Here is a 57,671-nt window from a genome sequence, read left to right on the forward strand (position 1 = left end):
AGACCCCTATTGCCTGCGCTGTCAGCCGCAAGTCATGGGTGCTGCACTCGATGTGTTGCGCAAGGCTGCCGACACGCTTGAAACAGAAGCTAACGGTGTTACCGACAACCCGTTGATCTTCGCGGAAGACGACACCGCGCTTTCGGGTGGTAATTTCCACGCCGAGCCGGTCGCGTTCGCCGCCGATATGATCGCGCTGGCAGTTTGCGAGATCGGTTCACTCTCTGAACGCCGTATTGCCATGCTTGTCGATCCGGCATTGTCGGGCATGCCTGCCTTTCTTACGCCGAAACCGGGATTAAATTCCGGCTTCATGATCCCCCAGGTGACGGCAGCGGCTCTTGTCTCGGAAAACAAGCAAAAGGCTTATCCGGCCAGCGTCGATTCCATACCCACTTCCGCCAACCAGGAAGATCACGTCTCGATGGCGGCTCATGGGGCCAGGCGCTTGATCGGCATGATCGAAAACGCCACTGCCGTAATCGGCATCGAACTTCTGGCGGCAGCGCAAGGTTGCGATTTCCATCAGCCGCTGGCATCGAGCAAACCGCTTGAAGCTGTGCGCGCGCTGGTGCGCGCCGAAGTGCCCCATCTCGATACTGATCGCTATTTTCATCCTGAAATGGAGAGCGCCATTACAATGGTGCGTAGTGGTGCGGTCATTGATGCGGCAAAGGCGATTGGCCTGCCGCAAATCTCGGGTACTCCGTCATGAGTGTTCTGCCGTGGTTGAGTGTTACGCGTGGTGATGCGCCACTACTCGTGAGCGTTCCACACACCGGCACCGAATTGGCTGACCTTGAAGATCGACTGGTTTCGCCGTGGCTTGCACGACGCGATACCGACTGGTGGATTGAACAGCTCTACGACTTTGCTTCCGATCTTGGGGCAACGGTGGTGCGCACATCGATTTCGCGCACGGTGATAGATGTCAATCGCGACCCGTCTGGCGTATCGCTCTACCCCGGCCAAACGACCACTGGCCTTTGTCCGACGGAAACATTCGACGGCGATCCGCTGTACCGCGAAGGTGAAGAGCCGGATGTCGCGGAAATCGACAAACGGCGAGCCGCTTATTTCACGCCCTATCATTCGGCGCTACAGGAGGAGATCGACCGCCTTCGCAAACAGCATGGGAAGATTGTCCTCTACGATTGCCATTCCATTCGCTCAATTCTTCCGCGTTTGTTCGACAACGAATTGCCCGTGTTCAATCTCGGCACCAATGACGGCAAGAGCGCCGATCCGGCTTTGCAGGAGCTGGTGCGTGAAATCATGGCAAAGACGAATGAGACATTCGTCGTCAATGGACGTTTCAAGGGCGGCTGGATCACCCGCCATTTCGGGCAACCGTCAAGCGGCGTTCATGCACTGCAAATGGAACTGTCCTGTCGCGGTTATATGCGCGAGCCAGAGGGCAAGAGCACGCCGGAAACCTGGCCAACACCATACGACCCGAATTTCACCGCGCCAATGCGCGCTACTCTCACCAACATTCTGGAAGCCGCACTGCGCTGGGCGCGCGGCTAAACATCGAAATCAATTGGAGGTCATCAATGACAAGCCATTCCCGCATTGACAATGCTCGCGTCATCCGCGCTGCACACGGCACCGAGCTTTCGGCTAAAAGCTGGCTGACTGAAGCGCCGCTCAGGATGTTGATGAACAATCTCGACCCGATGGTCGCAGAAAAGCCTGGTGAACTCGTGGTCTATGGCGGCATCGGGCGCGCCGCCCGTGACTGGAACAGCTTTGACCGCATCGTGGACGCGTTGCGTGCACTTGAGGACAATGAAACGCTTCTGGTTCAGTCCGGCAAACCGGTTGGTGTCTTTCGCACACACAAGGATGCACCACGCGTTCTCATTGCAAACTCCAATCTGGTGCCGCATTGGGCAAACTGGGAGCATTTCAACGAGCTCGATAAGAAAGGCTTGATGATGTACGGCCAGATGACGGCCGGATCATGGATCTATATCGGCAGTCAGGGCATCGTACAGGGCACCTACGAGACTTTCGTGGAACTTGGTCGCCAGCATTACAATGGTGATCTGTCCGGGCGCTGGATTCTGACGGCTGGGCTCGGCGGCATGGGTGGTGCGCAGCCATTGGCAGCGACGATGGCGGGCGCGGCCTGTCTCGCAGTCGAGTGTCAGGCAAGCCGCATCGAGATGCGTCTCAAGACCGGTTATGTAGATGTGCAGGCCAAGGATCTCGACGATGCGCTGGCAATCATCGACAAGGCTTGCAAGGAAAAGAAGGCGATTTCTGTTGCGCTGCTCGGCAACGCCGCCGATGTTTTCCCTGAACTGGTAAAGCGTGGCGTGAAGCCAGATGCGGTGACCGACCAAACTTCGGCGCACGATCCTGTCAACGGCTACCTGCCGCAAGGCTGGACGGTTTCGCAATGGGAAGAAAAGCGTGAGCGCGATCCCAAATCCGTCGACAAGGCGGCACGCGCATCTATGGCCGTACAGGTCAAGGCAATGCTCGCCTTCCACGAAATGGGTATTCCCACAGTCGATTACGGCAACAATATCCGTCAGATGGCGCTGGAGGAGGGGGTCACTAACGCTTTCGATTTTCCGGGCTTCGTTCCTGCCTATATCCGGCCGCTGTTCTGCCGCGGTATCGGGCCATTCCGGTGGGCTGCCCTGTCGGGCGACCCGGAAGATATCTACAAGACGGATGCCAAGGTGAAAGAACTCACGCCCGGCAATCATCACCTGCACAACTGGCTCGACATGGCGCAAAAGCGCATCCATTTTCAGGGTCTGCCAGCGCGTATTTGCTGGGTCGGTCTTGGCGACCGCCATCGCCTCGGCCTTGCCTTCAACGAAATGGTGGCAAATGGCGAACTGAAAGCGCCCGTCGTGATCGGTCGCGATCACCTCGATTCAGGGTCGGTTGCATCGCCAAATCGTGAAACAGAAGCGATGCAGGACGGCTCCGATGCCGTCTCCGATTGGCCTTTGCTTAACGCGTTGCTGAATACCGCCTCCGGGGCGACATGGGTTTCGCTACATCACGGCGGCGGCGTCGGTATGGGCTTTTCCCAACATTCAGGCATGGTCATTGTTTGTGATGGCAGCAATGACGCTGCCCGGCGCATCGAGCGCGTTCTCTGGAACGATCCGGCAACCGGCGTGATGCGTCATGCAGATGCGGGATACGACATCGCTATTCAATGCGCCAAGGAGCATCAACTCAATCTCCCGGGCATACTGGGTTGAAAATAAGTGCACGTTCTACGAACCGCTGACTATAAAACGATGCCGTGGAAGAACGGTGGAGGAGTGACGACAGAGATTGCCGTCGCTCCTCAAGGCGCGGCGATTGGCGACTTTGACTGGCGCATCTCCATGGCGCAGGTCAAAGAAAACGGACCGTTTTCGACCTTTCATGGCATCGACCGCACATTATCAGTGCTTCACGGCGAGGGTCTCATCCTCGAAATTGATGGAAAAACTCCGATCGGTCTGACAATGGAGTCGCAACCTTTGTCATTCCCCGCTGACGCGCCCACAGATGCGACACTGATTTCCGGGGCGATAACAGACCTCAACGTGATGACACGCCGCGGACGGTGTGAGCATACCGTTGAGCGGGTCAAACTCTGGGAGCCTGCCGAGGTTGAGATGAAGGCAAAAAGCCTGTTGATTTTCTGCCTCAATGGTCAAATTCTCATACGAAATGAAACAGAAGTAATGCTCGGCCCTCATGAGACGCTAATAGCTGATGGCCGCGACACGGCCCTACAACTCGACCCAATCGGCACTGCAACGTTTTTCATAATTCAAATTCAAGATGTTAAGCGCTAGAGAGCAAAAATAGCGCCGCAGGACAGCGCGTCCTGAATGGGCGCATTCGCAGGCGCTATAATCACGAAAAAGCCAGAATTCATCTCATTCGATTGATCCGAGATGCACATAAAGGGCATGTCCGGAGGTTGTCGGAAAGACAACGCCTGCTATTGTCTGTCTGGAAGTTGACGTTGCCCTGTTTTGCTTTTGTTGCGATGCAACCAAACGCATTTTAATCGGTTATACGAATATGGTCACGGTGGCGCCACCGTGGCGGATTCCTGCCGCATGGAAACTTAATGAACATTCAAACCAATTCCGATCGCCTGGAAATTGCAAGTGCAAAAATTCCCGCTGCACCCGAGACTCCGATCCGTTCGCGGTTTTGTCACGAGGACCGCCTGCATGAACTGGGCGAGAGCTTGGCAAGAGGTGAGGGGGACGATCTTCCCGGTTTGATACCGTTTGATTTTCATGCGCGCATTCGTGAAAACGCAAAGAAAATTCTGGACGTCTACCGTTCGACCAACGCAGCGCAAGCCAAGGGTGAAACGATAACGCCTGCGGCGCAATGGTTGCTCGACAATAACTACCTTGTCGAAGAAACGATCTACCAGATCAAACGGGATTTACCTCGACGTTTCTATCGCCAATTGCCGACGCTTGCCTTGGCTGGCGGCACGAATGTGCCTCGCGCACTGGCGCTTGCATGGACCTATGTCGCCCATTCCGACAGCTCTATTTCGGCAAATATGTTCAAGGCGATCGCGGAAGGGTTCCAATCCGTTGAACCGATGAAGATCGGCGAGATATGGGCGCTTCCTTCGTTGCTTCGTTTTGTCCTGATCGAGAATTTGCGTCGACTTGCGGTGCGGGTTAATCGGGCACGCGACATGCGGCTCATCGCCAACGAGGTTGCCGATCGAATTCTGGCATCGGGAGAGATCGACGAACATCTCAACCTGTTGTCGGGATATGAAGCGCACGCACAGGACACGACATTTGCCACGCAATTGCTCTACCGGCTCAGAGATGGATCGCAAAATGCGGGCAGGGCGCTTGAATGGCTTGAAAACGAGCTGGAAAAATCAGGGTCGGATGCCGAAGAGATCATTATTGACGAGCATCAGACACTATCCAGCGGAAACGTCACCACGGGTAATATCATCCGGGGCCTGCGCCTGATCAACGATGTCGAATGGACTTCGTGGTTTGAGGGTGTCAGCCGCATCGATGCGTTACTACGCGACAATACAGACTTCGGTTCGCTCGATTTTGCCTCCCGTGACCAATATCGCGCTGCAATCGAAGAATTGGCCCGTCGCTCTGGCTACTCGGAATATGACATTGCTGAAAAAGCGATCGAATTGGCCGGGAACAGGTCTGAACCGGATGCGTCCACCGGTTTGGTCACATCATTATCAAAAGCCGATGTTGGGTTTTATCTTGTCGGTCCACATAGACCAAAACTGGAAAAGGCCATCGGCTATCGTCCGGCATTCGGTCAAACGCTGAAGCGTGGCTTCCGAAAATCCAACTGGCTGGGCATCGTGCTGCCAGTGTTCGCCCTGACTGTCCTTCTGGTTTATTTGGCTGGCAATGCGTTGATTGCCCTGAATTTGCCGGTTGCTGCCGTCGTCTTGATGCTGGTCTTGTTCTCGGTGCCGGCGAGCGAGGGTGCCCTGGCATTTTTCAACACCGTTGTTTTGCTTTTTCTAAAGCCAACAAGGCTCGTGGGATACGAATATAAGAATGGTGTTCCTGCGACGGCTCGTACGCTGGTCGTGGTACCGTCGCTGATCGGATCGCGTGACGACGTCGAGGAAAATATCCGAAACATCGAAGTGCATCACTTGGCCAATATGTCGGGTGAACTCTATTTCGCGTTGTTGTCGGATTGGTCCGATAGCGATACCGAAATTGAAACGGCTGATACCGAAATTCTGGAATTTGCCCGCTCGCAGATCGCTCGGCTCAACGAACGCCATCCAAGTGAAGGGATCAAACGCTTCCATCTTCTGCACAGGCGTCGCCTCTATAACCCCGGACAAGGCAAGTGGATGGGGTGGGAGCGAAAGCGCGGCAAATTGCATGAACTCAATCTGCTCTTGCGTGGCGATAACGACACCACCTTCATGCCGCTTGAGACGCCACTTCCTGAAAACGTCGTCCATGTGATGACGCTTGACGCCGATACGCGCACGACCCGTGACGCTATCGCCAGATTGGTGGGAAAATTGTGCCACCCACTCAACCGCCCGCATTACGACGCAGAGCGGCGCGTGGTGAGCGCAGGCTATGCGATTTTGCAACCTCGCATCACGCCATCGCTTACCACTGGTGATGAAGCATCCTTCTTTCAGCGCGTCTTTTCTTCTAACCGCGGTCTCGACCCGTATGTATTTGCAGTCTCAGATCTCTATCAGGACGTTTTCGGCGCCGGGTCATTTACCGGGAAGGGCCTGTACCACATCGACGCGTTCGAAGCCGCGCTCAAGGATCGTTTTGACGAAAACGCGGTTCTCAGCCACGATTTGCTCGAAGGTGCATTGGCGCGTTCTGCACTGGTCAGCGATGTGGAACTGGTCGAAGATTATCCGACCCGCTACTCGGTGGATCTCGTCACGCCAACACCGCTGGGCGCGGGGTGACTGGCAGTTGTTGAGATTTATTGCAAACCCGCTGTCGGGTGTGCCTGCATTGTCGCGCTGGAAGATGATCGACAATCTGCGTCGTTCGCTTACCCCTATTTTCTGGGTGATGGCCGCTGTCGCTGGCTGGTCGCTTTTGCAGTTCACGCAGGCAGCACAATGGCAGGCGCTCTTGATCCTGAGCCTGTTTATGGCTCCTACCTTTGACATCGTGAATGCGATCCTTCCCAAAGATCGTGATCTGACGGCGCGCGGTCATTTTTCCGCGCTGGCGCACGATGTTGCCTTTGGTACAGCCATGGTGGCACTGAAAATCGTGCTGATGGCACACACAGCCTGGATGATGGGTGATGCAATCGTCCGCACGCTTTATCGCCTGTTCGTCAGCAGGAAGAACTTGCTCGAATGGCGCACCGCATCCCAGGCACAAAAGAACGGAGATAACAATCTCGGTTCTTATTACCGGATGATGTACGGTGCCGTCATTATCGGCCTTGTTGGCCTCGCCATTCCGGTATTTGTCGACTCCACCGGTGCGTTTGTTGCGTTTTTCTTCGCGCTTTTCTGGGTAGGTTCGCCAGCATTTGCATGGTTGATCAGCAGGTCAGCCGAAACCGAAGATCGGTTGCATCTTTCGGCGCGTGACAGTCATACACTTCGTATTGTGGCGCGGCGTACATGGCATTATTTCGAGACTTTCGTCACGGAAGAACATCACAATCTGCCGCCCGACAATTTTCAGGAAACGCCGACACCGGTTGTGGCGCAACGCACGTCGCCAACCAATATCGGCGTCTACCTTATTTCTGTAGTGTCGGCGCGCGACTTCGGCTGGATAAGTCTGGCAGATGCCATCACGCGTATCGAAGCAACCATTGCTACTATAGAGAACATGCCGCGTGAGCGCGGTCATCTGTTCAACTGGTACGACACCAAGACTCTCAAACCGCTTTATCCGCTCTACATATCGAGCGTCGACAGCGGCAATCTGGCCGGCCATCTGGTTTGTGTCGCAGCAGCTTGTGCAGAATGGGCAGAGGCACCTTCGGTTCATCTACAAGGAGACTTTGAAGGGGTTCTCGATGCGGTCGCCATCCTCGATGAGTGTCTTGAGAACTTACCTGACGATCGACGCCAGTTGCGCCCGCTTAGGCAACGGCTTGCCGACCGGCTGGACGGTATGCGCCGTGCAGTGCACATCATCAAGGCGCAACCCGAGATGGCTTCCATCCGTACGATCAATCTTTCCGTATTGGCAGGCGAAATCCGCAAACTTGCCAATGCCATTCATACGGAAGTCGGCTCCACAAACAGTGAAATTATCGTCGACTGGAGCGAACGGCTTGACGCGACTTGCGAGGCGCATGTTCAAGACTCGCACAGTGACGAAAAGACAGTCGAGACGTTGCGTGGCCGATTGTTGAAATTGCGTGAGCGTACACGTCAATTTGCATTCGAGATGGAATTCTCGTTTCTGCTGCGTCAGGAGCGCAAACTTCTGTCGATTGGCTATCGGGTAGACGAGCATCAACTTGACGAGAGTTGTTACGACCTGTTGGCTTCCGAGGCGCGACTGACCAGCCTGTTCGCCATTGCCAAAGGCGACCTGCCAACCGAGCACTGGTTTAAACTTGGTCGACCGATTGTCGAGATCGGCTTCAGGGGCGCGCTCATGTCGTGGTCGGGCTCGATGTTTGAGTATCTGATGCCACCTTTGGTGATGAAGGAACCGCACGGCAGCCTTCTCAATCAAACCAGCAAACTCATCATCAACCGGCAAATTCAGTATGGGCGCTCAAAAAATGTACCGTGGGGTATTTCTGAGGCTGCCTATAATGCCCGCGACCGGGAACTGACTTATCAGTATACCAATTTCGGGGTTCCGGGCCTTGGACTGAAGAGGGGCTTGGACACAATACTGTTGTCGCGCCCTATGCAACCATTCTGGCTGCTCAATTCATGCCGCGTGAGGCGGTCGAAAACCTGAAACGGCTGAATAAAATCGGCGCACTCGGGCGACATGGGTATTATGACGCCGTGGATTTCACGCCGCAGCGCGTTCCGCAGGGTTCCGACCATGCCGTGGTTATGAATTACTTCGCGCATCATTCGGGAATGACGATTGCGGCCATCGCCGACGCCGTCTTTGAAGGGCGTTTGCGCGAGCGTTTTCACAGCGATCCCGTCATAGAGTCGGCGGAATTGCTCCTGCAAGAAAAAGCTCCGCGCGAAATTCCTGCCGATACAGTCAGAACGGAAGCGGAAGACAGGCCGGGACCGGATGAGTCAGAGCTTCAAAATCTTGATACCCGGATCATCCTTGATCCAGCGTGGGCGCTGCGCGCGACGAGCTTGATGTCTAACGGGCATTATTCAGTCATGCTGACCGCGACAGGCACCGGCTACAGCCATTGGGGCGAATTATCCGTCACGCGGTGGCAGCCGGACCCCACGGAGGATCGACTTGGGTCTTATATCTTCCTGCGCGATGCGGAAACGGACCTGTGGTGGTCAACGACGGTTGTGCCTCGGGCGGCGCACGGCGAACGGGTGCATACCGCGTTTTCTGATGACAAGGTGACTTTCGTCAAAACCGTTGGAACGCTGCGCTCCGAGGTGGAGTGTATCGTCATTTCCGAAGGAAATGGCGAGGGCCGGCGTGTCACGCTTTTCAATGACGGCTCATCCGATCGCCATATCGAAGTGACTTCGTTTGCCGAATTTGTGCTTGCACCCAATGCGACAGACAATGCCCATCCCGCATTTTCTAAGATGTTTGTCGAAACTGAAATTACCCAGAATAACGACGCAATTATCGCCACACGGCGAAAACGCGACGACAAGGAACCGGATATTGCGGCCGCCCATTTCGTAACCGACCCTTCACAAAGCGGGCGTGAAACTGAGGTTGAAACCGATCGCCGGGCCTTTATCGGCCGCGGCCGCTCGATTGGCGATGCCGCAGCTTTCGACAAAGGCGCCAAACTTGGCGGTAGTTCCGGGTTTACGCTGGACCCGATTGCCTCGCTGCGCAGATGGGTGCGCGTTCCTGCAAACAAGAAGGTTTCGCTGACTTTCTGGACGATTGTGGGCGCAAATCGCGGCGAACTTGACGAGGCTATGGCGAGGCTGGACCACCCGGAGAGTTTTGCACGCCAGTCGATGCTCGCATGGACCAGATCGCAGGTTCAGACCCGGCATATGGGTCTTAGTCTTGCCGATGCAGCCAATGTCCAGAAATTGGCGCGCTATCTGATTTATCCAGACCCCAGTCTGCGTTTGCCTTCAGAAGTGCTAGTGACCGGGCTTGGAAAGCAATCCAGCCTCTGGCCAACCAGCATCTCCGGGGATTTTCCGATTTTCGCGGTCAGGATTGATGATCTGGCTGATCTGGAAATCGTCGCGCAGGCACTTCGCTTCCAGGAATATATGCGCGCGCGCGGTATGATGGCCGATCTGGTGATCGTCAACGAGCAAGCCTCTTCATATGTTCAAGACTTGCAGCAAGCCATTGAATCCTTGTGCGAAAACAGTCGTGTGCGCGGCTCGGAACTTGGACCCCGTCAGCATATCTTCGCCGTCCGTCGTGATCTGATGGACGAACCGACCTACCGGACCCTGCTTGCCTCGGCGCGCGTCGTATTGCACACGCGCAACGGAACCATATTGGACCAGATTGAACGTGCAGAGGCGACTGCACTACAGGCGCGCGATACGTTGCAACCGTCGGGGCCGACTGCATCGCGTCAATTCGAAGTAACAACAGCGGGCAGCAATCCTGTCTCGATGAGCAAGCCTGCCGATGGCAGCGGCTTGCAGCATTGGAATGGTTTTGGCGGGTTCGATGGAGACGGGCGCCATTATGTTGTGCGTCTCGATGGTCACAACGCCACGCCACAGCCGTGGATAAATGTGATCGCAAATGAAGCGTTCGGCTTTCACACGTCGGCTGAAGGGGCAGCATTTACCTGGAGCCGCAACAGTCGCGATTATCAACTGACGCCATGGTCGAACGATCCTGTGACCAATCGGCCGGGCGAGGGCATCTACATCTACGACCATGCCAGCGGAACTGCGTTTTCGCCGATGGCTGCTGTCGTGCGTGACCCCTTGATGACCTATGAAACATGGCACGGGCAGGGTTTTTCGACATTCAGGTCGAGCCGTGGCGCGCTTTCAATGGATCTTACCCATCTGGTCGATCCCGTCGATCCCGTGAAAGTATCGAGGTTGCGCATTCAAAACACCGGTTCGGTGCCTCTGAAGTTACGCATCTATGCTTATGCAGAATGGGTTCTTGGGACCCATCGCTCCACAACCGCAGCCACGATCGTTCCATCCATTGACGAGAAGAGTGGGGCTCTCCTGGCGCACAATCCTTACAATCTCGATTATGGCGAGCGCGTGGCATTTCTGGCCAGCGACCAGGCACCGCAATCAGTGACAGCGGATCGCCTGGAATTTCTCGGTCGTGGCGGCAGCACGCAAGCTCCACATGCTGTTTTGAAAGGAGACGTGTTGTCTGGCCGTGTCGAGGCAGGTGACGATCCCTGTGCAGCAATTGCCCGAGACATTGAGGTGCCGGCTAATGGCAACGTGACGCTGTTGTGGCTGATCGGCGATGCCGCGTCCGCATCCGAAGCCAGCGAAATCATCAAGCGCAATTGCGCGAAGGATTTCGATGAACGGTTAGCCGAGAACGAAACGACATGGCGCGCTTTTCTCGACACCATTCAGGTGGAGACCCCGGACACGGGGCTGAATGCGATGGTCAATCACTGGCTTCCCTATCAGAGCCTTACCTGTCGCATTCGCGCCCGCTCCGCTTTTTACCAAGCCAGCGGCGCTTTCGGTTTTCGCGATCAATTGCAGGATACGCTTGCCTTGCTGGCGCACGATTCCAGTCTGGCGCGCCATCAGATACTTAATGCTGCAAGCCGGCAATTCCCTGAAGGCGATGTTCAGCACTGGTGGTTGCCGCGCACCGGTGCAGGCGTGCGCACCACTATATCCGACGATGTCGTTTGGTTGGCTTATGCCGTTTCATACTATGTTTCGGTCACCGGCGACCGATCCATCCTGAAGGAAAAGATCCATTTCATTGACGGCGAGCAATTGAGAGACGGCGAACACGATAGCTTCTTTACGCCCGAAATTTCGAAGAAAAGCGCCCCGCTCTACGAGCATTGCGCGCGTGCGCTTGATCTTGCAATCAAGCGAAGCAGCGCCAACGGCCTGCCGTTGATCATGGGCGGCGACTGGAACGACGGAATGAACCGTGTCGGGGAAGCCGGAAGTGGAGAAAGTGTCTGGCTTGGCTGGTTCCTGCTTAAGGCATTGAACGATTTTGCAGACATCGCCAAGGCAGAAGGTAATGCCAAGCATGCTCAAACCTGGCAGAAGCATGCCAATAAATTGAAACGGGCGCTGGAAAACACAGCCTGGGACGGACAGTGGTATCGTCGGGGCAGTTTTGACGATGGAACGCCATTGGGATCGCGCAGTTCGGACGAATGCAAGATCGACTCGATTGCCCAGTCGTGGAGCGTCCTGTCGGGTGAGGGCGATCCAACCCGCTCACAAACGGCTATGGAGCAGGCTATCGACCTTCTCGTCGATGAGGAGCAACAAATCATCAAGCTCTTCACGCCGCCCTTTTCAAAAACCAAAAAGAACCCCGGCTATATCAAAAGCTATCCGCCAGGCGTCCGTGAAAATGGCGGGCAATATACGCATGCGGCTACGTGGTTCGTGATTGCACTGGCCGAAATGGGTCGGGTGGATGATGCCTACAAATGTTTGTCGATGCTCAATCCGATCAATCATTCTCCGGATCTCGATGCAGCAGAACGCTACCGCGTCGAGCCATACGTCGTTGCGGCAGATATCTATTCGGGCGAAGGGAAGGGCGGGCGTGGTGGCTGGACCTGGTATACGGGATCGGCGGGATGGCTCTATCGCGCGGCTGTCGAATCCGTTCTGGGCATCCAACGTCGCGGCAAACGTATCGAATTCACCCCGCGCATACCTACCCATTGGGATGGATATTCGGCGAAACTCAATATGTTGGGCTCATCCTTGAATGTTCGCATCATGCGTGCCAAAGGCGTAAAATCCATATCTCTGGAAGTCGATGGATCGAAAGTGAAAGGGTCGTCATTCGAACCCAAAAATGGCACTTCGATGGACGTTGTCGTGCGAATTCCATTGTGAGCACAAGTCACGATCAAAAGGTGGTTGGCTAAATTCTTACGCTTGCCGCATCGTCGCCATTATTTCGCCGCATCAAAGGCATTTTACCTTTTATCTCAAACCGTTAGTCGATCACGGGAAATTTCGCTTCGTAGCTATGTTTTGTTCGCGGTTTGGGAACTGAACAGGTATTGAAGCATTGTTCTCCTGCAATTTGATCGATACGAGTTTCATAAATGGTGCATTGCACAATAAGCGATTTCGCGGAGTAAGCGGTTGTCCCTTCTGCAAATCTACTGGAGAGCGCTCGGCTATCTGACCGCTGACAAAAAGCGGGTCGCATTTATCTGCGGTGCCAACGTCGCGCTTGCCATCATCACAATCCTCGAACCAATCCTGTTCGGTCGTGTCATCGATACGATTTCGCAACGAACGGACGTTGTTCCGGCACTTATCCTGTGGGCGGCGCTGGGTGCTTTTAACATTATTGCCATTGTGCTCGTTGCCAGGAGCGCAGACCGCTTCGCGCACAGACTGCGTAGTGAAGTGCTGTGCCAATCGTTCGAGCGCGTCATTACGATGCCGCTTGCGTGGCACCATGAGCGTGGCACTTCAAATTCTCTGCACACATTGTTGAGGGCGGTGGAGTCTCTGTTCAGCCTTTGGCTTGAGTTCATGCGCCAACATTTGTCAACGGCGGTTGCGCTGGTGCTTCTTGTGCCGACGGCTTTGTCACTCGACGTTCGTATGTCTCTTGTTCTTTTAGTATTGGGTGCGCTCTATTTCGTTATTGGTCGCGTGGTGATGCGTAAGACCAAGGTTGGCCAGGCAAGCGTTGAGCGTCACTATCATTCCGTTTTTGCGCATGTCACCGATTCCGTCAGCAATATCGCTGTTCTGCAAAGCTACAACCGCATTGGCCTCGAAACCGAGTCGCTGAAGCGCTATGTGCGTGATCTTCTGGATGCCCAATATCCGGTACTCGACTGGTGGGCACTTGCCAGCGCACTCCACAAGCTGTCATCGACCATTTCCATGATGGTCGTGCTGCTTATCGGTTCAATTCTGGTCATGAACGGGCAGTTGCGTATTGGTGATGTCATCGCATTCACCGGCTTTGCCACATTGCTGATTTCTCGCCTCGACCAGGTATCGTCTTTTGTGAACCAGATTTCCGAAGCGCGAGCAAAGCTGGAAGAGTTTTATCGCATGGAGGATTCATCGCGCGACGTTCTCGAACCTGCGGGTCTGCGCGAACTGGAACGCGTGACCGGTCATGTGCAATTTGAAAATGTCGGCTTTGAATTCAACAATTCAGGGCAGGGCATTGATGACGTGTCCTTCGAAGTTCAGGCAGGACAGACGGTTGCTATCGTTGGGCCGACAGGTGCGGGCAAAACGACGCTCATCAACTTGCTGCAACGTGTATTCACGCCCCAGCGCGGGCGCATTTTGATTGACGGTGTCGATACGCGTACGGTGACCTGCAATTCGATCCGTCATTGTATCGCGACCGTGTTCCAGGATGCAGGTCTGCTCAATCGTTCGATCGAGGAAAATATTCGCATTGGCCGCGCCGATGCCAGATACGATGAAGTCCATGCCGCAGCGAACGCGGCTGTCGCTCAGGACTTTATTCTTTCCAAGGCTGCGGGCTATGACACGATTGTGGGCGAAAGAGGCGGGCAACTCTCCGGCGGAGAACGGCAGCGCATCGCTATTGCCCGTGCGGTCTTGAAGAACGCCCCGATTCTGGTGCTTGACGAAGCGACCAGCGCTTTGGATGTCGAAACCGAGGACAGGGTCAAGCAAGCCATCGACGAACTTCGGCGCGACCGGACGACCTTTATCATCGCCCACCGCCTCACCACGGTTCGTGACGCGGATCTCGTCGTGTTCATGGACAAGGGCAGGGTGATCGAGATGGGTGGTTTTTCTGAACTTTCGCTTCGCAACGGGCGTTTTGCCGCTCTGCTGCGCGCCGGCGGATTGCTCAACGATGAAGAAGTTCGACGTCTCAGCCGAATATCGACTATGAAGGAAGAACGCGCTGCCTGATGTTTGAATCGTGACGCCGTTCTCTCTTTGATTTGATGCAATTCCAAGAGAAATCCGGTTTCCACTTTTCCAAAAATTGCTCTATGTGATTGACCATGAGCAACACACGCACCCGTTTCGCCGCATGGATTGATCTCGCAAATCCCACGCGCTTTGTGGCTTTTGTCGACAGGGTTGTGCCCTGGTTGGCTGGCTTGGCAGCTCTCCTGCTGGTTGTTGGCCTCTATATGAGTTTTGCTGCGCCCGAAGACTATCAGCAAGGGACGACTGTCCGCATCATGTACATACATGTGCCGTTCGCCTGGCTTGCCATGATGTGCTATTCACTCATGGCGATTTCGGCGTTGGGCACGTTGGTATGGCGCCACCCATTGGCCGACGTCGCACTCAAGGCGGCGGCACCGATAGGGGCTGTATTTACTGCTCTTGCGCTGATTACGGGGTCCATCTGGGGCAAACCCATGTGGGGAACTTGGTGGGTGTGGGATGCCCGTTTGACCTCGGTATTCGTGCTGTTCCTGATGTATCTCGGCATCATTGCCCTGACGCGCGCGCTGGACGATGCCGGTCGATCCGCCTGGGTTGCTGCGGTGTTTACCGTGGTTGGTTTCATCAATGTTCCCATCATCAAGTTTTCGGTCGAATGGTGGAACACGCTTCATCAACCTGCATCGGTATTCAGAATGGACGGCCCGACCATTGATCCAAGCTTGCTTAGGCCTTTGCTGGTGATGGCTGTTGCTTTCACCGTGCTGTTTTTTGCCTTGCACCTGACGGCAATGCGAACCGAGATCGGTCGTCGCCGTATCATCGCCATGCGACGGCTCGCTGCGCGGCGCAGTGATTGACGCAATTCCAATATAGCCATCACGGAGCAGGGCAGACCTACGGTCAGGTTACTGATTGTTGGTGATGTGTTGATTGGGGAAGTTTCGACCGAGTAGCCGCTATATATCAAAGTCGCATAAGATAGATTATGGAACTATCAGAGTATCGAAACTACTCACAAATGACGGGAAATGCGCTCGATCCCGATAGTCCCGGCATCACACAACTATGCGAGCGATACGCACGAGACATCCACTACTGATAATTTCTCACATCGAAACGTAAGGCGTCTCAAAAACCAATCCGTCATAGGCTGGCATTACATGAGCCGGAGTTTCGCGACGGACCGCGTCGTAGTCGAGCGGAATATGCATATGAGTCAAAAGAGCATTTTTGGAGCGAGTCTTTCAATCCATTCGATCGCTTGACCAAGTGAAAAATGACTCGGATGCGTCCTGTACTGCAACGCATCGATGACAAGCAGTTCCAAGCCGTTCAGCCGCGCAGCGGTTGTTTGTGGAAAGTCGCTGACGTCGGGACAATAGGCTATTGAGCCAATGCGAAAGCCCAGCGACGTGATATCGCCATGCACCTGTGGCAACGGTTCAAGGGTGAGGGTGCCGCCCTCACCTTCAATGACGATATTTGTCCAATGGTCGATCGTTCTTGGCTGCACGATCGGTGGATAGGAACTGCCCGGTGGCGTTTCGAAGCAATAACCGAACGCATCGCGAAGGCGTTGCATGGTCTCTTGGTCCGCATGGATGTCGATCAAACTGCGCTGTTCCAGCACATAGCCACGCAAATCGTCGATACCGTGAATATGGTCGGCATGTGGATGCGTGTAAACCACGGCATCAATGCGCTTTACGGCTGCCATCAACATCTGTGCGCGAAAATCCGGCCCGGTATCAATAACAACCGTTGTACGCTTGCCATCAATGGAAATCCGTTCGACCATAGCCGAAGTCCGCATACGCAGGTTCTTCGGGTTATTTGGATCGCAATTGCCCCAATCGCCGGTGACCCGCGGCACGCCGGGCGACGACCCGCAACCCAATATGGTAAGGCGCAGCCGGTCGTTCAACGCTCAGTGCCCCGACTTTCGCGCTGCGGCATTTTCGTGAACAGCCGAAAGAAATTGTCACTCGTCAGAGCCGCAACTGCGTCCACGGTCACGCCAATCGTCTCGGCGAGAATTTTTGCCGTATGAGCAACAAAGGCAGGCTCGTTGCGCTTCCCGCGATACGGCACGGGCGCGAGATATGGTGCGTCGGTTTCCACGAGAAGCCGGTCGCGTGGGATTTGTGTAGCAATTTCACGCAGTTCGGTTGAATTCTTGAAAGTAAGAATTCCTGAAAACGAGACGTAACCGCCTAGCGCAACGCCAGCCTCGGCCAATCTTTGCCCCGACGAAAAGCAATGAAGAATAAAGGGAAAGGCACCTTTCCCTGTTTCGTCATCCAGAATCGCGATCATGTCATCGTCTGCACTGCGTGCGTGGATCACGAGAGGCAGGCCAGTGATGCGTGCAGCGGCGATATGGCGGCGTAATCCCTGAGCCTGTGCGGCGCGAGGCGCGTAGTCATAATGATAGTCAAGCCCAGCCTCTCCAATTGCGACAACTTTTGGATGATCGGCCAACTGCACAAGTTCATCCGTTGTGACGTCAATTTCCTCCTCGGCATTGTGCGGATGCGTTCCAACCGAACAAAATACTTCGTCAAATGTTTCTGCGATTTCAATGATTTGATCGAATTTTCTGACGCGCGTCGAGATCGTCACCATATGCTCGATTCCCGCCGCGCGTGCTCGAGCAACGATATCCGCACGTTCTTCGGAAAAATCGGGAAAATCCAGATGACAATGACTGTCGATGAGCATCAAGCGCCGGGCTCCTGCTCCACATAGCGTGGAAATACCGGTTGAGGTGCCGGCAATTCTGTCCCTTCCACCAGACTATGCTCATCAGCCACATGAGCGAAGTCTCGCTTGTCTGGATTGACGGCCAGGATATCAAGAAGTTTGGCAGCCGAGCCCGGAATGAATGGCTGACATAGAACTGCTACGCGCCGAAGAACCTCAGCGGTAGTCCACAACACGGTCTCCATGCGTGCGGGATTGGTCTTCTTCAGCGCCCAGGGTTCCTGTGCAGCAAAATAGCGGTTCGCCTCTGCCACCACAGCAAAAATTGCCGCCAATGCAAGGTGGATGCCCTGCTCGGCCATCGTCTTGCGTGCCGTTAGCAATGCTGCCGAAGCCTGTTCAAGCATTGCGCTATCGGCATCGGTAAGATCGCCACGTTTGGGAACGACACCCCCGCAATTCTTGGCAATCATGGATAGCGAACGCTGCGCCAGATTTCCAAGATCGTTGGCGAGATCGGCATTGGTGCGGTTGACGATGGCTTCGTGACTGTAGCTGCCATCCTGACCAAAAGGCACTTCGCGTAGAAAGAAATAGCGCACTTGATCCAGACCGTAATGCTTCACCATGGCGAGAGGATCTATGACATTGCCGACTGATTTCGACATTTTCTCACCGCGGTTGAATAGAAAACCGTGACCAAACACCCGTTTTGGCAACTCAATCCCAGCCGACATCAAAAAGGCTGGCCAATAAACCGCATGGAAACGCACGATATCCTTGCCAATGATATGAACTTCGGCCGGCCAATACCGCCATTTATCTATATTTTCATCAGGATAACCAATTCCGGTGATGTAATTTGTAAGAGCATCAACCCACACATACATGACGTGATTTTCATCATCCGGTACAGGCACCCCCCAATCAAATGTGGTGCGTGAAATGGAGAGATCTTTTAGGCCCGATTTGACGAAACTCATGACCTCATTGCGTCGCTCGGACGGCCCAATGAAATCCGGCTGGTTTTCATAAAGGGCGATCAATCTGTCCTGGTAGGCTGACAGGCGGAAGAAATAGCTTTCTTCTTCGACCCACTCCACCGGCGTGCCCTGCGGGCCATAGCGAACGTCATCGGCCCGCACTTCTGTTTCGTCTTCACCGTAATAGGCTTCATCACGCACAGAATACCAACCGGCATATCCACCCTTGTATATATCGCCACTTGCGGCCATCGCTTTCCAGATTGCCTGCGATGCCTTGTAGTGACGCTCTTCTGTCGTGCGTATGAAATCATCGTTGGATGAGTTCAGTAAACCAGCCATTTCCTGGAATGCCGCTGCATTGCGATCAGCCAGGTCTCTTGCCGGGATGCCTTCCTTTTTTGCCGTCTGAAGCATCTTGTTGCCATGCTCGTCAGTGCCGGTCAGAAAATACACATCCTTGCCATCGAGGCGCTGGAAGCGGGCCAGTGCGTCAGTGGCGATCAATTCGTAGGCATGCCCTATATGCGGCTTGCCGTTGGGATAGGAGATCGCCGTGGTGATATAAAAAGTGTCGCGTGGCATGAAGGACCCGTCATGTAATCTGCAAAGATGTTGTCGCGGTGATTATCGTATCGGAACGCTGATTGCCATCCCGTTGCCAGGTTGGTGTCAATTGCACATCGCGGAATTCAATTGCACATCGCAGAATTCAGGCGAGCGATCATCGTAAGCGCGTGTTGCTTCTTATCGAGATTATATGTCTGGGTTTCAGTTATGGCGTCGCGCGCCGCCTGCCAACTGTCGGTCAGCGCCTTCGCCTGCCTCCCCTGCCCGCTCATAGCAAGCTTTCTGGCGGTCGTTGAGAGAAGATCAAGTGATCGCCGATTGAAGATATCGAAGGGTATGGTTTGATTGCGACCGGCGACGGCATCGGCCAGTCGGTGAGCCTTCGCCACGTCGATCTTTTTTGCCCATGTCAGTTCATCCAGTGCTTCCGCGATTTCCATCCCGCCATATTGGCTCAGAAGGATGGCCGTGCGTGCGCTGCCGCCCGCGCGTTCGGCAAGCGCTGCGCGACTGTTAGTGTCACCCTGATCGGATTGAACCATGTCGAGCACATTCAACAGAGGTTCACGATCGAGCGGCGAAAGGCGCAAGATTTGGCAGCGGGAGCGAATGGTAGGCAATAGAGAACCCGGTGCATGCACAATGAGGACAAACAATGTGCGTGCAGGTGGCTCTTCAAGATTTTTCAGTAACGCATTGGCTGCGTTGATATTCATGTCGTCCGCAGGGTCAACAATGACCACACGATACCCGCCATCGTGTGCGGTGAGCGACAGGAAATTGTTGACCTTGCGAATTTCGTCAACGGTGACGACCGATTTGTAAGTTTTTGTCTTCTCATTGAGCGGCCGCGTCAGGTGCAGGACGGAAGGATGTGCGCCCATCGCCATTTGACGAAACAGAGATGAGGTGACATCCGGAACCGCCAGCGTTTCGGGGGATTGTTTGAAAGACGGGTACTTCAGGAGATGATGGGTAAGGTGAAATGCCAGCGTGGCCTTTCCGATCCCGACGGCTCCCGTCAACATAAGCGCATGTGGCATCTTGCCTGCGCGATATGCCGAAACCAGCATTTCGGCCGAATCCGTGTGGCCGATCAAGCGAGGCGTCTCGGAAGGCTCTGGAATACCTTCCAGCGTGTCGTGTTGCTCAGGCGCAATGCGTTCGAAGGTCATACTGGTGCAGCCTGCCATGGGTTTTTCGACAGCCGCATCTCCAAGGCTGAAAAGACAGCCTCGGTGACGGCATCTTCGACAGCATCAGGATGAGCAGACGCATCAATGACAACGCAACGCTCCGGCTCAGACTTGGCAATTGCCAAAAATGCGTCGCGCCGCTGCTGATGGATAGCAACAGATTCTTTTTCAAAACGATCTGGATCGGCGCTCTTCTGGCGTCGTGCCCCTGCCCTCTTCAACCCTTCAACCGGGTCAATATCCAAAATCAATGTGAGGTCAGGTGTCATGCCGTTGACCGAAACCTGTTCGATTGCATTCATGAATGCGGAATCGAGATTACCGCTCATACCTTGATAGACACGCGAGGAATCCATGAACCGGTCGCAAAGTACGATGGCACCGTGTTCGATTGCCGGGCGTATTACCTGTTCGACATGGTCTGAACGTGCGGCCGCGAACAAAATCGCTTCCATTCTGGAGCCGAACGGTTCGGCCGCGCCAGACAGAATTACATGACGAATGGCTTCAGCTCCGGGGAGCCGCCCGGTTCTCGAGTGACGAGAATTTTGTATTTCTTGGCACGCAGCTTGCTGGCCAACCGCTCAATCTGCGTTGACTTGCCTGCCCCCTCGCCGCCCTCGAACGTTATGAAAAAACCTTCCTTCACCAGCAGAACTTCATCCCGTTATCGTAACGATTCCCACTCGGGTCGATTGAAATGCCCATGTCTTAGCGCAGCCAGCCAACGGCCAACTCCTTTAGTGCATCGAGCGCCCGCTTGGGAAGTGGGCCGACTTCTACCGTTTCCGCGGCGAATAGTGGCGTTTCCTGACTTAACGTATCCCCGATCGACACCCGCAAGGAGCCAATGGGTTGGCCTTTTTCTACTGGTGCCGATAGCGGGCCATCATAAACGATCCGTGCTGTCATCTTATCGCGGTTCGTGATCGGAAGGAAAATATCAACCGGTCCCTTGGCCTTCAAGGCAACGCCGGATTTGGAACCACCGAACACCTCGGCTTCGCCAATCAAGGCGTCTGCGGCAAATACTTCCGTCTTTTCAAATGACCGCAATCCCCATTCAAGCAGCTTGCGTGCTTCTTCGGCGCGTTCGCGATCTGATTTCAGGCCGCTCATCGCCGCGATCACGCGCTTTCCATTCTGCGCTACCGACCCGACAATAGCCATGCCGTTCTCTTCACTTGCACCGACAGCCAAGCCGTCGGCACCGATATCCATCGCCAGCAATGGATTGCGGTTTCGCTGGAAAATCTTGTTCCAGGTAAAATCCTTCTCACCAAAATAGTGATAAAGATCGGGATAATCGTGCCAGAGATGGCGCGCGAGCATCACCAAGTCTCGTACAGTCGTTGTCTGTCCCTTTGCCGGCAGGCCGGTCGAATTGACGAATACCGAGTTTTTAAGCCCGATTTCTCTGGCGCGCTCCGTCATTTGCAACGCAAAATTGGCCTCCGATCCCGCAAAACCCTCGGCAATAGTTATGCAGCCGTCATTGGCCGACTGAACGGCAATTCCACGGATCAAATCTTCCAGCCGGACAGCCGATTTGACAGCAGCAAACATGGTGGACGTACGCGACGGCGCACCGCCTGTCCTCCAGGCATTTTCGCTAACGACAAAAGTATCATCAAGTGTCAGGCGTCCCGTCGTTATCGCATTGAAGGCAACTTCCAATGTCATGAGTTTTGCCAGGGAAGCTGGAAACAGCGCACCATCGGGATTTTTGAAAACAGGACAGTGCCGGTTTCGGCATCTATCATGAAGGCCTGCGTGGCCTTGGTTTCAAACAATTGGGCGGCAGCCGGCATGGCAAGCGTCAAAACAAAAGCGACGCACAGCGATCCGATCAACGGCAAGTGGAAACGACACGTCATAAAAGAACTGCCCCATTCGCCCCTGAATATCCGGCGACTGATGCGTGAATACCAGCCCAGCGTGATGCAAATCAACCGCTTAGGGCAATGGTTGGTAAAATGGAGGATACCCAGTCGTGCTCTCAGTCACGAACCGCCAGCGCATCGGGCGCTCCGTGCGACCACGCCGCCTGCAACATTGCATCGAGTTCGGCTTGTCCACTGGAGAAGAGGTTTAGCGAATACATGGTCTTGCCGCCGAGGTCGGTCTGTTCGATTTGCGTCTTGCCGAAAGATGTCAGTTCGCTTGCGATGCGCCGAGCCTTAATGACATCATCGAACGAACCTACCGCAACATACGCCTCGCTTATTGCAGCCGCATTTGTTCCGGGATTAAGCCGCTTCCACGACGCGGTGATATCGTCGGCTGTCATTTGCGACCTGTCGAGAGCCGCAAATTGGTTCACAGCGCGTTTGACGCGTTCATCGGCGTAAGACAGCTTGGCAACCGCAAACGGTGAGTTCATGGATGGATCGTATTCGGGCCGCTGTGGCACGAGCGGACCAAACTCTGGAAGCGTCAAGTCACCAAACGCCGCTCCACCAACTGCCACGACAGCCTGCTGGGCAGACGTGGCATCGTCAAGCTGGCCGGGGAATGGAATGGCACGTCCTGGTATTGCAACGCTTGGTGTTGGACCATTTAACGCAATCATCACGCCACTTGGCAAGCCATCCGAGGGATCAGGCGCCCGATTGCCGGGGTGATAGGATGCCATCAGATATGGTTCATCATCCCCTTCGAGAGGAGCCCGTCCAACATAGTCAACTTTCACTTTTGCCACCCCGGATGTGGAATAATCCAGCATCTCGGCTGCTCGTTTCGATACATCTATGATGCGGCCAGCATGGAATGGACCACGATCGTTCACGCGCACGATGATCGAGCTTCCAGTCGCGAGGTTGGTGACGCGTGCATAGCTTGGCAAAGGCATCGTCGGATGCGCCGCGGTCAACTGCCCGGTGTCATAAACCTCACCATTGGCGGTCAGCCTGCCATGAAATGCATCCCCGTACCAAGAAGCTGAGCCGACCTTTGAATAGTTGCGATCTTCCTTGGGGTAATACCATTTCCCCCGCACTTTGTAGGGTTTGCCGATTTGATCGCGCCCGCCACCTCTTTTGATTGCGGTCTTGCCCATCGCGACGCGCGGGCTTGCCTTCACGCCATATTTGGACTCGGCAAAATATTCCTTTGAACTCGACTTTTTATGAACAGTTGCTTTGGGCTGCGGTGTCGCGCACCCAGCCAACAGCGCAGCAGCTGCTGCAAACGACAAGACGGTTGTCATGCGACGAAGGTGTGGCCGCGCCGTAGCCTGCATTATTGCTAGTCCCCAAAAAGTCTGACCTTGGTGCTGCTCATCCAAAGTTCACATAGCTACTGACACGACCCGAGGTGCATGCCCCCAATAATCCACACACCTATATACGCATAAATTGCTTATAGCCGTATTAACCGAATATGGTTGGAACCCGGCAAGATTGTGGCAACGACTTCAACCGAAAAACGAGGCATCAGAGCGGTCTCTGGAAGCCGTGCGCGGGGCTTTTCTTCTGGCAATCATATCGAGGCACGCACCAAAACAACCGAATCGGTTGACGCGGCAATCAAGAGCGCGCTAAAGGCGATGCCGTGGAAGCCTTTCGGTTGCAAAATGGTAACAATGGCCTGAATTGAGGCCATCAACTACCCGGAAATGCGAACGAAATCACGACTTGGAGGGATGGCCGAGCGGTTTAAGGCACCGGTCTTGAAAACCGGCGTGGGTGCAAGCTCACCGTGGGTTCGAATCCCACTCCCTCCGCCAGAATGGTATGTAAATCTCTGATTATGTTATGCAATTTCTTGCATATGGTGATTTACCCGCCACTTTACCCACCGGAACGTACGCCTCGACGTGCATCTGCGATGCCGAGTCATCATCAGCGGAATGACACGTACCACGCAGCGCAACATCACGGTCAATTTTACCGAACCCTACAACTACTCCGGCCTGACCGTTTTGGCGAACAAGAAACTGACAGAGGGCTTCACTCTGGAGGATTTCAACAGCCCTGATGTCGTTATGGTTTCACGCCGTGGTGGCAGCGTTGTCGCCGACATTAAGCGGATGTTTCCCAAAGCAAAACTTCTGCAGTTCGACGATGAAGATGCCGTTTTTCAAGAGATGATCAGTGGAAAGGCCCACGCAACTCTTTTTCCCTAGAGTCCTTCAGGTTTTGACGGAAGCGTATCCAGCGTTTGCGAGATAGTTGCTGCATTCGTCGGGTTGAATGGTTGAGACGAGGTGGCCGATGTGGCGCCATGTATCGTCGATGGTGCGCTTTTGGGTTTGCCGCATCCAGTGTTTGATCTTTGCGAAGGCCTGCTCGATCGGATTGAGGTCGGGTGAGTATGGCGGCAGGAACCAGAGCCTGGCGCCAGCGGCCTTGATGGACTGTCGAATGGCGGCCGCCTTGTGGGAGCCGAGATTGTCCATGACGACGATGTCGCCTGGTTTGAGCGCGGGCACGAGGAGTTGCTCGACATAGGCACGCAAGCATTCGCCGTTGATCGGCCCGTCGAAGACGCACGGTGCCGTCAGCCGGTCGCAGCGCAACGCACCAAGGAAGGTCAGCGTGCGCCAGTGGCCGTGCGGGGCGAATCCGCGCAGGCGCTTGCCCTTCTGCCCCCAGCCGCGCAATGGGGCCATGTTGGTCTTGATCCATGTCTCGTCGATAAAGACCAGCTTGCTCGGGTCGAGGCCTGCCTGAAAGGACCGCCAGCGTCGTCGTCGTCGGGCAACGTCGGCCCGGGCCTGTTCAAGGGCGAACAGCGTTTTTTGAACCGAAGTCCCTCGCGGCGCAGGAACGTCCAGACCGTGTCGTGCGACACCTTCACCCCGCGCGCCGCCAGTTCATCCTTCAGCCCATGCAGCGTCAGATGGGATGTCTGGTTGATGCGCTCGACGATGAACGACCGATGCGGCTCCAGAATACGCTTGCGATACCCACCCATCTTGCCGGGCCCCACCGAGCCGGTCGCCCGATAACGCTGGCGCCACTTCACTGCCGAGGAAACGGCAATCCCGAAGCGGGCAGCGACCGACCGGCAGCTCTCGCCGCCCTCAATCGCACCCACAACACGCTCACGAAGATCATTTGAAAGAGGGGCTGTCATCAGATGCTGGCCTCCTGCCCAGACAGCATCTTGAATCACAAAATCGACAACGCCGGAACCCCTAACGATTCAGACAAGGACTGAACCGCTCTAGGCAACGCCTTCAGGTATCGTCAGACAACATTCCGATACGATGTATGTGCCGTTTGAAGAAACCTTCGGTGCTATCAGCGAATCCTTCGCCGTTCGCAGAGGGGATTTGCATTCGCTCAATGTGCTCAACAACTGGATCGAAGGAAATTGGCACACGGGCTGGCTAAAAGCACGTAGCGATTACTGGTTCAAAGGAGACGAGTGGCACGACAAGGTCAATGAATAAATACAATTAAAGCACTTGGTCACTAACGGTGGCCAAGTGCAGATCTCGGCACCGTTCTACCACTCAAAAACAAGTATAACGGACCCGGTCTGGTCATTGCCAAAAGTAGCGGGTGTAACACCCGCCTCCTCTCATGTCATTTTGGGCCGATGGTGCCCGGCTTCCAATCTTCGGAAAAGAAGCGACAGGCAAAAGCACAGAAGAAAATACAACCCCGCCGTTGTAATCCAGGCTTCGAAGATCAGGCGGGTCGAGGAAACAAGCTCAATGGTCTTGTAGGTCAATTCCTGCACGGAGATCAGCGATATGATCGAGCTGTCCTTCACCAGCGAAATGAACTGATTGGCGAGTGGTGGCAGAACCTTGCGCATCGCCTGGGGCATGATGATGAATCGCATCTCGTCAATCCAACTCATCCCGATTGAATGTGCCGCTTCACGCTGGCCGCGATTGACGGACTGGATGCCCGCCCGGACAATCTCGCCGACAAAAGCGCTTTCAAACAGCGCCAAAACAATGACGCCCGAAATGACGGAAGGAAAATGCAGCATATTCCCGAAGAAGAATTCCCAGATTTCGCGATTATCCTGTTTGGCGATACCCCTTGCCCAGCCCTCGATATTGAAGGCTGTAATCAGTTGCTGGGAGAGAAAGAAGTAGAAGATGAAGATGACCACGATGGGTGGGACATTGCGCAGCATCTCCAGATAGGTACGCGCCAGCATTCTGACGGCCAGGTTTTCGGCGCAGCGGGCGATGCCCAGAACCGTGCCCAGAACCACGGCGAGGATACTGGCATAGATACTGATGCGGATGGTCGTGATGAAGCCCTGCAGCAAAACGTTTGCCACCCAGCGCCCATCCTCTTCACGCCAGCGCACTATATAGTTCGGGATACGGCCCCATTGCCATTTGTAGTTCAGTGAATCGGCAATCCGGTACCAAATGACGAAAATGAACGCTGCCATGACCGCGAGGATCAGGTAATCCAGCCATTGCAACTTCTTCAGGGATTTGGTCACGTGCCGCTCCGCTTCCGGTATGCCCGGCACACAAGGTACCGGGCAACTTCTGGCCGTTCGTTTATTCAGTGATCATCGATTCCCATGCATTGCCTTTGAACCAGTAATCGTTGTGCTCTTTCAGCCAACCGTTCTTCCATTGCACATTGATCCAGTTGTTGAAGAAGTTCGTCGCGTCCGGATCACCCTTGCGATAGGCAAAGGCTTCGCCCGTGGCGAGGAAGCTCTGGTCGAACGGCACATACAACGTTTCTGGATAGTTGCGGGCCTGAGTAGAAGGATCGGGCTCGGAGGCCATAGTCGCATGGGCGTTGCCGTTCAGGACTTCCTGATTGGCAGCGCCGTCATCATCGAACAAAAGCAGTTTGGCATTAGGAAAGAGGGTTGCGATGGCGGTGGCCGGAGTTGCTCCACGCCGTGCAGCGAACGTCACTTCCGGGCGGTTGAAATCCTCCAGAGTGAAGCCCTTGGTCATAGCCTTGTTGGCCAACACCGTCATCCCCGAATAGGCGTAAGGATCAGAGAAGTTAACGGTCAGATTGCGTTCCGGCGTGATCGACATACCGGAGATGATTACGTCAAATTTACCCGCCAGTAGCGCGGGGATGATGCCGTCCCAGGCGGTCGGTACGAATTCGGCATCGACACCCATGTCCTTGGCAAGTTTGCGCCCGACATCCAGTTCAAAGCCGATCAATTCGCCGTTCTTGTCGCGCATCGACCATGGCTTGAACAGCGAAAGGCCAATCTTGACGACCCCGCGCTGCTTGATCTTCTCGATAACGCTTTCCTTGGACAATGCCTGGCCAGCTTCCTGGGCAAACGAAGGCACTGCGGGCAAGGCAATGGCTGCGGCCATGACCATACCCAGTGCTGCATTTAACATCCGTTTTGTCAGTTTCATGTCATCTCTCCCTGTCAAAATTGTTTGTTCAGTCCCGCACGGCATACCGCTTCTCAAGAAAGGAGGCTCCAGCCGATATCATCAGCGTTACCACCATGTAGACGGCAGCGATGGTGAACCAGATCTCAAAACTCATATACGTGTCAGAGATGATGTTGCGCCCAATCGTGGTCAGCTCAGCCACGGCTATGACGCTGACGATTGCGGAGCTTTTGATCATGTTCACGACTTCACCGGTCATCGGCGGCAGCATGAATCGAACCGATTGAGGCAGAATGATGTAGCGATAAATCTGACCGCCGGTCATGCCGATGGATTTCGCGGCCTCCCACTGGCCGACATTCACCGCATTAATCCCGGCTCGAAATATCTCCGAGATGAGTGCGGCGTGAAAAACCCCAAGGCAGATGACGCTGGCCGTATACCGATCAAATCCGAAAATCGGGCCAAATACGTAGTAAAAAACGTAGAGAAGTACGAGTAACGGGGTGTTGCGCACGATTTCAAGAAATCCAACAGCTACCGCACGTCCCACCACCAGATTCGACAACCGCATGAGTGCGATCAACAAACCAAGCACCAGCGCGAGCGCGAACGCCATTGCCGAAAGAGCCAAGGTTCCCAACAATCCCCATGGGATGGCTCCCAGGACGATGCCGTTGTCGGTTACTTCGTAAAAATATTTCGGCACCCGGTACCATTGCCAATTGTAACCCATCGCCCGGGAGCCATTTACGGCGGCGTAGACGATAAGGCCAACGACAGCAATATATTGGATGATTGACGCCGGAACCGAGGTGAGCAAGCGCGACAGACGCAATCCGGTTATCAACGGCTTATGGCTGCCTTGACCATCTTTCGCGCCGACTATGTCCGTGGTCCGCATGCCCGATCTCAATGCTTCAATATCTGATCGAGGAACAAGCGACAGCGCTCGCTTGAAGGATCGGTGAAGAATTTTTCCGGTGGCGCTATTTCAACAATGCGCCCAGCCTCCATAAACACCATTTTATCGGCAACTTTACGCGCAAAGCCCATCTCATGGGTCACACAAACCATCGTCATGCCAGAATTTGCCAGTTCGACCATGACGTCCAACACTTCATTGATCATTTCGGGATCAAGTGCGGAGGTTGGCTCGTCAAAGAGCATGATGCGGGTTTCCATACAAAGCGAACGGGCAATGGCGACACGCTGCTGCTGACCGCCGGAAAGCTGGGCGGGATACTTGTTGGCCTGTTCGGGAATATGAACACGATCCAAATATTTGCGCGCCCGGGCAATGGCTTCGTCCTTGGAAATCTGGCGCACCCTGATTGGACCGATGGTCAGGTTTTCCAGAACGGTGAGGTGCGGAAAAAGATTAAACTGCTGAAAGACCATGCCGACTTCCTGGCGCACGGCCCGGATATTTTTCGTGTCCTCACTCAATTCGATCCCATCAATGAAGATCTGGCCCGCATCGTGTTCTTCCAACCGGTTGATACAGCGGATCATCGTCGACTTACCTGAGCCGGATGGGCCGCAAACCACCACTCGCTCGCCCGCATTCACGGTCAGGTTGATGTCTTTGAGTGCCTGAAACGGGCCGAAATGCTTGCCTACATTGCTTAGCGTGATGATCGGCGGTTCGACTGGCATCTATTCAGCTTCTCCGGGCAAATTCGCATATGTCAGGAGCCCCCATTCCGATCGCATTCGATCATATTTATCCATCGACTGCATCTCCTTTTATCTTCTTGCCCCCGGAGCCGCTTGCGTAGTTGGAATGGGTCCATTGGTCAGATTATGTGACCGTGACTTTTGCCTCATGACGCGCGGCCTTTATTTTTAAGATACTGCCCTAACTCGCCTGTTGCTCGATCATTGACAGGGCCAATCTAGAGCTTGCAATGCCTGCTCCGCAATATTCACCTCATCATGGAAAGTATTAGATGTGCTTAAGATGCAGGGTTTTTTCACTCTTCGCTTCTGCGAACACCAAGTCGCGGAACCGCTTGATGCGATCAGACTGCAAAATTGCGCCGAACTTTAACCAGAAGCCCGAATGATTCTATCATACTGATTTGACATCACAAATTGGTGTTTCCACGCCGGCGGAATTTGCGTGGGCCGTGACCCTGTGCGATTTGAGTCATTATGGAAATGCCAATAAGTGTTTCCAAATCAGTGTGATACGATCTGTTCGACGGTGGATCCGGGTTCAGTGCAAATTCACAATCACATTGATTTGCGGAGGGTTGCGCGCTTATGGGATTTTAGGCAGCTCAAGCTTTGCTTTTCCACGATTTATACCTCGTTGACCATAGGCTGCGCGAGATCGACTACCATTTCGACCTCGACAGCGCCCGGTTACGGTTGCGACCTTTCTACAGCAACACAAGTCGTCCTTTGATGCCAACCTATGAAAGCTGGATCGTCCGCCGCGAATCATGGTTGCCGGTTTTTCCGCTCACAAGACGACACAAGAGCGATCGTGACGGCACAGGTCACTTTGAGAAGTAGGCGATACGAAAGGTAAAGACACTGTCCGCATCCAGCTTTCATCATCGTGCGTCGCTACGGTCGACTTCGGGCCTATTCTGTTGAAGCGGTCTATCGAGCGCAATAAGTAATTCGCCGGCAAATGGTTCTCGATGCTGAAGCTGTAAAACAGCGCTTCCTGCATCACTGTTCTCTCGCCCATCATCAGCAAATCTTTCGATAACAAGGGCACTGAATCAGGAGGCTGCACCGCACTTCAAGGTTAGTTTTTCAACAAAATAAGGCGGTAGGCTCTACTACCAATCACTGTCGGCCGTTGCTCGCCGCATCACCATGCAGATAGGCTTGGGTTGGAAGCTGGTACCGGACCATTACGACGATGGTGGCATATCCGGCCCCACAATGGAGCGCACCGCCCTGCAGCGTCTTTTGCCCAATTTGAACGGGAAGACACGGTAGAGCGCATGCGCGACAAAATTGCTGCCTCGAAGAAAAAGGGCATGTGGATGGGTGGTGTGGTGCAGTTTGCTAAAGCACAACGCGTCTAAAGGGATTCATGCAGGATGCTTTAAGCCTTTGTTTTTATGCATGTCGTTGCCTGAAAAACCGCTGCACACTATTGGGCGACATGCACTGGACTATTGGTCTGATAGCAATTGACGGACGCTGGCATTTCCTTGTTCTCGCTCATGACGATCATGCGTTCTGGAACCCGCTGAGGAAGCTGGTCAGATTCGAGCCCAAATCATCCTGAAGATATCCTCCTTCCTGTATGATCACCGAGGGAAGGCCAATGCGAGCGATTGCAGTTGCGATCCGCGCGAAGCCAGACGTGGTGACGCGAAAACCTTTGAATGGGTCATTTTCATGCGCATCCAGACCGAGCGCAACCACCAGAACGTCCGCCCCGAACGAGCGGACGCGGGCGAGCGCAATATCCAGTGCCGCCAAATAATCAACGTCATTAGTGCCTCGCGGTAGCGGCAGGTTGAGGTTGTAGCCCAACCCTTCACCAACACCACGTTCGTTGGCATGGCCCCAAAAAATGGATAAAAGCGATTTGGGTCAGCGTGGATCGAAACCGTTAGTACATCTCGACGGTGATAGAAAATACCCTGCGTTCCATTGCCGTGGTGTACGTCAATATCGACGATTGCCGGGCGCCTGCCCCTCCGCAAGAATTCTTCTGCGGCAATACCGGAATTATTCAGGAAGCAGAACCCACCCGCCAGATCAGCAAAAGCATGATGCCCAGGTGGACGCGACAGCGCATAGACGGGCCGTGCATCGTTCAACACGGACTCAACGGCACTCAATGCGGTCTGCGCCGACCAATATGCCGAAACCCAGGTGCCTGCAGCAATCGGGCATGACGTATCCGCCTGATGATAGCCAGCCTGACCTGCGGCTGAACGGGGGTAAGAAGCCGTGCGTCGATCAGGATGAATATTGGGAATCACCTCGTCAGATGCCCCTTCAGTGCGGCTCCAGCGGGAATGGATGGTTTCCAGAAATGTCAGATATTCAGGCGAATGGATCGCCGCCAATGGACCATATCCATGATCTTTCGGCGCCTCGAAAACACAATCGGCAGCCTGCGCTGCCGCATGTAGCACCTCGATGCGGCGGGGTTGTTCAGGATTGGGTAAAAACCGGCCGTTGGCCATGAACATCTTTGGATCATGGACCCGCTGCCGGTCATCGAATATGGCTTTCATCCTGTTACTCCACTGACACCGAATGCCGTTCTCCATTTGCCATCCGGGAATGCTTCTCAACGCACCGAAAGCTGACTCCGGTCAGGCAAGGTACTGGCTATCCATGTTTCAAAACGCTACACCATCGCGCCCCTTGAGCGCGAGCAGCGCGCGCGCCTCGGCAGGTGTTGCTACGTCGCGTCCCAATTTTTCAACAATTGCGCGTACTTTCTCGACTTGTTCGGCATTGGAGCGCGCCAATCGGCCCCGCGCGATATAAAGGTTGTCTTCCAACCCGACGCGAACATGCCCACCCATGCCAGCCGAAATCGCGGCCATGGCCATCTGGTTGCGTCCGGCAGCAAGAACCGAAAAGGTGTAGCCTTTTCCAAACAGGCGGTCGGCGGTTTGTTTGAGATGTATCAGGTGTTCTGGTTCGGCTGCGATCCCACCCAGAACGCCCATAACGAACTGAAGAAAAATCGACCCCTCAACCAAACCGCGATCCACGAAATGACGCAGCATGTAAAGGTGACTGACATCGTAGCATTCGAATTCGAACCGGGCGCCGCGCTCCTGCCCCATACGACGCAGCACACTTTCAATATCGCGTGGCGTGTTCTTGAACACGAGATTGTCGGATCCTCTCAGAAACGGTTCTTCCCAATCGTGCAGCCATTCAGTGCGTTTGTTCAACATCGGGTAAAGAGCGAAATTCATCGTGCCCATGTTTAACGAGCACATTTCGGGTTGCACCGCCAGCGGAGCAGCCAGCCGGTCGTCCAGCGTCATCACGGCGCTGCCGCCAGTAGTCAAATTCACGACGGCATCGGTGCCAGAGTGAATCATCGACAGGAAAGCCATGTAATCTTCCAGTGCCGCCGAAGGCTGACCGGTGACGGGATGGCGGGCATGCAAATGCAAGATAGCGGCCCCCGCCTGAGCCGCCTCTATCGACTGTTCGGCGATCTGTTGAGGCGTAACCGGAAGATGAGGCGACATCGAAGGCGTATGGATCGACCCGGTGATGGCGCAACTGATGATGATCTTCGACATTGATATCCTCAGGCGCTGCAAACCAGTGCGGGCGCGATCTTTTCGGCAAATCGATCAAGCGCCGTGGTAAGCATTGCCATAATCTCTTCGACCTGCGTCGGAGTGGTTATCATTGGCGGACAGACCAGGAAATGATCCCCGTCAACCCCACCCCGGGTGCGGCGGGAGTAGATGATCAACCCCTGCTCATAGGCCAGATCGACCAGTTCGTTATAGGCGTTCAAATTTCTGGGCAATGGCGCCATCGTCTGACGATCGGAAACCAGTTCAAAAGCCAGAAGCAGACCTTTGCCGCGGACATCGCCGATAAATCGGTATCGTTGCTTCAGGTCGTTCAAACGAGACTTCAGCAGCGCACCAACATCGGCGGCATTAGCCATCAATCCGCCCGCCTCGATTTCCTCGATAACGGCAAGGCCTGCGGCACATGCCAATGGGTTTCCGGCGTAGGTATGACCATGCATGAAACCGCCACTATCCAGAACGCTGTCAACCAGCCGGTCGTGGGCAATCATGGCGCCCAGCGGCGCATAGCCCGCGCCAAACCCCTTCGATATTGCAATGATATCGGGGGCCACTCCCCAGTGCTCCGCGCCCATGAACTTGCCGGTGCGGCCGCCACCCGACATCACTTCGTCGTGGATGAGCAGCACACCATATCGGTCGCAAATGTCGCGGATTGCCTGCATGTAGCCCATAGGTGGCACCAGTGCTCCTGTCGAAGCGCCACCGATCGGCTCATGAATGAAGGCCAGTATGCTGTCGGGTCCTTCCGAGACGATCTTCGCTTCCAGCATCGCTGCATAGTATTCGCCGGTAGCCGGGTCATCCATGTCCAAGCCGTCGAGATAGGCTCGCGGCGCCGGGATCTTGGGCATCGCCTGCATCATCGGCTCAAATGGCTCGTTCAGCGGCGCATAGCCGGTCAATGCCAATGCACCGAGTGTGGAACCATGGTAACTCGGTGTGCGGGAAATTACCTTCCAGCGGCTATTCTGCCCACTTGTCACCGCATATTGGCGTGCAAGCTTGATGGCGCTTTCCACAGCCTCCGAACCGCCAGAGACGAAAAACACCTTTTCCATACCGGCTGGTGAAAGTGAGGCAACCTTGGCGGCCAGCCTTTCGCTCGGTTCGGTTTCGAAATGCAACCGGTAGCCAAAGGTCGACTTTTCCATCTGCCGTCGCATGGCGTCCAGCACACGTGGATTGGAGTGGCCGATATTACTGACCATCGCGCCAGACGAGCCGTCGATATAGCGCTTGCCATCAACATCCCACATATAGATGCCGCGCGCCTCCGCAAGTACGGGCCGCCGCGAACGGTTTTGATAAAACAAATGGCTGTCAGGTTTCACGAATGGTTCTCCGCCGGCAAAGCCGCGCAATCCATCGCCCGAAACCGTAACGCAACCTGCGAGCCGGTTGCAAAAGGATGGTCGTCAATCATGTTAACGGCTTGCATCTGATGCCCACCTACACGCAGGAAATAGCGTGCTGACTGGCCCTGATAGTCAACATTTTCAACCGTGGCATCGAGCGACAACCCATCATCTACCGCTGTACCAACCGCCATTAAATGCAATTTTTCCGCTCGGATCACCAAACGCACCGGCCCGGCTGAGGTGATTTTTGGCGCGCGATCGCGCGGAATTGAAAAATGTGGAAAACCCGGCACTTCGAGCGTCACCTTATTGTCGGAAACGCCGGTACATTGCGCGGACAGGAGATTTGAAGCGCCGAGGAACTGGGCGACAAATTCCGATGCTGGCGTATTGTAAACATCTTCCGGCGCACCGACCTGCTCCATCCGCCCCTTCGACATGACGATAATCTGGTCCGACATTGCCAGTGCTTCCGTCTGATCGTGTGTTACGAACACCGTGGTCACGCCAATGCGCTTCTGGATACGCTTGAGTTCAACGCGCATGTCCTCGCGCAAATTCGCATCGAGTGCCGATAGGGGTTCATCCAGCAGCAATACGTCGGGTTCGATGACAATAGCGCGCGCCAGCGCAATGCGCTGCTGCTGACCGCCAGATAATTCTTTCGGGTAGCGGCCGCCGAGGTCGGGCAATTGCACCAGATCGAGCGCGGCTGCTACCTTGTTCCTGACTTCATCTTTACTGATATTGCGGTATTTCAGCCCGAAAGCGACGTTCTCGGCAACTGTTTTGTGCGGAAACAAAGCGTAGTTTTGAAAACTAAGCCCAGATTACGCTTGTGTATCGGCACATCATTGACCCGCCGTCCCTTGATGTTGATTTCGCCCTCGCTCGGATCAAGCAGACCGGCAATCATGCGCAAAGTTGTGGTCTTGCCACAACCTGACGGCCCCAGAAGAGTCACGAAACTGCCCTCTGCAATATCCAGCGACATCTGGTGCACGGCGGTAAAATCACCAAACCGCTTGACGATATGGGTTAGGGAAACGGCGCTCACGATGGCACACCTCCAGAGTTCGGGAAAGCACCGGCCCCATCCATCCTCACGACAGGGCCGGCTACGGAACTTAGTAACCGCGCTGGACGCGGCCGAACTCTTCCGACCATGCAGCTTCATTGCCATTCCAGTAGCCCGGATCGGCAAATGTCAGGCCTGACAACGTGCCCGTTGGATCGAAAGCCGGCAGTTTCGGAATCTTTGCTCCGAGTTCGACCTTGGTCGGATCAAGCGCCGGTGGATAGCTTTGACCTTCAGCCACAGCGATCGAGGTGTCCTTGTCGAGCATGAAATTGAGCAGTTCCTCGCATGCCGACATCGGACTGCCCTTGAGCACGAACAGGCATTCTTGCCAGCCAAAGCTGCTTGGCGGATCATAATAACCGATGTCGTGCCCCTGTTCCTGCAAGGCATAAATGCGGCCCGACCAACCTTCGGTGACATAGATCTCTTCTTCCGCCAGCAGGCTCATCAATTCGGCACCTGACGCCCAGTATTTGAGAGCCAGATCTCGGTGCTTGCGCACTGCATCCCATGCGGCATCCATATCGGTGATGTTATTGGGTTCCTGACCCGTCTGGAGTGCCGCGTACCAAAGCCGGGTGCGCCAATCACTCCAACCACCAATCTTACCCTTGTACTTCTCGTCGATGAGTATTTTGGCGCCTTTTTCCTTCATCTCATCATCGCTGATGTGCTTACGGTTGTAGGCAAGCCCGGTGGTGCCGTAATCGTATGGCGCTGCGCTAAGGCTGTCAGGCGTGATTGATTTGAACGCGTTCATCAGCGCGGGCATGACGTTGGCCATGTTCGGAATGTTGGCTACATTGAGCTCGCTGGTCAGATCAAAACTATGGTAGCGGGCATAATCGAACACGCCGGAGAGGTGAGCGATATTGTATTCGCCCGGCTGGCTGGCGCGAACCTGAGCAAGGTACTCATCGCCGCCTGGAAAGGTACCGTCGATAACCTTGATGCCGGTCTTTTCCGTGTAAGGATCGAATGCATATTTGCGGAACGCCTCGGAAACAACGCCGCCCCATCCATCAAACCGAACCTGGCTGACATCGGCCGCCATTGCCTGTCTGGCAAACGGTGTCTGCAAACCATAGGCTGCACCTGCCGCACCGAGCAGACCGAAGAATTTGCGGCGACTGATATCGCCGTTCAGAAGCCGCTCGCGCAATCGTTCATAGCGTTTGATATCATCCATTTGGGTTCTCCATCTTGGGTTCATGACAATTGGACGGTTCACCCGCCACTTCTTGATGCAAGTTTACGAGCCACTGCTGCTCCGATCAGTGGCAGTCCAACTGTCAGCACGATGATGACGGTGCCGAGAGCATTGATTTCCGGAGAGATCGAATTGCGAAGCATCGAAAAGATCTGCGTCGGCACCGTCTCGATGCCGCCCGGTTTCCAAAACAGCGTGCCGGTGATGTCGTCAAAGCTGATGGTGAAGGCAAACAGGCCGCCTGCCGCCACAGCCGGTGTCAACAACGGCAAGGTCACGGAAAAAACGTCTGCATGGGTGAAGCGCCAAGGCTCATAGCGGCCTCCTCTACATCACGGCGGATACTGACCAGTCGTGCCTGCACCACGAGGATGACGAAAGGCAGTGTGAAGATGACGTGCCCCATCAGCAGCAAGGTAAAGCTTTTGCCGATGTTGAGAAAATTGAGAAACAACAACAGCGCCACCGCCAGCACCACTTCCGGCACGAGGATCGGCGCGATGAGTAAAGTGGTGATCAGATTGCGCCCCGGAATTGCGTAGCGCACCAACGCCAGACTGGCGAGCACGCCAAGGACCGTAGAGACAACGGCAGTCATCAAGCCCAGCACGATCGAGGTGCGAAAAGCACGCAAAATCGCATCATTGTGCCACAAGACCTCGAACCAGTGCGTTGACAGACCAGTCATCGGAAAACTGCCGAATTGATTGGCATTGAACGACAGGAGCACGACCACCGCGATCGGCAAAAACATGAATAGATAGACAAGGATCGTATAGGTACGGATCAGACGCCACGCCATCAGCCCAATCCCTTCGCCAATTGCGCCATGCCGAGATAACGATTGTAAACCAGCACCAGAGCGCCGAGCACAATCAACAGAAGAAGGGAGAGCGCCGAGCCGAGCGGCCAATTGAGTTGCCGGATGATGGCCTCGTAGACCAAGTTGGCGAACATCGCATCGCGTGGTCCACCAAGAATTACCGGGGTAATATAGGTGCCCGACGCCAGCACGAAACATAGCAACCCGCCTGCGGCCAACCCGGGCAGAGACAAGGGCAATGTAACTTGCAAGAACCCCTGCCAGCGCGTTGCGCCCAGTGAAGACGCTGCATCTTCCAGATTGGTGTCGATGCCATCGAGGCTGACAAAAATATTGAGTACCATGAAGGGCAACAGGAAATGTACGAGCCCTAGGATCACAGTCGTCTCATTGTAGAGCATCTGCAAAGGCTCATCGATAATACCAAGCCAGATCAGTGCGGAATTGAGTGCGCCTGAAACACCGAGGATATTGATCCAGCTCATCGTGCGGATGATATAGCTGATCCAAAACGGCAGCATCAGAAGCAACAACAGGATCATCTTGTTGCCACGTGAACGAGCAATGAAAAAGGCTGCGGGATAGCCAAGAATCCCACAGGCAACGGTGGTAATAGCGGCGATCTTCAGGGTGTTGAGCAGAATGTCGCGATAGAAGCGGTCGCTCAACGCCGCCCTCCAATTGTCGAGAAAGAAGCCGGTCGTGTCGGCCCCCGAGGCGCTGCGCAACCAGAACGAATAGACGACAATGAACATCAGTGGCACGATCAACAGCAATGCGACCGCTGTGAGTGCCGGTGCCAGCAAAATCCAGGGCTGTCGGGCCTCTCTTGCTTCAATACTCATCGATGCAAAGCTTTCCCCTGCGCTCCTTTCGGGTTCGCTATGATGCGAGTGCGCGGCGTATTGATCAAATAGATAATTGTTATTTTCATCATTGATGATATTAATAATCAGATGAACCGCCTCACTCCACCCGAACGTCTGGTTCGTGATCTGGACTGGAATTTGCTTCGCACTTTTCTGGTTCTGGCTGATTCCCGCTCGGTTACCGATGCCGCGGAACGGCTGAGCTTGAAGCAGCCGACGGTTTCCAGCGCCCTCAAGCGATTGGAAGACCGCTTGGGGAAGCGCTTGATTGACCGCAAGCCGGGGCGCTTCGAGCTTACCAGCGCGGGACAGCTCCTATTATCGGAAGCGACCGATATCCACGGTGCGATCCTGCGGTTGGGAACTGTGATGCGTGATATCGACGACGAAGTTCGCGGTCATGTCTCAGTTGCGATGGCGAGCCATGTGGTTTGCCCGCTATTCGATGCGGCGCTAACCGACTTTCACGCCAGCCATCCGCGTGCAACTCTGTCGATCGAGATTTCGGCAAGCCGTGATTCCTTGGCCGCAATCACTTCACGGCGCGCCTCATTTGCCGTCTGCCTTGTTAACGAACACAAACCGGGCCTCGAATACCGGCGTCTTTTTCGCGAATTTTTCGGACTGTTCTGTGGTCCGACACATCCGCTATTCGGACGTGACAAATTGAGCATGGCCGACCTTGCCGGTCATTCATCAGTGAGTTTCGTCACCGATCAGGCGAACGATGCCTTGCGCGCTGTTGCGATGATGCGCAGCGAAGCGCGGCTTGACGACCGTATTGTCGGAACCTCAGCAAATCTTGAGGAAGTGCGCAGAATGATCATTGCCGGTTTGGGTATCGGACCTTTGCCTCTGCACGTCGTCAAGGAAGATATCGCAATGGGGCGGCTGTGGCGATTGCCGCCTTACAACTCGCCGCCAGCAATCGATGTTCATGTCGCATGGAATGCCCGAACTCGGCAAAACCGGGCCGAATCAGCACTCCTTGCAAAGTTGTTGGACCTGATCGATACGACGCCGATGGACGAACGCATTTATGCCTGATCTCTCCGGTGGTCCCGGATAAACTGTTCCAGAAACGGGAGGACTTCGACCGGTTGGCTCGTTCTGGTTGACGCGACGCCTTTTTGGGAACGACCGGGGCGGCAAAACGATAGAGACGCGAGAATGCAATGAGCCCTATCGTGATGGCGGCCACAACATAGATCATGTGCCGGATGCGTGGCGTGAAACCCTGAGCAACGATCAGCGCGCAGATCCCGATGATCGTGGCGGATAGCGTGACATGACCGCTCGGAAAGCTGTAACCGTCAGCCCCGCTGTAAAGAGATATCGGCTTGTGCGATGGATTAAGGTCTTGACCAGAGGAACAAACAGCGCCGCGCTGACGAAGCCGGTTGCAACCGTGCTCGCCAGCCTCCAGCGCTTATGCCACAGCAGTATCGCAACGATCACGACGGCGACAGGTGCGAGAACAACTCCGTCGCCGAGCATCGTGAGGCTAACCATGAGACGGTCGAATACAGGCGTCCTAAGCCCTTGAAGGTAATCGCTGATCGCCTCATCGGACCGCACAAAGCCGGATCGGCGAGATATTCTGCGGCAACCATTATGAAGCCAGACAAACTAAACAGCGCCAATACGAAAAAGCCGAATGGCACGAGAATTTTCTTCTCATTAGAGCGGTTCAGTTTTTGATAGAACCACTGAACCGCTCTAAGTATTTGTTTTTACGCAATCCCGGATAGAAAACCGCTGTACACTTTTCCTGGAATTGCTCTAGCGCCGCGTGCTGATGGTCGCCAATATTTGTAACTATCGACTGAAGATAGCCCAGCATGTCGACTACCCCCTGCCCGACCGAGACAGCGGAAAGCGCACATTCACACGCAGGCCCGGATGGTTGTCTTGCAAGCCAAGTGCAGCATCATGCAGGTCGGATATGGCTTTGACCATGGCAAGGCCAAGACCGGATCCCGGAGTTGTGCGGCTTTGTTCGAGCCGGTAGAGGCGGCGCAACACTTTCTCACGCTCAGATTCGGGAATGCCTGGGCCGTTGTCGGCGATTGTTGCCAGAACTGTGTCATCGACCAGTTCGACTGCGCATTCGATGCGCGCCCCCTTGGAACAATGACGAAGCGCGTTTTCCAGAAGATTGGCAAACATCTGCGTCAGCAGTTCGCGATCACCGTGGATTTGAAATTGGCGATTTCCGGCATCCAGATCTAGCTCAAGGCCGAAATCCTCGTAAGCTGAACGATAGAACTCTGCGACTTCTGTCAGAATCGCGCCAACATCGACGTCGGCAAACCGAGCCTTGCGTGCGCCTGACTCGATCTGCGCGATCCTAAGCAGCGCATCGAATGTCGCAATTGTTCGGTTCAATTCGGTCGCTGCCTCGTCCAGTTCTTTGGAGACAGGCAGACCCTTGTCCTGTTTATCCGCAGCCTCTTCGATGACGATACGCAATCGATTGAGCGGGGTCTTCAGATCATGCGAGATGTCGTTGCTGATCTGCCTGATGCCTTCGACAGATGCGCCAAGGCGCGCGACTGCTGCATTGATCATCTGCGCCAGCGTGTCGATGTCGTCGCCCCGGCCACTCGCCGGAATAGGGGCGTCGAAGTGTCCGTCTGCCACGCGTTCGAGCGAATTCTGGATCAAGTCGATACGGCGGTTCATGCGCCGCGACAGGAAAGCGCCGACCGCAAGCGATATGGAGACCAGAACCAATGCCGCCCACAATGTGCCTTCCAGAATGATCTCTTCCAATTCGCTGATGTCTTCAGTGCTCTCGCCGATGGTCAGGCGATAGTTGCCAATTCCCCCTGTTTGACGAAATAGTTGAAATCGGCGTCAATGCCCAATGCTGCTGCATCGACCTGAGGCCGAGGCGGATTTTCAGGGACGGTATCGACATTGCCTGCGAGTTTACGGTCGTTTTCGCCCTGCAGCAGGAAAATGCTGTCCTTGTTTCTGGAAGCGGTCGCATAGGCTTCAACTGTAGACCTGAGGTCCTCCAGATTTCCATCCTTGAAAGTCGAGGTGAAAAAACTGAACTGATCGTTCAGCGCCAATTGATGGCGCCACAGCAATTCCTCGCGGATGACAGAATAGGCGGTTGCCGCAGCAATCACAGCTGCAGCGAGAAACAAGATCGTGAACGTAGCGGCAAGCCGAAAGCCGCTGTTGCGAAGCAAACTAGCGCGGCGCATGAATGGCATAACCGGTGCTGCGCACAGTATGCAGCAAGGCAGTATCGAAGGGTTTGTCGATTTTTGCCCGCAGGCGGCTGATATGCGTTTCAACCACGCTGGTTTGCGGGTCGAAATGAAAGTCCCACACCCGCTCCAGAAGCATCGTGCGGGTAAGCACCCTTCCTTCCGAACGCATCAGGGTTTCCAACAGGGAGAATTCCTTGGGCTGTAGATCGATTTCCTGTCCTGCTCGATTGACGCGACGGCGAATGAGATCGAGTTCCAGATCATGTACCTTCAGAATAGTCTGCTCTTGCTGGAAAACCGGACGGCGAGCGAGCGCTCCGACACGCGCCGCGAGTTCGGAAAATGCGAAGGGTTTGACAAGATAGTCGTCGCCCCCTGCTTCCAAACCCTCAACCCTGTCGTCGACGCCGCCGACCGAAGTCAGGAAGATGAGCGGCGTTCGGTTACCGGCAGCACGGATCGCCTTTACCATCGACAGTCCGTCAAGCCCGGGCAACATTCTGTCCACGATCAAAACATCATAGGATTCACGCGTGGCCTGAAAAAGCCCATCATGACCATTGTCCAGCACATCGCAGACATGGCCAACCTCACGGAATCCACGCGTGACATAATCCGCCAACTTCCCGTCGTCTTCGATCAGAAGTATCCGCAATATGTTCCCTCCTGCAGACCAAATTGCAATCTGACTGCTCTTTGCAATTCAGATTGATGTGGGTGCAATCACGTTCAACAATTCGTATCATGCGACACAATCAAATTTTTCAACAGCGTAGCGCATCCAGATACACGTAGGCTCAAAATTTGTCGGTAGATTTGCCGCAATCATGCACATCAGCACTGTTCGGCAACCCAAACAAATCGCGACCATTTCTCCAGGGCGAAACAGCGATCGCAGGCTGCTTCCATTTGGCTGATATATGAACAGGCGGACCGAAACATTTGGCCCGCCTGTTCCTGCTGGTGGTTATGCTGGACTAACTCGTCGAAAATCGTAGCATTTGTACCTATTCCGTTTCTGCGCGCATGGTCGCCAGTTCGTTCGGGACTGTGCGAGGCTCATTGGTGATGACCAGTTCGTCACCATCGTGAGTGAACTGCATGTAGATGACGACTGCCGCGATGCCGCCAAGAAACATCAGGCTTGTAACGGTAGTACCGAAACCAAGTCCGCCTGACCCGACCGGTTGCGAAAACAAGTCACCGAAGGATGCTCCCATCGGACGCGTGAAAATGTAGGCCAGCCAGAAGCACAGGATCGCATTCATTTTGAACAGATAAAAACCGGCAGCAATGACACCGATAATCGCGCAATACATCAAGCCGGCCGAGAGGTAACCAAGCGCCAAGCCTTCGGCGGCCAAATCACCGGCGGCAGTGCCGAGCGCGAAGGTAAACAGGATTGCCAGCCAGTAGAAGACTTCGCGGCGCGCCGTATAAATCGTGTGGATAGAGAGCGTACCCTCGATGGCGTACCAGATAGCGAAGGTCGCCACCAAGGCGAGTGTAAAGCCAATCGTACAAGCTTCAAGGCTGTAGCCAAGATTGTCGACCAGATTGTCTGTGATGAGGGTGCCTACCACGGAAATCAGGACGACAGCCAACCAGTAGACCCAGGGAACATATTTGTGCTGTGCAAACTGGAGAAAAAGAGCAGCGATCAGAAACCCGCTCATGATGAGTGATGTTGCTGGCAAACCAAGACCGAGATTCATATTGAGAAAATCGGCAGCGGTTTCGCCAACGGTGACGGCTAAAAGCTTGACAAGCCAGAAGTCGACAGTGACTTGAGGAACGCGATTATGAACTGGCCCGTCCGCCTGAAACGCGGATGGGCTGTTCGCCTGGATAGTGGGCATAAAACCTCTCCTGGTACGATTAGATCCGTCATCTGGCGGATCGATGAGGGTGTTGGGTGTCGGTTTGCCATGCGCTCGAAGCGGCATGCGCACACCACCCAACAGGGTTTCGTGAAAGTCCGGGGTAGGCCAACGCTTTCCAAGCCCAGACACCTGTCATGACTAGTCAGAGATTGTTGCGAGGTGATTGCCGCGAGCTTACCAATTTGTAAGCGTTGGCCTTACGTTGACTGACACTTTTCGCCGGAAGGCCGAGCGCGTGGTGGTCGCCGGAAGGCCGAGCGCGTGGTGGAACGAAGTCATGCCGCCGGACCAATGGGGCCGGCGGCATGCAGGGCGGTCAGTGATTGCCCCAATTTTCGTGCGTCGAGTTGATCGCAACGTGTTTTACGCCGGTATCCAGATCAGCCTTCAGTGCATGCGTGGCTTCGGCCTCGTCAAACGGGAAGGCATTCACATGAACCTTGTGCAAAGGATACCCGTAGGCGTTCCCAGCGTTTGCCTGCACTGCTGGTTTTGCAACATCGAGGGCACTGGCATTGGCCTGAACGTTGAAACCGGCGGTCATGACGACGGCCGTGGTGAGAATGAGAGCGCGAGCGATTGAAGAGATGGTCATTGTTATTCTCCTTGGTATGCGGAACCAGCCATTGGTCCGTTACAACCTCACCATCGCCAGGAGACTTTTTCGTTTTCTGTCCATGATCATACAAAGATGTAATAAAAACAGGATTTTAAGCCAAAATGCCGCTACAGTCTTGTCACTGAATGGCCTTTTTCTCCAGATCGATCCGCTCTGAACGGGGCATGATTGAGCACCTACCTGCCACTGGCTCATCGCAACTGGATTGGGATCACTCCAAAGCCGCATTGCTGCCACCCTCGCGCCACGAGGAAAAAGAATCCGTAAGTTTCTCGAAAAATCAGCGACAGAAAGTCCAGCCATCGTCCAGGAATGGATTGGCATGAAGCCGATTCCGAACAAGGAGAAACTGAATGTCAAAGAAAACCGCCATCACAGCAATGGCCCTGGTTTCCGCGCTCAATGTTGGAGCTGTAGCAACCGCATATGCGGAAGGCGCAAACGAGATGTCCAGCAAAGCTGAGATGCAAGCCCTGACAGAAACCAAGCTTTCGGCATCCGACGCCGCAGTTGCGGCGTTGGCCTCGACCCCGGAAAGGTAGCGGAAATCAATTTCGACGCCGGGGAAAATGGCATCGCGTATCAGGTTACCATCATATCGCCCGACGGAATGGAAAACGAACTGAGTGTCGATACCAATACGGGAGCTGTCACTAAAGTCGCCGCCAGCGAAGATGCGAAGGGCGAGAACGCAGACGATGAAAACAATGCCGATAGCGAAAGCAACGATGGAGGCGAGAGCGGCGAAAATTGATCGATAGATAACTTGTTGGGATCAGGACCGCCCGGCCTTGCGGCTGGGCGGTGTCGATATGTCAGAACTTAGTACTTCTAAATCGGGCGTGGCCCGTCGTGATTACGCAGGTCACCTCAGTCCAGTCGATGCGCTGGTTCGGGCAGGATATGCCACGATGTCCCGCACATCCTCCTTGGATCAGTCTGATCTCCCTCGCAATTCAATCGGGATCGGCACCATAGGTTTTAGATACCGGTGCCGGGCGGAAATAGCGCCCAATGACAATCGGCAGCACGAAGCCGACGACAGCAAGGGTCCATAGCCCGATGGATAGCCAGGAATGGAACAGGGTACTCCAGTCGCCGTTCGAGATCGTCAAGGCACGGCGAAGATTGGCTTCCATCTGGTTGCCGAGCAGCACACCCATGATCACTGGCACCAGTGGTATTTCGAGTTTGCGAAGCAACCATCCGAGAAGGCCGAAAGCGATCATCACCATAAGATCAAAACTCGATCCTGAGATGCCGTAGATACCAACGAAAGAGATCATCGCTACAGCCGGCATGAGATATTTGGTCGGTACGAGCAGCACCCGCACGAACAGCCCGACCATCGGGATGTTGAGAGCCAGCAGCATGAAATTTGCGATGAACAGTGCGGCAATCAGACCCCACACGACATCCGGGTTCGACTGGAACAGCAGTGGACCCGGTGTGATGTTGAGGGCAAGCAACATGGCGAGTAGAACAGCAGTCGTTCCGGACCCCGGGACGCCAAGCGCCAGCATCGGCACCAGCGCGCCACCGGCGGCTGCGTTGTTACCGGCTTCCGGTGCCACGATGCCGCGTGGATCGCCCTTGCCGAACGTATCGTCTCGATTGCTGACACGCTTTTCGATTGAATAGCTGAGGAATGAGCCGAGCGAGGCACCCGCGCCCGGCAGCACGCCGGAAATGAACCCGACGATCGTGCTGCGTGTCACCGTGCCCATAGATTGCTTTATCGTTGACAGCGACGGCGTCAGACGGCCAATCGGTGGTCGCTTGTCGGTTGCATCATGTTTGGTGCCGCGTTGCTCAAGGAAGATAAAAACCTCGGAAAGTGCGAACAAGCCGACGATAGCGACGAGGAAATTGATGCCGTCATAGAGATGAACCTGGCCGAAAGAAAAGCGCGGTACGCCTGTTTGCCCGTCGACACCGACCATGGCAATGCCAAGCCCGAGCGCCGCTGCAAGCGCGGCTTTTGCCTGATTGCGGCTGGAGATGCCGCCGAGCGTGGCAAAGGCGAGTGTGAAGAGAGCAAAATATTCCGCCGGACCGAAGAGCAGCGCCACCCTGACGAGTTGCGGTGCAAGAAAGACAAGCCCCCAGGTGGCAAAGAACGAACCGACAAACGAGGCATAGCCGGACAATGCCAACGCCTCGCCAGCCTTCCCCTGCTGAGCCATGGGGTAGCCGTCCAGTGTTGTCATCACCGCAGGTTCGTCGCCGGGAATATTCAGCAGGATCGAAGAAATACGCCCACCATACATTGCTCCGTAGTACACGCTGGTCAGAAGAATGAGCGCTGGCGTCGCCGGCAGGCCGAGCGTGAAAGCCAGCGGGATCAGGATTGCAACACCATTCGAGGGACCGAGCCCCGGCAGCGCACCGATAATGGTGCCGAGAAAGCAGCCAAGCAGCGCAAGGGCGAGATTCTCAAATGTCAGCGCGACGGCAAAACCATGCGCCAGGGCGGTGAGCGAGTCCATCAGTATCCCTCCCCTAGAAACCAAGCGGACCACGGGCAAGCGACAGCCCGAGAATCAGGTGGAAAATGACGTAAATGCCAACGGAGATCGATATGCCAGCGATGGCCGAGCCGACGGGCGTGGCACCGAGACGCCAGGAAAGATAAGCCGAGGCGACAGCGGTTGCGATAACAAAGCCGACTTCGCGCAAAACCAAGGTGTAGGCGATCATCACCGCCGCGGCCATGAATATCTCAAAGAAGCGTGCCGCTGAGGGCCAAACGGGATCGCTATCGGGTTGCAGCACCATCACCAGCCCGGAGATCCCTAGCAACGCGCCGATGATGATCGGAAACGTCTTCGGTCCGATTGGGTCTTGAATAAAGCTTTCCTGAATTAGCGTTGCCTGCCAAATGTAGAAGGCTGCCAACAAGACGCCGAGCGCGCCGAAAATGCGGTCGCTCATCGATTTCCTCCCCAATTTTACAGGAAACTCTAATCCCATTGAGGCAAAAACCCAATTGGATTCGGACCGGCGCAGCGAAGGCGCCGATCCATTTGCACGTCCGACGATCATTCCTACTTGATCAGACCGATCTGCTTGGACAGGTCCTGGATGTTTTGGACCGACTCCTTGACGAAGGCGTCGAACTTGTCGCCGCTAAGGTCGAGCGGAGCCAGGCCGTTCTGGGCCATGACCTGCTTCCATTCATCTGACTTGTAGACAGTGTCGATGGCGCCAACCCAATAGTTGTAGGCATCATCCGACATCTTGCCCGGAGCGTAAAAACCGCGCCAATTCGCGCCGACGACATCGATGCCCTGTTCCTTGGCTGTCGGAAACTTGGCAAAACCACCTTCCAGGCGATCGGGCGCCAGCACGGCAAGAACGCGGATATCACCTGAGTCAACGAAGCCCTTGGCTTCCGATGCGTCACCGGTGAAGGCCTGCACGCTACCAGCGAGCAACTGCGTCACCGCCTCGCCACCGCCATCGAAAGGCACGTATTTGACCTTGCGCACGTCGGTGACACCTGTCTTTTGCGCGACGATCAGCACTTTGAGGTGATCCCATCCGCCAACCGCAGACCCACCTGCGAAAGCAACGGACGACGGGTCATTCTTCACCTTTTCCATCAGTTCAGGCAGCGTCTTGATGGGAGAGTCCTTCGAGACGGCAATAATACCGTAGTCGGCACCGATGGCACCGAGCCAGCGCACCTGCCCCATATCGTTGCCGGGAAATGCGCCTTGGGCCAGACGCGTCGCTGTCGCCGACGAAGCGGCGACGATAAGGTTATTCTCGCTGTCGCGTTTGTTGACGACTTCGGCAAATGCGACGCCGCCGCCGCCGCCGGCCAGATTGGTGACCTGCATGGTGCCGGGTATGACCTTCAGGTCCTGAAGCGTCTTGCCGACCTGACGGCAGGTGAAATCCCAACCCCCGCCGGGAGCCGCGGGCGCGATGCACTCCGTGTTATCCGGCTCGAAAGCGAAGGCGGTTGTCGAGAAGGCCGCAGCGGCCATGACTGTCGCAATCGTGTATGCGATGAGTTTTTTCATTATATCCTCCAGTGGAAACCGCATCTGCCTCCACAGGTGCGTTTGCGCTTTCGTTGGTATAGGATTTTTCTGTCATCTTGCTGTCAGATGGAAACATAGGGTTAGACCGTGCATTTTCTTGTGGTTGAGGATACCCTCGACGTGGCGGAAGCCATCGTCACCCGGCTATCGAATTCGGGGCATGCCTGCGATCATGCCACCACATGCGCGGATGCGTGGCATTTCGCGTCGCTCTCGCCCTATGATCTCATCATTCTCGACATCAACTTGCCGGATGGACCGGGTACCGACCTCCTGCGTCGGCTGAGAAACGCACGCAATACATCGCCCGTACTCGTGCTGACAGCGCGGCTTTCAATGGATGACAAGATCTCGGCCCTCGACGAGGGTGCCGACGACTATATGGTCAAGCCGTTCGAACTTGGCGAACTTGAAGCGCGTGCCCGCGCTATCGTGAGACGAAGAAATGGCGAAGACCGACGCGTACTTGAAGCCGGCAACTTGCGCTTCGACATGACCACACGCGCAGTGACTGTCGAAGGAGAGCCGCGCGAACTGACAAGGCGCGAGCAGGCTTTGCTGGAAATCTTTTTGATCAACCGCGGCCGCGTTCTGGAAAAGGAAGAGCTTCTTACGCGCATCTTCGGCTTTGATGCCGATACAGGCGCAAATGCCGTCGAGCTTTATGTCGGGCGGCTGCGTCGCAAACTCGCCGGTTGCGATTTAACGATCCGGACGCTTCGCGGACTGGGCTATCAGGCAGACATCAAGATAAAGTCTGGTCACGGCAATTGATGAAATCAAGCGGAGTAGGTCTGCGCCGATCTGGCAATTCGATTGCGACACGGCTTGGCGTGCTTCTGACTTTGGTGCTTGCCGTTGCTGTCGCGCTTGTGATTTTCGCGACCTATCAATACGGTCGGACCGCCGCCGACCAAGCCTTCGATCGCCTGTTAACTGGTGCTGCGTTGCAAATCAGTGAACGCATTTCTGTGGTCGATGGACAACCCGTCGTCGACATTCCGGTCTCCGCCTTCGAACTTTTGTCGCTCGCGCGCGACGACCGCATATTTTATCGTGTCGTCGGTCCAAGCGGGCGGACCCTGACCGGTTATGATGATTTTCCGCTACCGCGTAGATTTGCACCCGATGAGCGCGAGAGGGTGTATGAGGCGACCTATGACAATGTGCCGGTGCGTGCCGTCGCCCTTCGACGCGATCTTGCCGAGCGCTCGCTTTCGGGGCGGGTCGAAGTCATCGTCGCACACACCATGCAAGCGCGTGCGGCGCTCGCTCGTGAAATCGCAACGCCAGCGATTACCGGCATTGCCGCAACCAGTTTCGCGCTGCTCGCCCTGGCTCTTCTTGCCATGCGTTTTGCGTTAAGGCCGTTGAAACTGATCGAGCAAGCAATAGTCGACCGCGACCCCCTCGACCTCACTCCTTTCGAGATGGCAACGCCACGCGAGGTTGAAGCCCTTGTTGAGGCGATCAACCGCTTCATGGGTCGGCTTGACCGGCGGGTGCGAGCGATGCAGAGCTTCGTCGCAGATGCCGCACACCAAATGCGCACCCCGATCACGGCACTGAGGGCGCAAACCGAACTGGCGCTGCATGAGACCGATATAGATCGCCTACGTGCGCTTCAGCGCCGCATCCGTTCGCGCGCTATTGGCGTCAGCAGATTGACGGACCAACTGCTGAGCCATGCCCTGATCACGCATCGTAGCGAAACGGCGGCGCTTGAACCACTGGATCTGCGCCGCGTCGCCGTCGAGGCTGAACGCGAGATTCGTTCTACTGGTGTTCAGAGCCCCGAAAATCTCGTTCTGGATCTGAACGAAGACCCTGTCATGGTTCGCGGAGACCTGTTCAGCCTGCGCGAGGCAACGAAGAACCTCGTCAACAATGCGTTCGTCCACGGCACCTTGCCCGTTTCGATCGTCGTGCGCCCGTGCGGACCGGCTCGGTGTCGTTTGACAGTTGCAGATGCAGGCCGTGGCTTTATCACGACCGACAACGAAATTGGCGCACGTTTCGCCCGTAACGAAAACAACGCGGAAAGCGCCGGTCTGGGGCTCGCCATCGTGCGCGAGGTGACGCTCTCGCACAATGGAGACCTTCTGGCCACTGGCTTCGAAACCGGCGGTTTCGAGATGATTATCGATTTGCCGGCGCTCAAAGAGAATGAGTCATGAGAAATCTTCGAGCCATTACCTTGGCATGCCTTTACTCGCTCTTTCTCACGGTTCATGCACAGGCGGTGGACACGCTGTTTCCTGCACCTTCCGGCGCGGCTTCATCAACTTTGAAAATCGCGAGTGTAACTGACCTAGTAGCCGCGACGCCGCTCATCGAAGCCTTTCAGGCGCAAAACCGGCAAGTGGCAGTAATCTATTCAGAAGCCACCAGTAACACGCTGGATGCACAAGTGACGGCGGCCTGCAAATCGCATGAGTTCATTGCCGATTTGGTTGTATCGTCCGCCGTTGCGCAACAAGTGCGCCTCGTCAACGACGGTTGTTCGCAGCCGATCCTCAGCCCGCTGACAGCAATGCTGCCAGACTGGGCACATTGGCGTAACGAACTTATCGCAATCACCATCGAGCCTGCTGTCATTGTCTACAACAAGGCTGCACTTTCACCATCGGAAATTCCGAAAAACCGTTTCGATCTCGTCGATCTGCTGCGTCAATCCAATCGCTTCAAGGGCCGGATTGGCACCTATGATATTGTATCGTCGGGCGTCGGCTACCTGTTTGCTTTTGAAGACGCCACTCAGGCCACGACCTGGGGCAGGCTTCTCGAAAGCTTCGGGCGCAACTCGGTTCGCACGTTTTGCTGTACCTCGCAGGTTCTCGACCGCGTAGCCGACGGGCGGCTCGACATAGGATACAATGTGCTCGGCTCCTACGCACTTGCCAAACAAGCGCAGGATCCGCGTCTTGGCGTCGTCTTTCCATCAGACTACACACTGGCGCTCGGTCGCGCAGCCTTGATTCCGAAATCTGCTGCGAACCCCACGGCCGCGATACGCTTTCTGGAATTCGCGCTGTCGAGGGAAGGTCGAACCATCCTCGCGAACAAGTCCCATCTGCCGTCGTCCGTCGATGGCCTCCAGTATCTCAATCGCATAGCCGGCGGCGATGACCAATCAATTCGACCGATCGCCTTGTCTCCGGCATTACTCGTTGCCCTGGACAGGGCCAAACACAAGATGTTCCTCGACCAGTGGCATCAATCAATCAAACCTGTAAGCGAGTAAAATCACTCGCATTTCCACACTTTCGCGGCCAATCCGGGGGCTATCCGGTTAAATGTGCCTGATTTCGGCAACAAGATCTGTGTGGGTCGCGAGCCTATGCCATCACCTGAAAACGCAGTGAATTCAGTTGGTCGTTGTTCCAGGTTGCAGGGTTTCGGTTCGGCGGGGATTCACACTGAAATCCGGCGTTTTCGACACTGAGGCGGAATTAGCGATAAACAACTGGTATTTTCGATCCTCGGCCACGGGCTTAACCGTTTGTCCGAAGCGATCAATGAATGCGTCGTGATCCTGCTTGAGTACCAGTACACCATCGCCGGGACGAAGCCATGTGGCCAACTGCGCCGGCGATTTCATCCGAGTGATCCTGCCTTGCGTGTAGAACTCGGCCGAAAAGCTGCGAGAATTGAGGATCGCCAATTTGCCGGTATCTGGAAAGGCTGCGATCAATCGAGCTTCGGTAGGCAGGATCGAGCCGTCGAAGCCCAAGAAGGAAACAGCGGTAATACTGGTCGAGGCCAGCACGACCTCAACCACCCCAAGCTTCAACCATCCTGCTCGCGCGGGACCAGTCCGGGTCCACAGCATTACAGCCAGTAGTGCCGCGGCCGGCACGCCCGGCAGTACATATGTCACGAGAATATTTGCTGCTGCTGTAAAGAACACCAATGGTGTCAGCGCAAACAAGAACAGGTAAAGATACAGTCCCCCGCTATCCGTTATGCCGCCTTTTCGCAATCGCCATATTAATGCTGGCAACAAGGGGCTCCAAGGCAATGTGGCGGCAATCCAAAACAACCAGATTGTGCCCCGCGGATGTTCGCGCCCTGCTCCATAGAGGTCACCTGTCCATCCTGGTTGCAGAAAGCGTTGGATATGCTCGCCGATAAGAAAATAGTGAAGAAAACCGGGGGTCGCGATTTCTGCCGCCACGTACCAGGGTATGACCAGGATTGCGCACAGCGCCACCCCGCCTGCCCATGGCAAGCGATCAAGATCCTTCCAACTGCCGCGCCATATCATCCAAACAGTAATCGGACTCATTGAAAGAACAACTGCGACAGGTCCCTTGGCCAAGAGGCCGATGGCAAGCCCGAAAAAGAACAGCCATCCCCAGCGGCGATTTCCTTCCAGGCCCCGGTAAAAACCAGCCATACTGGCGGTAACGCCGAGCGTTAATACCATATCGGTTTGCACGAAGGCCGTGGCGATGAAAAACAGACCCGAACTGGCAGTAACAAGCACTGCCGCCGCTGCTATCCAACGTTTCGTCAACGTACATGCCCACAGCCACAGGATCGCCAGTGTCGCTATGGTTGCTAACAAGATTCCCAGCCTCGCGGCAAAGGGAGTTGCACCGAAAGCCGCGATGCCAGCTGCCGATAACCATGTATGCAATGGCGGCTTGGCCCAAAACGGTACGCCATAGTCAAATTGTGGTGTTATCCAATTGCCGGTTTCCACCATCTTACGGGCGATTTCGGCATAGCGTGCCTCGGTCGGGTCCGTCAGTGGTATCCAGATCATAGCCAGCAACCGCACGATCATGAGCAATAGCAAGCCCCACAGAATGGTACGGCTCTTGGTCATTTCACTGCACTTTCAATGAGGATTTGTGCCTCGGCAGCGCGACTTTCGGGCGCATGGCCGGCACATTGCATGGGATCGGTAGCGTCACCCGGATGGAGCATTAACAGGCAATCCGCTCCTGCTGCCGATAACAGGCGGGGAAGCCATAACCGAACATTGGCCGGATCATCGAGACGGAGAAATCCTGAAAAATCATCGTTCACTTGCAGTCCCGCTCGGGAAAATTTCACCCGCGCCCGTGCCGCCAAGGCCATGATGGCCAATGTTTTCATGCCACCCGCGCGAAGATTATGCCATCGCCCCCTCCAGGTGGCAGGCAATGGCACTCGCACCCATGTTCGCGGTCCGAATGGCAAACGGGTAACAAGCGGCACTAACGCCGGCAAGCAGTGGCAATGCTGGTGGCCATCGAAATAGTCAGGCGGACTGCCGAACAGTGCCGCGTATTTTTCCGTTTGCCGTGCAAGCGAAGCCGCAATGCTGTCAAGCAGGCGCTCGTCAAGGATCGGTCGCATTAACGTGGCCAGTGGCCATACTGGCTCGCGCCCGGAGACTGCATGGGTGAGGTTCAGGTGTAGTCCGACTTGCGCGCCTGCGTCCCGCAGTGCGCGCAAACGGGCTATATCACGGGGCTTCATTGCGCCGTCAACCATCACCGAGGTGCCATCAAGCCGCCTCGCCTCCATCAGTGAGAGAATGACCCGGTCATGTTCACGTCCCAGTCCGAAGTCATCTGCGATCCGCAATGGTAATCTCCTCGCGGATGATATCTTCGGCCACAATATAGATTGGGCGCTTTTTGGCCTCTAATACGGATTTGCCGACATATTCACCCAAGAGGCCCAGAAACATCATCTGGACGCCGCCGAAGAATGAGATCAGCGCGAGAACCGATACAATCCCGACCGGAACGGCAGGAAAGAAGAAATGCTGGATCACGACGTAGCTGCCATACCCTGCGCTGAAAGCGGCAATGATGATCCCTGCCACTGCCATCAGACGTAGCGGCGTGGTGGTAAAGCTGGTGATCGCGTCAAGCGTCATCGACAAGAGACGGAATGGATTGTAATTGCTCGTACCTCGAGTTCGGGTGGCTGGCGCAAGAGGCACGCCGATTTGGTGGAAGCCAACCCAGCCATAGAGCCCCTTCATGAATCGATCGCTTTCGGGCAGGCTGCATAACGCAGCAATGAATCGCTGATTGATCAAGCGAAAATCTCCAGCATCCGGTGGGATTTCATATCTAATATCCCGATTAATGATCCAGAAAAACAGCCGTGACAAAGTATCCTTCAGCGGCCCCTCGGATGCGCGACGACTAGCTTTATATGCATAAACGCTGTCTGCGCCTTCGGTCAGCCAGATGCGAACGAATTCAGAGATCATTTCGGGCGGGTGCTGAAGATCCGCGTCCATTAGAACAGCCGCATCGGCATATTCGGCAGCATCAATGCCAGCAGATAGTGCCGCTTCCTTACCGAAATTGCGTGAGAAGCGGCGAAGGCGAACGGACCGCGACCCGAAATCATGTGTCTTCAACAGCGTGAAGCTGGAGTCGCTACTGCCGTCATCAATGAAGATATAATCGATACTTAGAACAAATTCCGCAGAGATGCTGTTAGCAACTGAGTCCAATCGCTCGAGAAGATCGGGCAATCCTTCAGCTTCGTTATAGACAGGAATGACAATACAGATGGTCTTGGTGGTCATGACGGCTTCTTTGCGAAAATGACGCTTGAAGAAAAGAAGAAATTGACGACAGACGCCAGCCCGATTGCGATGAGGAGTGCTGCAGCCAGTGGCAGTCTTGAATAAAGAATCGCCTTTAGAAGAATAGCGCGCAGCATATAGATTAAAACGCTCCAGCCTATGAATATCGCATATCGGCGGACGAGGTTGTTCTTTGCATCGCGGAAAGTAATGCGGATATGGAATAAGAACACGACGGACGCGCTGACAATCATCGCCAAAGCCAATGCGACAGCCGGATCCAGCCGCAACCAACTGGACGCAGCCAACGTCAAAACATAGTCGATCGCCGCGCCGATGGTGGATCCGCTGGCAAAGATAGAAAATCGTTTCAGCATCACGAAATTCGTTACGCCCAAGAGGTTGCTATTGCTACCTGTCACCTTGGAAATGACAAAGTAATTTATGGCCTCGGTACTTTCCCAACACGTGAAGCATACCGGTTGGTATTATTTCCCAAGCGACGTGGAATGCATTTTTATCAGTTCATTGAAGGGCCCGCTTTTCATTAAAGCACATCGCGTCCAAAGGGATTCATGCAGGGTGCTTCAAGCCTTTGTTTTTGTGCATGTCGTTGTCTCAAAAACCGCTGCACACTTTTGGGCGACATGCACTAAGTCGGCTGCAAGTCGGCCTTTCAAGGTAGTAGCTTCGATTGCCATACCAATGGATAGATTGCGGCCTTCTCATTTGGGGTCTCGTTCACCTGGAAATTGTCAAAATTGGAACCGACATTCTCGATGCTGGTTGCCGACGAAAATGGTCGGCCCGGAATTATGTTCTTTTGAAAGGCGCCAACAGTTGTCGTTGCACCTGCTCCGCAAGAGTTAGAAGCGTTGTGCCGTATCGGCCCATAGTCCAGAGCGATGCCTTTGCCGCAGCAATGCCCACAATGAGCGAGCCAACCATGTCGAGTGGAAAATGGACGCCGATGTAAATCCTCGACCATGCCACGATGATACCCAACCCAGTTGCCACCCAGGCCTCGGACTTGCGGCGCAGCATGAACAAGACTGCCGCACAGCAGGCAGAAGGTAATCCCGTGATTGCTGGGGAAGGAAGAATTGGGGCGATGGTGAACCAAAGTATTGCCTATACCGGCCATGAATGGGCGTGGCCGGAACAGTGCCAGTCCGACCGCGTAACTCAGCACGATACCAGCGAGCAGCGCCAGAAGAATTGATATCGCCGCAAGTCTCTGCCGGCGGCTGCCAAGCAACCACAACGCCACAAGATATAGTGGCACCAATAACACCAGGAACTTTGCAGCAAAGATTGCAAAGAAGGCAACCGTCGCGTTCGGCGCAGGGCCAGCATTTAGAAGTAGAAATAGGTCCCTGTCGAAATTGAGCATATGCAGTTCGTTGGTCCCGTGAATCCATTGAGATGATATCTGCGAGGCTTCACGCCCTGCAAATGTGGTGATCTTCGAGAGTGTTGAGTTGGATGAAGCAAGCGATGGTTATCGCAAAACTATGATTGTCTTCTCCTGCGAAGAGATGAAACAGATCGTGCGTCGTGTAGTTTTCCAAAATATTACCGAAAACTTACAAATAAGTAAGGCTGCGCCGACGTCCGGTCTCTATCCAAAAAGTGGATTTTTGACGAACCTCGAAACCGCAAGAATTTGCCAGTATTTTCTTGTTGGCAATGTAATCTTCGGGCACCAGTACGGACTGGCGTCAATTGAACGATGTCTCGGCGATTGGCAAAAATCCAGGTTCGGCGCGGTGTTACAGTAAGAGAATTCAATCGACGGGGGGCACAATGTGCATGCCACCATCGGATGAACCAAAATAGATTTGACAAGCATCGGAAAATGCCTGCACGGCGCGCCGACGCGGACCAGACACATGCCCCAACGACAAGGTCAGACCACTCGTCGAGCCAGAGATGGGAATGCAGGCAGTTCCGTTGCCAGCATAGCTCAGGCTGGAGGCTGGGCGCATGTTCAGCAATGCACAGCCTAGCCCCACTCCCACCAAGGATCTGACCATTTCCGTCGAGTTTGCTGTTGCAACGACATTAAACCGTCTTCCGCTACTCTCCAGCAGTTCGAGATAGTGCGTCTTTGCAACCGGCAAGTCCAGGATGATCAAAGGTTCGGCCACAAGTTCCTCGAGTCCAACAGTTCGCTTTTCAGCAAAGGGATGTTGATCCGAGCACAGGCAGTAGCTGGGCGCATGAATCAGGGGCTCGACGATGATTTGCGACGCGGGTACGTCTGCAACGAACACGATGACGTCGAAACTGCCGTCGAGTAGGCCCAATTGCGCTTGTGTGTTGTCGCATTCCTCAAGTGACAGCGTCAGGCCTGGGTTTCTTGTCATCAGCGGCGCGACGATCTTCGGCAGAAAGGCAGGTGCGATTGGCGCATAATAGCCGATCTTTAGCAAACCAGAGACGCTCGAGCGTAAATCAACGCCATCTGCAAGCATCGACTCATAACGCTCCAGAAGATCCTCGATTCTACGCAGCACCACACGCCCGCTGGATGTCGGCGAGATACCCTTGGCGCGAGCTCTCGTCACGAGGGCTATCCCGAAGGCTGTTTCCGCCTGATCAAGGGCCGCAGACACGGCGGAGGCCGCGACGTTCATCTCGTTTGCCGCTGCGGAAATACTACCCAGCTGCATGGCCGAGCGGACATAACGCATGGCGCGTAGCGAAAGGTCCATTTTTGATTCCTCTGATTTTTCACTATTCATCGAATAATAAAACTATTTTTCGATGAATGCATTCCGTGTCAACTTTGAAAATGAAGATACTCGGGAGCGTGCGATGACTGTTTCTCAAGATGACCAGCCAGCTTTGCCCGGCTGGAACTACACACCGAAGGTGCCGTTGGCGATCTCTCCGCTGTTTCAATGGCCTTTGCGACCGCTGGCGATCCTGCGATGGGTTTGGGACAGTTGGTTCCTTCTGACTGAACGGCTGATCATCGTTGGCGTCGCTTTCGTGACCTTCATCTGGACCCAGCCGTCGCTTGAAGTCACGAAACATTTGGAACTGGGTTGGATCGCACAGATATGGCTGCGTAACATCGTGCTATTGACGGTCGTGGCCGGCGGTTTGCATATCTATTTCTACCGCTGGAACGCTCAGGGCCGAAAACTGAAATACGATGCACGGCCTTTGATGGTGAATGGCAAACAATTCGCCCTGGGCGGGCAGATACGTGACAACATATTCTGGTCGCTTGCCAGTGGCGTCACCGTCTGGACCTTTTAC

The 57,671-nt window shown here is 54.9% G+C and carries 50 protein-coding genes, 1 tRNA gene and 7 pseudogenes (2 of these 58 cut by a window edge); 22 read left to right on the forward strand and 36 right to left on the reverse strand.

What is annotated here, in order from left to right; all coding sequences use genetic code 11:
* From hutH to AC0L7S_RS17230, 9 genes are all read left to right on the forward strand, one after another.
* Positions 1-715 carry the final stretch of a histidine ammonia-lyase gene (hutH, locus tag AC0L7S_RS17190; protein WP_473472119.1) on the forward strand. It extends 830 nt beyond the left edge of the window, so the window shows 715 of its 1,545 coding nt (coding positions 831-1,545); the start codon falls outside the window, past its left edge; its stop codon occupies positions 713-715.
* Positions 712-1,530: an N-formylglutamate deformylase gene (gene hutG, locus AC0L7S_RS17195; RefSeq protein WP_473472120.1), complete on the forward strand. Its 819-nt coding sequence runs from the start codon at positions 712-714 to the stop codon at positions 1,528-1,530. Before hutH ends, hutG begins: the two co-directional genes overlap by 4 nt.
* Positions 1,531-1,556: 26 nt before the next feature.
* Positions 1,557-3,233 (forward strand): urocanate hydratase, encoded by a 1,677-nt coding sequence (gene hutU, locus AC0L7S_RS17200; protein ID WP_473472121.1) that lies wholly within the window; start codon positions 1,557-1,559, stop codon positions 3,231-3,233.
* Positions 3,234-3,272: 39 nt separating this feature from the next.
* Positions 3,273-3,821, forward strand: coding sequence for a HutD/Ves family protein (locus AC0L7S_RS17205; RefSeq protein ID WP_473472122.1), 549 nt, complete (start codon positions 3,273-3,275; stop codon positions 3,819-3,821).
* Positions 3,822-4,102: 281 nt separating this feature from the next.
* Positions 4,103-6,454: a hypothetical protein gene (locus AC0L7S_RS17210; protein ID WP_473472123.1), complete on the forward strand. Its 2,352-nt coding sequence runs from the start codon at positions 4,103-4,105 to the stop codon at positions 6,452-6,454.
* A 7-nt stretch (positions 6,455-6,461) separates the two neighbouring features.
* Positions 6,462-8,441 carry a hypothetical protein gene (locus AC0L7S_RS17215; RefSeq protein ID WP_473472124.1) on the forward strand — a complete coding sequence of 660 codons (1,980 nt, stop codon included), beginning with the start codon at positions 6,462-6,464 and terminating at the stop codon, positions 8,439-8,441.
* Positions 8,414-12,667: a GH36-type glycosyl hydrolase domain-containing protein gene (locus tag AC0L7S_RS17220; RefSeq protein WP_473472125.1), complete on the forward strand. Its 4,254-nt coding sequence runs from the start codon at positions 8,414-8,416 to the stop codon at positions 12,665-12,667. Before AC0L7S_RS17215 ends, AC0L7S_RS17220 begins: the two co-directional genes overlap by 28 nt.
* Before the next feature lie 255 nt (positions 12,668-12,922).
* Complete coding sequence (locus AC0L7S_RS17225; protein WP_473472126.1) at positions 12,923-14,704, forward strand: glucan ABC transporter ATP-binding protein/ permease; 1,782 nt, start codon at positions 12,923-12,925, stop codon at positions 14,702-14,704.
* A gap of 95 nt (positions 14,705-14,799) precedes the next feature.
* Entirely contained in the window at positions 14,800-15,552 is a 753-nt protein-coding gene (locus AC0L7S_RS17230) for a heme ABC transporter permease (RefSeq protein WP_473472127.1), read from the forward strand.
* A gap of 249 nt (positions 15,553-15,801) precedes the next feature.
* Here the strand turns inward: AC0L7S_RS17230 and AC0L7S_RS17235 are convergent.
* The 7 genes and pseudogenes from AC0L7S_RS17235 to AC0L7S_RS17265 all read right to left on the reverse strand — a co-directional run bounded on the left by AC0L7S_RS17235 (position 15,802) and on the right by AC0L7S_RS17265 (position 23,388).
* Positions 15,802-16,619: pseudogene (locus tag AC0L7S_RS17235) on the reverse strand (MBL fold metallo-hydrolase).
* Positions 16,616-17,416, reverse strand: coding sequence for a TatD family hydrolase (locus AC0L7S_RS17240; RefSeq protein ID WP_473472128.1), 801 nt, complete (start codon positions 17,414-17,416; stop codon positions 16,616-16,618). The pseudogene AC0L7S_RS17235 and the gene AC0L7S_RS17240 overlap by 4 nt, the downstream one beginning before the upstream one ends.
* Positions 17,416-18,966 carry a methionine--tRNA ligase gene (gene metG, locus AC0L7S_RS17245; protein ID WP_473472129.1) on the reverse strand — a complete coding sequence of 517 codons (1,551 nt, stop codon included), beginning with the start codon at positions 18,964-18,966 and terminating at the stop codon, positions 17,416-17,418. The genes AC0L7S_RS17240 and metG overlap by 1 nt, the downstream gene beginning before the upstream one ends.
* A gap of 107 nt (positions 18,967-19,073) precedes the next feature.
* Positions 19,074-20,126: a DNA polymerase III subunit delta' gene (locus tag AC0L7S_RS17250; protein ID WP_473472130.1), complete on the reverse strand. Its 1,053-nt coding sequence runs from the start codon at positions 20,124-20,126 to the stop codon at positions 19,074-19,076.
* A pseudogene (tmk, locus tag AC0L7S_RS17255) lies at positions 20,123-20,796 on the reverse strand (dTMP kinase). Before tmk ends, AC0L7S_RS17250 begins: the two are co-directional and overlap by 4 nt.
* 62 nt (positions 20,797-20,858) lie before the next feature.
* Positions 20,859-22,024: pseudogene (locus AC0L7S_RS17260) on the reverse strand (D-alanyl-D-alanine carboxypeptidase family protein).
* Between the two features lie 122 nt (positions 22,025-22,146).
* Positions 22,147-23,388: a septal ring lytic transglycosylase RlpA family protein gene (locus AC0L7S_RS17265; RefSeq protein WP_473472131.1), complete on the reverse strand. Its 1,242-nt coding sequence runs from the start codon at positions 23,386-23,388 to the stop codon at positions 22,147-22,149.
* 396 nt (positions 23,389-23,784) lie between these two features.
* Here AC0L7S_RS17265 and AC0L7S_RS17270 point away from each other — a divergent pair.
* Positions 23,785-23,874, forward strand: a tRNA-Ser gene (locus tag AC0L7S_RS17270).
* Positions 23,875-23,997: 123 nt separating this feature from the next.
* Positions 23,998-24,273, forward strand: a complete 276-nt coding sequence (locus AC0L7S_RS17275; protein WP_473472132.1) for a type 2 periplasmic-binding domain-containing protein — start codon at positions 23,998-24,000, stop codon at positions 24,271-24,273.
* Between the two features lie 6 nt (positions 24,274-24,279).
* On the opposite strand, the gene AC0L7S_RS17280 is transcribed toward AC0L7S_RS17275, so the two are convergent.
* Positions 24,280-25,226 (reverse strand): IS630 family transposase gene (locus AC0L7S_RS17280; RefSeq protein WP_473472133.1). Its coding sequence is split into 2 segments (ribosomal slippage): positions 24,280-24,890 and positions 24,890-25,226, totalling 948 coding nucleotides; the frame shifts between segments, so codons are not numbered across the junction.
* Between the two features lie 139 nt (positions 25,227-25,365).
* On the opposite strand from AC0L7S_RS17280, the gene AC0L7S_RS17285 reads away from it, so the two are divergent.
* A complete protein-coding gene (locus AC0L7S_RS17285) occupies positions 25,366-25,545 on the forward strand; it encodes a hypothetical protein (protein WP_473472134.1) in 180 nt (59 codons plus the stop codon).
* Positions 25,546-25,676: 131 nt separating this feature from the next.
* On the opposite strand, the gene AC0L7S_RS17290 is transcribed toward AC0L7S_RS17285, so the two are convergent.
* The 4 genes from AC0L7S_RS17290 to AC0L7S_RS17305 form a co-directional block, all read right to left on the reverse strand.
* Positions 25,677-26,567: an amino acid ABC transporter permease gene (locus tag AC0L7S_RS17290; RefSeq protein WP_473472135.1), complete on the reverse strand. Its 891-nt coding sequence runs from the start codon at positions 26,565-26,567 to the stop codon at positions 25,677-25,679.
* Positions 26,568-26,628: 61 nt separating this feature from the next.
* On the reverse strand, positions 26,629-27,471 hold the full coding sequence (locus AC0L7S_RS17295) for a transporter substrate-binding domain-containing protein (protein ID WP_473472136.1): 843 nt from the start codon (positions 27,469-27,471) through the stop codon (positions 26,629-26,631).
* A gap of 28 nt (positions 27,472-27,499) precedes the next feature.
* Positions 27,500-28,189, reverse strand: a complete 690-nt coding sequence (locus AC0L7S_RS17300) for an amino acid ABC transporter permease (RefSeq protein WP_473472137.1) — start codon at positions 28,187-28,189, stop codon at positions 27,500-27,502.
* A 176-nt stretch (positions 28,190-28,365) separates the two neighbouring features.
* Positions 28,366-29,112 (reverse strand): amino acid ABC transporter ATP-binding protein, encoded by a 747-nt coding sequence (locus AC0L7S_RS17305; protein WP_473472138.1) that lies wholly within the window; start codon positions 29,110-29,112, stop codon positions 28,366-28,368.
* Positions 29,113-29,862: 750 nt separating this feature from the next.
* On the opposite strand from AC0L7S_RS17305, the pseudogene AC0L7S_RS17310 reads away from it, so the two are divergent.
* Together AC0L7S_RS17310 and AC0L7S_RS17315 are read left to right on the forward strand one after the other, a co-directional pair.
* Positions 29,863-29,976 (forward strand): annotated as a pseudogene (locus AC0L7S_RS17310) (GFA family protein); the annotation flags it as partial.
* Between the two features lie 306 nt (positions 29,977-30,282).
* Positions 30,283-30,476, forward strand: a pseudogene (locus AC0L7S_RS17315) (recombinase family protein); the annotation flags it as partial.
* 175 nt (positions 30,477-30,651) lie between these two features.
* Here AC0L7S_RS17315 and AC0L7S_RS17320 read toward each other — a convergent pair.
* The 9 genes and pseudogenes from AC0L7S_RS17320 to AC0L7S_RS17360 all read right to left on the reverse strand — a co-directional run bounded on the left by AC0L7S_RS17320 (position 30,652) and on the right by AC0L7S_RS17360 (position 38,052).
* Positions 30,652-31,673: pseudogene (locus AC0L7S_RS17320) on the reverse strand (histone deacetylase family protein).
* A gap of 108 nt (positions 31,674-31,781) precedes the next feature.
* On the reverse strand, positions 31,782-32,714 hold the full coding sequence (kce, locus tag AC0L7S_RS17325) for a 3,5-dioxohexanoate:acetyl-CoA acetone transferase (RefSeq protein WP_473474346.1): 933 nt from the start codon (positions 32,712-32,714) through the stop codon (positions 31,782-31,784).
* Positions 32,715-32,716: 2 nt separating this feature from the next.
* Positions 32,717-34,066, reverse strand: a complete 1,350-nt coding sequence (locus AC0L7S_RS17330) for an aminotransferase family protein (RefSeq protein ID WP_473472139.1) — start codon at positions 34,064-34,066, stop codon at positions 32,717-32,719.
* On the reverse strand, positions 34,063-34,638 hold the full coding sequence (locus AC0L7S_RS17335; protein ID WP_473474347.1) for a TOBE domain-containing protein: 576 nt from the start codon (positions 34,636-34,638) through the stop codon (positions 34,063-34,065). The genes AC0L7S_RS17330 and AC0L7S_RS17335 overlap by 4 nt, the downstream gene beginning before the upstream one ends.
* Before the next feature lie 90 nt (positions 34,639-34,728).
* A pseudogene (locus AC0L7S_RS17340) lies at positions 34,729-35,276 on the reverse strand (ABC transporter ATP-binding protein); the annotation flags it as partial.
* Positions 35,221-36,363 (reverse strand): extracellular solute-binding protein, encoded by a 1,143-nt coding sequence (locus tag AC0L7S_RS17345; RefSeq protein ID WP_473472140.1) that lies wholly within the window; start codon positions 36,361-36,363, stop codon positions 35,221-35,223. The pseudogene AC0L7S_RS17340 and the gene AC0L7S_RS17345, both read right to left, overlap by 56 nt.
* Positions 36,364-36,401: 38 nt before the next feature.
* A complete protein-coding gene (locus tag AC0L7S_RS17350) occupies positions 36,402-36,662 on the reverse strand; it encodes an ABC transporter permease (protein WP_473472141.1) in 261 nt (86 codons plus the stop codon).
* Positions 36,659-37,186 (reverse strand): ABC transporter permease, encoded by a 528-nt coding sequence (locus AC0L7S_RS17355; RefSeq protein ID WP_473472142.1) that lies wholly within the window; start codon positions 37,184-37,186, stop codon positions 36,659-36,661. Before AC0L7S_RS17355 ends, AC0L7S_RS17350 begins: the two co-directional genes overlap by 4 nt.
* Positions 37,186-38,052, reverse strand: coding sequence for an ABC transporter permease (locus tag AC0L7S_RS17360; protein WP_473472143.1), 867 nt, complete (start codon positions 38,050-38,052; stop codon positions 37,186-37,188). Before AC0L7S_RS17360 ends, AC0L7S_RS17355 begins: the two co-directional genes overlap by 1 nt.
* Positions 38,053-38,163: 111 nt before the next feature.
* Here AC0L7S_RS17360 and AC0L7S_RS17365 point away from each other — a divergent pair, with 111 nt between their 5' ends.
* Positions 38,164-39,123: a LysR family transcriptional regulator gene (locus tag AC0L7S_RS17365; RefSeq protein ID WP_473472144.1), complete on the forward strand. Its 960-nt coding sequence runs from the start codon at positions 38,164-38,166 to the stop codon at positions 39,121-39,123.
* 201 nt (positions 39,124-39,324) lie between these two features.
* Here AC0L7S_RS17365 and AC0L7S_RS17370 read toward each other — a convergent pair whose 3' ends face one another.
* The 6 genes from AC0L7S_RS17370 to AC0L7S_RS17395 form a co-directional block, all read right to left on the reverse strand.
* Complete coding sequence (locus AC0L7S_RS17370; protein WP_473472145.1) at positions 39,325-39,588, reverse strand: hypothetical protein; 264 nt, start codon at positions 39,586-39,588, stop codon at positions 39,325-39,327.
* 336 nt (positions 39,589-39,924) lie between these two features.
* A complete protein-coding gene (locus tag AC0L7S_RS17375; protein WP_473472146.1) occupies positions 39,925-40,851 on the reverse strand; it encodes a sensor histidine kinase in 927 nt (308 codons plus the stop codon).
* Between the two features lie 32 nt (positions 40,852-40,883).
* Entirely contained in the window at positions 40,884-41,294 is a 411-nt protein-coding gene (locus AC0L7S_RS17380; protein ID WP_473472147.1) for a hypothetical protein, read from the reverse strand.
* Positions 41,281-41,958 (reverse strand): winged helix-turn-helix domain-containing protein, encoded by a 678-nt coding sequence (locus tag AC0L7S_RS17385; protein ID WP_473472148.1) that lies wholly within the window; start codon positions 41,956-41,958, stop codon positions 41,281-41,283. Before AC0L7S_RS17385 ends, AC0L7S_RS17380 begins: the two co-directional genes overlap by 14 nt.
* A gap of 352 nt (positions 41,959-42,310) precedes the next feature.
* A complete protein-coding gene (locus AC0L7S_RS17390; protein WP_473472149.1) occupies positions 42,311-43,162 on the reverse strand; it encodes a COG4705 family protein in 852 nt (283 codons plus the stop codon).
* Positions 43,163-43,502: 340 nt separating this feature from the next.
* A complete protein-coding gene (locus tag AC0L7S_RS17395) occupies positions 43,503-43,781 on the reverse strand; it encodes a hypothetical protein (protein ID WP_473472150.1) in 279 nt (92 codons plus the stop codon).
* Positions 43,782-44,158: 377 nt separating this feature from the next.
* Between AC0L7S_RS17395 and AC0L7S_RS17400 the strand changes: the two genes are divergently transcribed.
* Both AC0L7S_RS17400 and AC0L7S_RS17405 read left to right on the forward strand, forming a co-directional pair.
* Complete coding sequence (locus tag AC0L7S_RS17400) at positions 44,159-44,347, forward strand: hypothetical protein (protein WP_473472151.1); 189 nt, start codon at positions 44,159-44,161, stop codon at positions 44,345-44,347.
* Positions 44,348-44,415: 68 nt separating this feature from the next.
* The gene (locus AC0L7S_RS17405; RefSeq protein WP_473472152.1) at positions 44,416-44,559 is read left to right on the forward strand and encodes a hypothetical protein; all 144 of its coding nucleotides are present in this window, start codon (positions 44,416-44,418) and stop codon (positions 44,557-44,559) included.
* A 202-nt stretch (positions 44,560-44,761) separates the two neighbouring features.
* On the opposite strand, the gene AC0L7S_RS17410 is transcribed toward AC0L7S_RS17405, so the two are convergent.
* From AC0L7S_RS17410 to AC0L7S_RS17420, 3 genes are all read right to left on the reverse strand, one after another.
* Positions 44,762-46,294 carry a tripartite tricarboxylate transporter permease gene (locus AC0L7S_RS17410; RefSeq protein WP_473472154.1) on the reverse strand — a complete coding sequence of 511 codons (1,533 nt, stop codon included), beginning with the start codon at positions 46,292-46,294 and terminating at the stop codon, positions 44,762-44,764.
* 13 nt (positions 46,295-46,307) lie between these two features.
* Entirely contained in the window at positions 46,308-46,739 is a 432-nt protein-coding gene (locus tag AC0L7S_RS17415) for a tripartite tricarboxylate transporter TctB family protein (RefSeq protein ID WP_473472155.1), read from the reverse strand.
* 113 nt (positions 46,740-46,852) lie between these two features.
* Positions 46,853-47,836, reverse strand: a complete 984-nt coding sequence (locus AC0L7S_RS17420) for a Bug family tripartite tricarboxylate transporter substrate binding protein (RefSeq protein ID WP_473472156.1) — start codon at positions 47,834-47,836, stop codon at positions 46,853-46,855.
* A 108-nt stretch (positions 47,837-47,944) separates the two neighbouring features.
* Here AC0L7S_RS17420 and AC0L7S_RS17425 point away from each other — a divergent pair, with 108 nt between their 5' ends.
* Genes AC0L7S_RS17425 through AC0L7S_RS17435 form a run of 3 tightly spaced genes read left to right on the forward strand, consistent with a single transcriptional unit; the run spans position 47,945 to position 51,101 of the window.
* Positions 47,945-48,631: a response regulator gene (locus AC0L7S_RS17425; protein ID WP_473472157.1), complete on the forward strand. Its 687-nt coding sequence runs from the start codon at positions 47,945-47,947 to the stop codon at positions 48,629-48,631.
* Positions 48,631-50,034, forward strand: coding sequence for a sensor histidine kinase (locus AC0L7S_RS17430; RefSeq protein WP_473472158.1), 1,404 nt, complete (start codon positions 48,631-48,633; stop codon positions 50,032-50,034). Before AC0L7S_RS17425 ends, AC0L7S_RS17430 begins: the two co-directional genes overlap by 1 nt.
* Positions 50,031-51,101 (forward strand): ABC transporter substrate-binding protein, encoded by a 1,071-nt coding sequence (locus AC0L7S_RS17435; RefSeq protein ID WP_473472159.1) that lies wholly within the window; start codon positions 50,031-50,033, stop codon positions 51,099-51,101. The genes AC0L7S_RS17430 and AC0L7S_RS17435 overlap by 4 nt, the downstream gene beginning before the upstream one ends.
* Before the next feature lie 123 nt (positions 51,102-51,224).
* Here AC0L7S_RS17435 and AC0L7S_RS17440 read toward each other — a convergent pair whose 3' ends face one another.
* The 5 genes from AC0L7S_RS17440 to AC0L7S_RS17460 all read right to left on the reverse strand — a co-directional run bounded on the left by AC0L7S_RS17440 (position 51,225) and on the right by AC0L7S_RS17460 (position 55,794).
* Positions 51,225-52,691, reverse strand: coding sequence for an ArnT family glycosyltransferase (locus AC0L7S_RS17440; RefSeq protein ID WP_473472160.1), 1,467 nt, complete (start codon positions 52,689-52,691; stop codon positions 51,225-51,227).
* The gene (locus tag AC0L7S_RS17445) at positions 52,688-53,437 is read right to left on the reverse strand and encodes a ChbG/HpnK family deacetylase (protein WP_473472161.1); all 750 of its coding nucleotides are present in this window, start codon (positions 53,435-53,437) and stop codon (positions 52,688-52,690) included. The genes AC0L7S_RS17440 and AC0L7S_RS17445 overlap by 4 nt, the downstream gene beginning before the upstream one ends.
* Positions 53,421-54,401 carry a glycosyltransferase family 2 protein gene (locus AC0L7S_RS17450; RefSeq protein ID WP_473472162.1) on the reverse strand — a complete coding sequence of 327 codons (981 nt, stop codon included), beginning with the start codon at positions 54,399-54,401 and terminating at the stop codon, positions 53,421-53,423. Before AC0L7S_RS17450 ends, AC0L7S_RS17445 begins: the two co-directional genes overlap by 17 nt.
* Entirely contained in the window at positions 54,398-54,778 is a 381-nt protein-coding gene (locus tag AC0L7S_RS17455) for a GtrA family protein (protein ID WP_473472163.1), read from the reverse strand. The genes AC0L7S_RS17450 and AC0L7S_RS17455 overlap by 4 nt, the downstream gene beginning before the upstream one ends.
* A gap of 299 nt (positions 54,779-55,077) precedes the next feature.
* Positions 55,078-55,794: a phosphatase PAP2 family protein gene (locus tag AC0L7S_RS17460; protein ID WP_473472164.1), complete on the reverse strand. Its 717-nt coding sequence runs from the start codon at positions 55,792-55,794 to the stop codon at positions 55,078-55,080.
* A gap of 88 nt (positions 55,795-55,882) precedes the next feature.
* Between AC0L7S_RS17460 and AC0L7S_RS17465 the strand changes: the two genes are divergently transcribed.
* Positions 55,883-56,182 (forward strand): hypothetical protein, encoded by a 300-nt coding sequence (locus tag AC0L7S_RS17465; protein WP_473472165.1) that lies wholly within the window; start codon positions 55,883-55,885, stop codon positions 56,180-56,182.
* 6 nt (positions 56,183-56,188) lie between these two features.
* On the opposite strand, the gene AC0L7S_RS17470 is transcribed toward AC0L7S_RS17465, so the two are convergent.
* A complete protein-coding gene (locus AC0L7S_RS17470; RefSeq protein ID WP_473472166.1) occupies positions 56,189-57,148 on the reverse strand; it encodes a LysR substrate-binding domain-containing protein in 960 nt (319 codons plus the stop codon).
* 73 nt (positions 57,149-57,221) lie between these two features.
* Between AC0L7S_RS17470 and AC0L7S_RS17475 the strand changes: the two genes are divergently transcribed.
* Positions 57,222-57,671, forward strand: partial view of a sterol desaturase family protein gene (locus AC0L7S_RS17475; protein ID WP_473472167.1) — the 5' end (the start) only. The gene runs 546 nt beyond the window's last position; only the first 450 of its 996 coding nucleotides appear in the window; its start codon is at positions 57,222-57,224; the stop codon falls past the right edge of the window.

It is taken from the genome of Mesorhizobium sp. G2-6-1 (genome assembly GCF_055809095.1).

Bases quoted from the DNA above. Each gene is read 5' to 3' on its own strand.
- hutG (WP_473472120.1), top strand. From the start codon at position 712: ATGAGTGTTCTGCCGTGGTTGAGTGTTACGCGTGGTGATGCGCCACTA.
- hutU (WP_473472121.1), top strand. From the start codon at position 1,557: ATGACAAGCCATTCCCGCATTGACAATGCTCGCGTCATCCGCGCTGCA.
- AC0L7S_RS17205 (WP_473472122.1), top strand. From the start codon at position 3,273: ATGCCGTGGAAGAACGGTGGAGGAGTGACGACAGAGATTGCCGTCGCT.
- AC0L7S_RS17210 (WP_473472123.1), top strand. From the start codon at position 4,103: ATGAACATTCAAACCAATTCCGATCGCCTGGAAATTGCAAGTGCAAAA.
- AC0L7S_RS17220 (WP_473472125.1), top strand. From the start codon at position 8,414: ATGCCGCGTGAGGCGGTCGAAAACCTGAAACGGCTGAATAAAATCGGC.
- AC0L7S_RS17230 (WP_473472127.1), top strand. From the start codon at position 14,800: ATGAGCAACACACGCACCCGTTTCGCCGCATGGATTGATCTCGCAAAT.
- AC0L7S_RS17240 (WP_473472128.1), bottom strand. From the start codon at position 17,416: ATGCTCATCGACAGTCATTGTCATCTGGATTTTCCCGATTTTTCCGAA.
- metG (WP_473472129.1), bottom strand. From the start codon at position 18,966: ATGCCACGCGACACTTTTTATATCACCACGGCGATCTCCTATCCCAAC.
- AC0L7S_RS17250 (WP_473472130.1), bottom strand. From the start codon at position 20,126: ATGACCTTCGAACGCATTGCGCCTGAGCAACACGACACGCTGGAAGGT.
- AC0L7S_RS17265 (WP_473472131.1), bottom strand. From the start codon at position 23,388: ATGCAGGCTACGGCGCGGCCACACCTTCGTCGCATGACAACCGTCTTG.
- AC0L7S_RS17275 (WP_473472132.1), top strand. From the start codon at position 23,998: ATGACACGTACCACGCAGCGCAACATCACGGTCAATTTTACCGAACCC.
- AC0L7S_RS17295 (WP_473472136.1), bottom strand. From the start codon at position 27,471: ATGAAACTGACAAAACGGATGTTAAATGCAGCACTGGGTATGGTCATG.
- AC0L7S_RS17300 (WP_473472137.1), bottom strand. From the start codon at position 28,189: ATGGGTTACAATTGGCAATGGTACCGGGTGCCGAAATATTTTTACGAA.
- AC0L7S_RS17305 (WP_473472138.1), bottom strand. From the start codon at position 29,112: ATGCCAGTCGAACCGCCGATCATCACGCTAAGCAATGTAGGCAAGCAT.
- AC0L7S_RS17335 (WP_473474347.1), bottom strand. From the start codon at position 34,638: ATGCGCGTTGAACTCAAGCGTATCCAGAAGCGCATTGGCGTGACCACG.
- AC0L7S_RS17345 (WP_473472140.1), bottom strand. From the start codon at position 36,363: ATGGATGATATCAAACGCTATGAACGATTGCGCGAGCGGCTTCTGAAC.
- AC0L7S_RS17355 (WP_473472142.1), bottom strand. From the start codon at position 37,186: ATGGCGTGGCGTCTGATCCGTACCTATACGATCCTTGTCTATCTATTC.
- AC0L7S_RS17360 (WP_473472143.1), bottom strand. From the start codon at position 38,052: ATGAGTATTGAAGCAAGAGAGGCCCGACAGCCCTGGATTTTGCTGGCA.
- AC0L7S_RS17365 (WP_473472144.1), top strand. From the start codon at position 38,164: ATGAACCGCCTCACTCCACCCGAACGTCTGGTTCGTGATCTGGACTGG.
- AC0L7S_RS17370 (WP_473472145.1), bottom strand. From the start codon at position 39,588: ATGGTTAGCCTCACGATGCTCGGCGACGGAGTTGTTCTCGCACCTGTC.
- AC0L7S_RS17380 (WP_473472147.1), bottom strand. From the start codon at position 41,294: ATGCGCCGCGCTAGTTTGCTTCGCAACAGCGGCTTTCGGCTTGCCGCT.
- AC0L7S_RS17390 (WP_473472149.1), bottom strand. From the start codon at position 43,162: ATGCCCACTATCCAGGCGAACAGCCCATCCGCGTTTCAGGCGGACGGG.
- AC0L7S_RS17395 (WP_473472150.1), bottom strand. From the start codon at position 43,781: ATGACCATCTCTTCAATCGCTCGCGCTCTCATTCTCACCACGGCCGTC.
- AC0L7S_RS17400 (WP_473472151.1), top strand. From the start codon at position 44,159: ATGTCAAAGAAAACCGCCATCACAGCAATGGCCCTGGTTTCCGCGCTC.
- AC0L7S_RS17405 (WP_473472152.1), top strand. From the start codon at position 44,416: ATGGAAAACGAACTGAGTGTCGATACCAATACGGGAGCTGTCACTAAA.
- AC0L7S_RS17410 (WP_473472154.1), bottom strand. From the start codon at position 46,294: ATGGACTCGCTCACCGCCCTGGCGCATGGTTTTGCCGTCGCGCTGACA.
- AC0L7S_RS17415 (WP_473472155.1), bottom strand. From the start codon at position 46,739: ATGAGCGACCGCATTTTCGGCGCGCTCGGCGTCTTGTTGGCAGCCTTC.
- AC0L7S_RS17420 (WP_473472156.1), bottom strand. From the start codon at position 47,836: ATGAAAAAACTCATCGCATACACGATTGCGACAGTCATGGCCGCTGCG.
- AC0L7S_RS17430 (WP_473472158.1), top strand. From the start codon at position 48,631: ATGAAATCAAGCGGAGTAGGTCTGCGCCGATCTGGCAATTCGATTGCG.
- AC0L7S_RS17435 (WP_473472159.1), top strand. From the start codon at position 50,031: ATGAGAAATCTTCGAGCCATTACCTTGGCATGCCTTTACTCGCTCTTT.
- AC0L7S_RS17440 (WP_473472160.1), bottom strand. From the start codon at position 52,691: ATGACCAAGAGCCGTACCATTCTGTGGGGCTTGCTATTGCTCATGATC.
- AC0L7S_RS17450 (WP_473472162.1), bottom strand. From the start codon at position 54,401: ATGACCACCAAGACCATCTGTATTGTCATTCCTGTCTATAACGAAGCT.
- AC0L7S_RS17455 (WP_473472163.1), bottom strand. From the start codon at position 54,778: ATGCTGAAACGATTTTCTATCTTTGCCAGCGGATCCACCATCGGCGCG.
- AC0L7S_RS17460 (WP_473472164.1), bottom strand. From the start codon at position 55,794: ATGCTCAATTTCGACAGGGACCTATTTCTACTTCTAAATGCTGGCCCT.
- AC0L7S_RS17470 (WP_473472166.1), bottom strand. From the start codon at position 57,148: ATGAATAGTGAAAAATCAGAGGAATCAAAAATGGACCTTTCGCTACGC.